Source organism: Sphingopyxis sp., assembly GCF_035686825.1.
In the GTDB taxonomy this organism is placed as follows: Bacteria; Pseudomonadota; Alphaproteobacteria; order Sphingomonadales; family Sphingomonadaceae; genus Sphingopyxis.
Window position 1 is genome coordinate 1 of the sequence record NZ_DASRYZ010000002.1, and the last position, 56729, is coordinate 56729.

Here is a 56729-nt window from a genome sequence, read left to right on the forward strand (position 1 = left end):
GCCTATATCGCCGATGTCATCGAGAAGATCGCCTCAGGCTGGCCCGCATCCCGGTGGGACGAGCTGATGCCGTGGAACTGGCAGGCCGAGCACCAGCAGATCGCTCAGGCCGCCTAGCTGCGGCCTTCAGGACACGCTTACGGCATACAGGCTGGGCGCGAGTTGCTGCAGATCCTGCACCGAAGCCACGCCCTGCCTTGCAAGCTCGGCACCGCCAATCGCCGTCAAGGCGATGGGCACGCTCTGCGCCCCCGTCGACTGTCGTGTGGCCGTTACAATGATGTCGTTGGACCCATCCGGCTGCTCTGCTTCTTCAGCGGCGGTCTGCGCATGAGCGACCGACGGATACGCCAAAACGGCAGCAGTCAAAATCCATTTCATCTTGATGTGCTTAATCATTTCGAACTCCCCATGAGCAAAATTGCCGATTTATGTTTTATTTTAGTCGAAACTGGAACGGATACTTAAAATCGAGAAACCTAACTAAACTTCATTCTTCAAACTATAATCACCTTTGCGCCGTTCATATCTTCATATAAATAGGCGCCATTGCTTGAACGGCATTGAGATTTATCAAATGCAATAGCTATCCGGCTTTCACTTGAGCGGCGCCTACCGCCATGAATTTCTTAACTATGTCTGCCATTTGGTCCGGCTGATCGTTCTGAACCTGATGACCGGCCTCGGCGATCCAGTGGAAGTCGGCGTCGGGCAGCAGCTTTTGGACCTCTCGCCCATTTTCGGGCAGGGCAAAGCTGTCATCTTCTCCCCAGAGAAACGCGGTCGGAATTGCCCGCGTCAGAGCGGGCAGAGATTGACGCATGTCGAACGCGACCTCCTTCATCAGCGGGTCGCTTTGAAGCCAGCGCGTTCCAGCTTGGGCGGCGCGAAAAGCCTCCATTGCGCCTGGGCGGTTCGCGGATTCGGTCCGCATTTTGACAATGTCTTCAGAAACCAGGCTCTGGTTGTAGACCAGACCAGAGATCAGGCGGCGCATACCGTCCTCGGTTCCATCATAATTAAGCATTGCCATCATGCTGGGGGTGATCGGGCCGCCTACGCCCATGGCCCCCGCGATGCTGCCGCTTCCAACCAGAATGATCCGTTCGACACGCTCTGGAAAAGTCATTGCATATTTCGCCGCCACCCAGGCGCCTTGGGAATTGCCCATCAGGGTGAAGCGGTCGAGGCAAAGCGCATCAACGAACTGCGCCAGATGGTCTACGCGGCTCTGGAGCCCACGTGAGGTCGGCGTATCGACGTCCGTTTTTCCGAAGCCGCCGGTGCTGTCCGGAGCGACCACTCGAAATTCGGATAAGCGCCCCATCAACGGCCCCATGCCTGCTTCGCCGGAGGAACCCGCGCCGCCGCCATGCACGGCGACGATGGCAGGACCGTTTTCGCCGACTTCAGAATAATGGGTCCGGCGTCCGTCGATGCGGACGAACCTGGAGCGAACTGAAATGGTCATCGATAACTCGCCTTCCGATATATGTTGTTCAGTAGAATTATTGTTCGCCCCAAGTGGCGAACCCCAGCCCGGTCACCGCATGACGCGCGGGTATGTAATCGACGATCTTGGCCGGAACGCCGGCGAACGCGCCCGCCAATGACACCCAGGCGCGCAGTTCGCCTGTGCCACTGCGCAGGGTGTCGGAGTCAAAGCTGAACAGCCCCGTCAGCGCCTCTGTTTCGCCTTGTTCGAGCTTCGCCATTACCCAACGATCGAGTGGCTCATCCACCCATCCGGCCCTGGGGCCGCCGGGACAATGCGACATTCCGCCCGATGCGTAGAGCCCGACACGCTCGGGCCGACTGCGGAAAATCTCGGTGATCGCGCGTCCCAGGGCATAGCAGCGTGCTGCGCTGGGCAGCGGCGGGTGATAGCCGTTGACGAACAAAGGAATAATCGGCAGCCCGCTTTCGTGGAGGCCCGTTACCTTTGCCACGCGAGTGAATGCGTGGCCTAGAGAACCATCCGGGTTCCCAAGCGGTACAATCGTTTCGAGGTAGGCCGGATCGAAGCCTTTATCCATGAGGCCGTTGAGCAGCGTTTCCGCGACCGTGGGGCTGGTCGCGAAACGGTACCAATTGTCTTTCACCGACTGACCGAGCGAGGGAATGCTGATCGATCCGCTGACGCCGTCCCCCGTATAAATGCCAAAGGCGGGAACGCAGGCGTTCGAGAAGACCTCTGTCTGATCATCTCCGATGATAATCAGCACGTCGAGTTCGGCGCGGTCGATTGCCGATGACAAATGGGCGAACCCGGCTTTGATGCGCTCGACATATTGCTCAAGTACTTCGGGAGTTTCGAGCGCAAGCTGCGGCGGCTGGGGAACGCCCTTCGTAAGTCTCCCGTGGATAGTCGGCCATTCGCTCGCTTCGACAAACATCGAAGGTGCGTGCGACGAAGCGAGGCCCAGCACGACAGGCATCAGGCAGCTCCCTTGTTCGCAACTTGTGCGAGTGGATTTTTGAGAAACGCGGTGACGAGCCAGGCAAACTCCTCTGGCTTCTCGAATGGTATCCAGTGACCGCAGTCGTTGAGTACGACGAGACGTCCATTTGGTATAAGGTTGAAGAGGCGGAGCCCCTCTTCCAGCGGTGCCAGCAGGTCGTATTTGCCGTTTATCTGCAGGACAGGTGCCTCGATGTTCTTGATTTCGTCGCTGAGGTCACGCCAGATCGCATCGGACTTGCGCCTGGCCTCGTCCTGTTCGGGGCGGGATAGCCATGCATCCAGCCGCTCCTGAAGGTCGAGTTCGTCATCGCTGTAGTTCGACGATGGCGAGAAAAAGGTACGCATCATCTCGCGCATCGTTTCCATCGATGGCGCATCAAATGCCCGGCCCATCGCCTTGAAACCTGCATCGGGCTTGATGCCGATGAGACTCGGACCCGGCAAGGCTGCAGCATGCATCACGATCCGGTCGACGCGCTCGGGGTAAGTGAGAGCAAAGACCTGCGCCGTCTGTGCGCCGAACGACATGTCTACCAAGGACGCCTTCTCGATGCCCATGCTGTCCATGAAGTCGCGGATGGTGCGAGCGTACATGGTGCTACGCGATTCGCCCTTTACGATGACGACGTCTCCGCCGCCGTACCCCGGCTGATCGAGCAAAAGGCATCGAAAGTGCGGCGCGAGGAACGGCAAACTGCGGTGATAGGGATACCAAGTTGAAGATCCGACCCCATTGCCCGAAGTCATGATCAGAGGCGCGCCTTCGCCCGCTTCATGATAGTGAAGCTTCAGCCCGTTCGCCTCCGTAAATCTGCTTGTGGCATTCTTCGTTAGCACGCTCACCGGACTCCATTCTCGACTTGATCTGACCGGGTAATTATCATGCGCTGAACCACGCCGACCAAAGCTTTCTCCATACCGGAGCCAGACGGGAGGTGCTTCAAAGGTCCAAAATCAGCCGCGGACTCTTGGACCCCGAACAGCAGATCAGAACCATCGCTCCGCTGGCGCGGTCCTCGTCAGAGAGGTAGGAATCCCGGTGGTCCGGCTCCCCTCCCAGAACCTTTGCCTCGCACGCGCCGCAGATGCCCTCTTCGCAGGAATAGGGCACATCCACGTCCGCCTGGATCAGCGTATCGAGTATCGTCGAACCTTCTTCGACCCAGTAGACATCGCCGCTGCGCGCCAATTCGATTTCGAACCCGCCGTCCCGGGCGGCCGCCTCTTTCGCCTGAAAATATTCCAGATGAACATGGCTCCTGGGGCGATCCTTGCAGGCCGCCTCGAACGCGCCCAGCATCGGTCCGGGCCCGCAGCAATATAGATGCGTATCGAGATCGGAGGCCTGGACGATCTTGTCGATCGACAAGAACTCGCCTCCGCGCTCCTCGTCGAAATGGAGCCTCACGTCGCCAAAAGCTGCGAGTTCCTCCAACAACACCGCGTCGTCGCGCGATCGGCAGGAATAGTGCAATGTGAATGGCCGGCCTTGGAGGTGCATCGCCTTCGCCATCGCATATATCGGTGTGATGCCGATCCCGCCGGCAATCAGCACATTCTTCGCTGACGCTTCCTCCATAGGGAAGTTATTGCGGGGCAGTTCGATCTCAATCACGTCTCCGCTATTGAGCTCTGTGTGAATCCACTCGGATCCTCCACCGCCATCGGGGTTCCGCTTTACGCCGATCATGTAGCTGTCTGGCGCCATATCGGGCTCCATCAGCGAATATTGACGGACGATTCCATTCGGCAGCAACAGGCCGATGTGCGCGCCAGGATCGGATGGGGGCAACGACTCGCCATCGAGCGGCCGGAACCGAAAGAACCGAATGTCGCGCCCGGCTTGGATGACAGCATCCACCGTGCACTTGACAGTCGCATGAAGAAGGTTTGCCTTACGCTGCGCAGAAGTCATAGTTTCAGCCTGACGATTACTTGTAGGATCGACGCTCGATCGGCGGAACTGAGCGAGCTACGATAATAGGTACATGGCCGCTCGAAGGCCGGCCAGAACGATAAGTTTACAGCTCCCAAAGCTACTTCGATGGTCGGAAGCGCAGTCGCCGTTTCTTTGCTGCTAGACAATTATCCTTCTGGCCGATCATGCACCAAATCGTCGATAAATAGGCATGGCGGGGATCGCGGCGCTCGGCGCCCCGGCCCAGTTCGCAGCCGGAGGTATGGATGGAAAATGTGGATAACGGTGACTTCGCTCACTACGTGAACTGGGAAAAGGGGACCGTGAGTCGAAGGATTTTCTCCGACGCCGAGATATATGCGACGGAGTTAAAGCAGATTTTCGCTCGCGCGTGGCTCTACCTTGGCCATGAGAGCGAAATACCCGGCCCGGGTGATTTCGTTCACACTTACATGGGCGAAGAGCCCATCATCCTGTGGCGGGACAAGCAGGGGCAGATCGGGGCGTACATCAATTCGTGCCGCCACCGCGGCAACAGGGTCTGCCGGGTGGATCGGGGCAATGCAAAATCATTTGCCTGCGCCTACCATGGCTGGACATTCGCCAGCGATGGCAAGCTCATCGGCGCCCCGGGAATCCGGGAAGATTATAAGGAGGCCCTCGACCGCAGCAAATGGGGGCTCATCAAGGTCGCGAAATTGGGGATTTATGGCGGTCTTATCTTCGGGACTTTCGACGCGGAGGCACCCTCTCTCGATGATTATCTCGGCGACATGCGCTGGGGAATGGATATCCTGCTCGGGCAGGGTGACATGGTGGCAGCGCCGGGCACTGTAAGGTGGCGTATCAAGTCAAACTGGAAGTTCGCTTCCGACAATGCGGTGGATTACTATCACGGCGCTTGGACACACCGGTCCGGAATTCTCTCAGGACACGCGGGGGGCACAGGCACGTTAATCCTGGATAAGCTGCGGAACCCCAAAGGGACGACGCTCGTCGCCGGATATGGCCATGGGGTGAACGCCGATTACGCCGAAACGGAACTCCACGATTGGGACAATCCGCTGGCTGCATGGCGGCGGGACCCCGTCGTTCAGGAGCGGCTTGGGCCGACACGCGCCAGTTTTTCGCGCGCAAACATGCTGGTCTTCCCCAATTTGTTCATCAACAGCGGCTCCCGCGACCTGATGGTTCGCCATCCGCGGGGGCCTGGAGAAATTGAGATCTCTAAAACCGTGCTCGTCAGCAAGGCTGATGCGGAAGAGGTGCAGCATGCGCAGGTCCGTGCCGCTAATCGCCACTTTGGCCCCGCGGGAATGTTCGAACAGGATGATGGCGAGAACTGGTCATCAAGCACGGAGGCAGCCTCCGGCGCTGTCTCTTCTGACTATGACCTCAATTTCTCAATGGGCGTGGATCATGCTGCCTTCATTTATCCGGAAGATGCACCCCCACTTTTGAACACGCTTACCAATGAGCATGGCCAGATGTGGATGTACCGGGCGTGGGCGGAGTTTATGGACGCGGAAGACTGGTCGTCCCTTGCCGCAAATCACGTCGAACCTCAGGAGGCGTTTGGAAAGCGATGACCGGAGCCTCAGCCTTGACCCTCGATCGCCTGAACGAGCTCCTCATGCAGTTGGAGATCGAGCAATTCCTTCAGCATGAGGCGTCACTCATTGACGACCGGCGATTCCACGAGTGGCTCGATCTCTTTACAGAGGACGCCTATTACTGGGCGCCCACGCGCACGACGCGACTTCCTGGCGACGAAGCCGGAGAGTTTGCGAAACCGGGTGAAGGCGCCTTCTTCGACGACACGAAGGAGCTGTTATCGCATCGCGTCCGCAAGCTGGAATCCGGTTTTGCATGGTCCGAAGATCCGGCCTCGCGAACCCGCCACTTCGTGACCGGCATCAGGATTCTGGAGGATATGGGAGAGGAGTTGAACGTCAGTTCGAACCTCTTGCTGTTTCGCACCCGCCTTGAGCTGGAGCAGGACCTATGGAGCTGCCGCCGCGTCGATCGGCTTCGCCGCACCGACCAGGGTCTGCGGATTTGCCGGCGCGACATATTCCTCGATCACACCGTCCTGCAATCGCCCAACATCAGCATCTTCTTCTAAAGGCCACGTCGATGGATCATATCCCCGTTGATACCCTCTATCATGCCACTGTCATCAGCGCCGACGCCGAGACGACGGCGCGACACCATTCCGAATTCTATGGAGTGGAGCGCTGGGACGTGACAGATTTCACCCCGGACCGTCTTACGAACCAGACCATTTTCGGGCGGGTTCCGACCGCTCCGCCGCCACTGGACCTTTCGACCCCAAACCCGACGCCCGGGACGTTCGGATTCAGGCTTGCCCGAGGCACCACGCCCAATGGCGCGATCACTTTCAACATCGTGCAGCCCACCGGCGGGCTTAGCACCTTTGAAGAATTTCTGGTCACCCGCGGCCCCGGGATACAGGGCATGTGCATGACTTCGGTCGACAAGGCCGGCGCGGAGGACCTAAAATCCTTTTTCCGCGGCGAGAGCATTCGCCTGGCGCAGTCCTACACGGTGCCGGGAGTCGCAGAATTCCTCTATTTCGATACACGTGCTGACCTCGGCGGCTATTATGTGGAGGCGATCGTGCCTTTGGTCGACGACTGGCAAGCAGCCATGCCGGTCGATACGACATGGTCGTTCGAAATTGACGAGGCACGTGCAGCCTATTCGCGCACGTCTCCCGGCATCACACATTTCGGCGTGATTGTCCCGCAGCTGCGTCCGGTCATCGAGCGCTCGGCGAAATTGTTCGGTCGCGATTTGTGGCGCGGCATGCACTGGCGGACCGAGCCCGGCTCGCTGGAGGAGCCGACGAACAATGGCAAACCGGTCAAGCATTCCTATTTCACGGGTCGCGCGGATCTTGGCAAGAACAGCCTGGGGCAACCCTTCGGACTGGAGATTGTTCAGCCGGTTTTCGGTCCAAGTCATTACAAGGAAGATTTTCTGGAACCGCTTGGCGCCGGCATCCATCACATCGACCTGAAAGTCCCGATGGCGGACTGGGCAGAGTGGGAAAAGTTCAGCGAATGGCTGCTGGAGGATATGGACGCACCCGTTTGTATGAGCGGCTGGCTCCGCGACAAGGTGGCCTTGTTCGAATATCATGATCTTCGTCCAAGGCTGGGCTACGTGGTCGAACTGGTCGCTCCATTGATGCCGCACTGCCCGAAGAAGCCTTGGGCGCCCGATTACTGGTATGATTTTGCCGGCAGTCAGGCTTCTTGAACGACCGACCGCACAGGGTCTTCGCAGGGTTCGAGGATTTTCTCGAAGCAACAGGGCGGAAGGCGCGTGGGCGGCCCGGCAAAGCCTGAATCGCTGCCAGAGCCCGGCACGGTTCCTCTGACATAAAAAGCGCCGGAGCGGAGCTCACGAAGCCCGCCCGGCGCATTTTATGTCATTTCTGCATCGCCGGGCAAACACCCTGCCACTTGCCTCAAGCCGCGGTGCGGTCCTTGAGCATGTCGAGTGCCACGTCCACGATCATGTCTTCTTGCCCACCCACCATGCGCCGTCGGCCAAGTTCCACGAGAATCTCGCGGGTGTCGACGCCATAATCCAAGCTCGCCTTTTCAGCGTGACGGAGAAAGGACGAATAAACGCCAGCGTAGCCGAGCGACAGCGTTTCGCGATCAACGCGCACGGGCCGATCTTGGAGCGGCCGCACCAGATCCTCCGCGGCATCCATCAGCTTGTAAAGGTCGCAGCCATGTGACCAACCCTTCCGATCCGCGGCCGCAATGAAAACCTCGAGCGGTGCGTTGCCCGCGCCCGCGCCCATGCCGGCGAGGCTGGCATCAATACGCACCGCGCCATGCTGGACGCCGACAATCGAATTCGCGACACCCAGGCTGAGGTTGTGATGCGCGTGGATGCCGCGATCCGTTTCGGGTTTCAAAATGCGGTCATAGGCTTCCAGACGCTCGCGATAGCCGTCCATGTCGAGAGCGCCGCCAGAATCCGTCACATAAACACACGTCGCTCCATATTGCTCCATCAGTTGGGCCTGTTGCGCGAGTTCATCCGGCGTCACCATGTGGCTCATCATCAGAAAGCCCACCGTATCCATTCCGAGCGAGCGGGCAGCCTCGATATGCTGCCTTGAAACATCGGCTTCCGTGCAATGGGTCGCGATACGGACCGATCGAACACCCAGCGCATACGCGTGCTTAAGATCCTCGACCGTTCCGATGCCCGGAAGCAGCAGCGTGGTCAGCCTGGCATGTTCCACAACATCGGCGACCGCCTCGATCCATTCCCAATCGGTATGTGCGCCGAAACCATAATTGAATGACGATCCGTTCAATCCGTCGCCATGGGCCACCTCGATCGCATCGACCTTCGCCTCGTCGAGAGCTTTGGCGATTTTACGCACATGATCTATGCCATATTGATGACGAATGGCGTGCATGCCGTCGCGCAGAGTGACATCCTGAATGTAGAGTTTGCCCTTGGGATCCATCACGCGGCTTCCTTCGCGAGCTTTTGGTTTACGATCTCTTCGGCCGTCCGCAGCGCGGCTGAGGTCATGATATCCAGATTGCCCGCATAGGCCGGCAAATAGTGGGCAGCGCCCTCGACTTCCAGGAACACGCTCGTCTTTATGCCCTCGAATGTGCCCAAGCCCGGAATATGAACGGGATTATTGGCGCCAAAACGTTCGAACTGCACATCCTGTTTCAGCCGATAACCGGGGACATAAGCTTTGACCTTTTCCACCATCGCCTTGACCGCGGCCTCGATTTCCATTTCGTCTGCACCAGACGAAAGGGTGAAAACGGTGTCCCGCATGATCATCGGGGGCTCGGCCGGATTGAGAATGATAATCGCCTTCCCCTTTGCCGCGCCGCCAACCTGCTCGATACCGTGCGACGTTGTCTCGGTGAACTCGTCGATATTGGCGCGCGTGCCCGGACCGGCGGACTTGGACGAGATCGAAGCGATAATTTCGGCATAATGTACCGTAGAGACCGACGAAACTGCCGCCACGATCGGTATTGTTGCCTGTCCGCCGCAGGTCACCATGTTGACGTTCGGCGCATCAAGATGCGCATCGCCGTTGACGACGGGGATAACATATGGGCCGATGGCGGCAGGCGTGAGGTCGATCATCACCTTTCCCGCCGAGACCACCGCCTCGCTGTGCATTTTGTGCGCACCGGCCGAAGTTGCGTCGAAAACCACGCCGATCTCCGGCCAGCCTGGCAGGCGGAGCAAGCCATCTAGCCCTTCCGCCGTCGTGACGACACCCAAGCCGGCCGCGCGTTTCAGTCCATCCGACTGGGGGTCGATGCCCACGAGAGCGCCCACCTCCAGAACGTTGGACATGCGCATGATCTTGATCATCAAATCAGTCCCGATATTCCCGGACCCTATGATCGCCACCTTCGTCTTGGCCATCGTCATTCATCCTTCAAGAATTTGAAACTGCAGTCGCCGACGCCCCCGATCCGCGCCACGACATGATCGCCCGGCTTAATTGCCACCATCGGGCCAAGCGCGCCGGTCAGGACAATGTCACCTTTGCGGAGCGGCTCTCCCCGCTTCTCCAGTGTGCGAGCGAGCCACAGTGCGGCGTTGAGCGGATGCCCGAGACAAGCGGCTCCCGCGCCCAACGAAACCACTTCGCCATTTACCTCCAACACCATGCCGCACGAATAAAGATCGAGTCCCGCGAGCGGAAGGCGCGCGTCTCCCAACACGAAGAAAGCGGATGACCCATTATCCGCGACCGTGTCAGCAAAGCTGATCTTCCAGTCCGCGATTCTGCTATCGACGATCTCGATAGCAGGCGCGATGAATTCAACGGCATCGGCTAGCCGGGCCAGATCGATTTCACCGTCCAAGTCCTTACCGAGGACGACTGCGATCTCCGCCTCGGCTTTGGGCTGAAGAACCTGCGAGGACCGGAGGGTGCCGGCTTCCTCGATCCGCATGTCGTCGAAAAGCACCCCGAAATCGGGCTGGTCGACGCCAAGCTGCGCCTGGACTGCTTTCGCGGTCAAGCCGACCTTGCGTCCAACGATCTTTCGGCCCGCCTCCTGCCAGGCACGCGTATTGATCGATTGCACTTCGTACGCGCCTTCGACATCGGCAGGCTCGAGAACACCCCGCAACGGCGCGATCGCCGATCCGCCATAGGCATTACGTAAATCGGCGGCAGCCGCTTGCAATGTGGTTGTACCCATGAGTTCGCCTCCCAAAGAAAATGTGGCGTCGGCACGACGAGTGCCCGCCAGCGTATGGCAACGGACGATGCGGCCAGATGTCCGATGTTTAGCTGGACCCAAGCGCAATCCCAGAACGAAAAAACTCTGGGTGCTGTATCGTCATGCGGGGGCCAAGAATTGTTCCACCGAAGCCAGACATGATTTGTATTGGGGGCCGGCGCTCGCTTGCGATAAGTTTAGATCGACAACGAAAAATGTCGTCGGCGTTCCGCAGGCCGGAGCAAGACGCGGGCGATATGATCATCTTGAATTTTCAATCTGGAAGGCGAGACCGTGCAAAAGAGCTTACTTCTGAAATCTGCGAGCGATATCGAGCAGCATCTGAGCGACGGATACTCGCTGCCCTCCGAATTTTATTTCGATCCGACCATTTTTCAGCTCGAGCGCGAGCACCTGTTCCGACGCGCTTGGCACTTTGCGGCGTTGGAGCGCGAAGTGGCTAAACCCGGCGACTATATCACCACCACCGTCGATGGCGTGCCAGTCGTGGTGGTGCGCGACAATGAAGGGCAGCTTCGCGCTCATATCAACATATGTCGCCATCGCGCCAATATCATCGCGCACGGAAAGGGTAGCTGCAAAGCTCTGCGCTGCGGCTATCACAGCTGGACTTACGACCTTTCCGGAAAGCTGAATCCCGCCTCGACCTCATCAGGCGGTAAGTTGGATGCCAGCTCGCTCAACCTGTTATCAGCGTCCGTCGACACCTTCGCCGGCTTGCTTTTTGTGAGCCTCAATCCGAACGAGACGCTGCGGCAGTGGATGGGCGAATTGCCGGCTATCATGGATGCTACCAACTATGATTCCCCCTTCACGACCGATGAGGAATTGACCCTCGTCGATCGCTTCGAGGTGACCAGTCCTGTGAACTGGAAGTTGGCGTGGATGAACGCCATCGAGTGCTTCCACTGCCCGACCGTCCATCCCACATCGCTGTCGCGATTCTATCACGTCCGGATCGGCGACGAGAAATATCTGGAAGCAAGCTATGACCGCGGTTCCTACAGCGTGGCTCATTTCAAGGAGAATGCCGCCAAGGCGCTGAACATCGACGCGACCGCTTCGCTTCTTTCATACTATCTGGCTCCGACCACCACGCTCGCCACCGGATTCCAGTGGGGCGCCACCGTTACCCAGGTCATTCCGACTGGACCGGAAGAAGTCACGCGGGTTTTTAACACGTACCGCAAGACCGGCTACTCAGCACCCGACAATGTTGAACTGGCTGAAGCGATGACCCAGACGATCAAGGAAGACAATGAGGTCTTGGCGCAGGTGCAGGCCGGTTACCGCGCGGATGCACTGGGCTACGGCCGGACGATCCCGGTCATCGAGGAGCCGATCCAGCGTTTCAATCGAATCGTGTGGGACAGCATCGCGCCGGCTTACGCCGCGTTGGAAGGCAAGCCGGCCTTGCCGCATCTTGAAACGGCATGGTGACCAATTTCCGCCAACAACGGGGCTACCCCGCGTTGGCGGAGGCGCCGCACCCACGTTAGAGTCAAGGTTGGTCGCAGGAGAGTGAAAAGATGTTGTTGAAAGGTCAGGTCGCAGTCGTCACCGGCGGTGCGGGAGGAATTGGCAAGAGCATCTGCGAGCGGTTTGCGGAAGAAGGTGTCCGCGCAATCATCGTCGCCGACATACGTGAAGAACCCCGCGAAGGTGGGCCGTCGGTCATGGAAACCCTGGCAAAGTCCGGATGCGATGTGCGGTTTGTAAATACCGATGTCACCCGGGGGGCCGACATGGCCCGCGCCGTGGCCGCGGCGGACGAATTTGGCGGTGTCACGATCATGGTCAACAATGCCGGCATTGCGCAAGGTGCGTCGTTTCTTGAAATGACTGAGGAACAGTTCGACACAACCATGGCGATTAATGCGCGCGGGGTTTTCCTGGGGGCCCAAGCGGCCGCTCGCTCCATGGTTTCGGGAAAGCGCCGGGGCGCGATCATCAACATGTCATCGCGGCTTGGCGATGTTGGCCATGCGATGGCGTTGCACTATGGCGCCTCGAAGGCGGCCGTGAAACTGATGACCTTCTCCATGGCGGCAGCGCTCGGCCCGCACGGCATCCGCGTGAATGCCATCCAGCCGGGGGACATAGCAACTGCTATGGGGGGCGACACAGAGGGCAAGGATGTTGCGTGGACTATTCCGCTAGGCCGCGAGGGGGATCCGCGGGAAGTCGCAGACGCGGCGGTCTATCTTGCGAGCGATCTGGCGAGTTACGTCAATGGTGTTGCGCTTTTGCTCGACGGCGGCATGTCGAATACATATCCCGGGATACCGGCAAGGGTGGCTGAGTGACCGGAACGGGATCAGCCGCAGAACCGGTGCCGCGGTCGGGACATCGACACGCCTCGACCGGCCCGGCCAACTCTGTGAGCTTTTGCCAACTCACGCTGAAACATTCACCCGTCGGTCTCGGCAAAGCAGATAGAACAGCGGCGCGGTCGGGAGCGGCCATCTGCTGACAAGATGTCACGTTTGTCGCTGCGGTTGGTTCTCTTGGGTGGAACAGGCTGTATACCGAGCTAATGCCCGGGAGGACGAAGCGTCGATTAAGCGATGGTCCCTTCATAGTTTGAAACCAATGCTCAACAGCGCGACCATTACTCGCTAATTTTTCGGAGATAGATTATATTGTTATCTTCCGCTTCGTTTCTTATCGAGTAGGTCTTCAGGCTTGATGCTTCTTCGGCCGTAAGGCCGAGGACCAACGGATTGCCGCCCCACCAAGCGAGACGATATCTGCGGCTGGCAATTCGCCATCCTCGGTCCGTTCGGACAAGGCGATCATCGTACCATCCAGTCGCATCCCAGGAATTTCCGTCCTTACCTTTCAAGGCTCGGATCAATCGGAACTGCCCGTAAGTGAATGCGTGCGCCTCGCTGCCCCTGATGCGAACTTGCTGGTTTCCCATGATATGCGTCGAGCTGTCGAGCGGCTCGTGCATTTCCGCAAAAGCCTTTTTAAAACTCTCCAGACTGTCCCATCTCATGTGTTCGCCATAATCAATAATGGCATCGGGCATAAAGATGCGATCGAACAAATCCCAATGCTGGGTGTCCATTGCTAATGCGTAGAGATCCAAAAGGTCGAATATTTCTTCCCGATCGCTGGCAGCGTCGGCTCTACTCTCGGAACTATTGGTGGATCGTATCGAATATCCTGCGGGTGCTCGCCTGTCCATTTCGACGTCGATTGCCGCACTCGCCGGGACGATGACAAACAAACCGGAGAGGACCATTCCTTTTCCAGCAGTTTTGCACATTCTAAGCGATGAGGTGACAATCTTCAAAACTGCACCTCACCTGAGGCCCTTTATTCATGACAATCGGCGGATACGCACAGCGTTGCTGCCTACCGTGTTTTGATCCAGATTGTCTTGAGCTCGGTATATTGGTCAAGAGCTTCGACGCCCTTGTCCTTCCCGCCGAAGCCGGACTGCTTGAATCCGCCGAACGGGGTCGTGTCGTCCCCTTCGGAAAAGCAGTTGACCGATACGGTGCCGGCCTTGATCGCCCGCGATGCTTTCACCGCCTTATCGAGGCTCTCGGTCCAGACCGATGCAGCCAAGCCATAATCTGTCTCGTTGGCGATCTTGATACCCTCATCCTCGTCGTCGAAAACGATGGTGGAAAGCACTGGACCGAAAATCTCTTCCCGCGCGACCGACATAGAGTTGGTCACGTCACCCAGGATCGTCGGCGCTACAAAATAGCCGCCGGTTTCCTCGAGAATGCGCGTGCCTCCGGTGACGATTTGAGCCCCTTCTTCTTTGCCAGCTTCGATATAGCCCATGACCTTCTCGAGATGACCGGGCTCGATCATCGGTCCGAGCTTAGTATCCGCGTCTTGCGGATTGCCGATCTTCCACTGTGCCAAGCCGTTCTTGATTCCGTCGACCAATTCGTCCTTCCGGCTCCGATGTACAATGAGGCGCGATCCGCAAGAACAGTTCTCGCCCATGTTCCAAAAGGCCGCGGCAAGCACATCGTCGATCATCACATCGAGCGCGGGCGCATCAGCGAGCACCAGTTGCGGGCTCTTGCCTCCACATTCCAGCACAATGCGCTTCAGGTTCGATTCCGCTGAATAGCGGAGGAAGTAGCGGCCGACCTCGGTGGATCCGGTGAAAGACACAAGATCGATGCCGTTGTGTCGCCCCATCGCCTCGCCTGCCTCATGCCCATAGCCGGGCAGCACGCTCAACACGCCGTCGGGAATCCCCGCTTCGGCGGCCAGCTGTGCCATCAGGAGGGCGCTGAGCGAGGTCTGCTCGGCGGGTTTCACGATGATGCTGGTGCCGCTTGCCAGCGCGGGGGCAACTTTCCAGGCGAACATGAGCGCGGGAAAATTCCATGGCAATACGGCTCCCGCTACACCGATTGGCTCGCGCACGATCATCCCGAGGATGTCGCTAGGCGTTGGTGCCACCCGATCGTAGATCTTGTCGACCAGTTCGGCATACCAGCGGAAGCAAGCGATGGTTTGAGCTACGTCGCCTTCCCGCGTCTCCGTGATAGGTTTTCCGCCCTCCAGGCAGTCGAGAGCGGCAATGTCATCCAAGCGCCCTTCCAGCAAGTCGGCGAACTTCAGCAGCACTCGCTTGCGCTCCGCCGGCGCCTCACGGCTCCAAGTGCCCGCTTCGAACGCCGCCCGAGCGGCTGCTACGGCTTCGTCCACATCCGCGGTGTTGCACGCCGCAAAGGACGCTATCTCCTGCCCTGTTGCGGGATTGACGGTGGCGATCGTCTGCCCTGAGAGAGCGTCCTTGAATTTGCCGGCGATAAACGCCTGTCGCGGTGTCGAGGGCAGTGTGATCATCGTGACTATCCCTTGCAGGCTAAGAACTATTTGGAATCCTGTTTCGAGGCGGATGAGTCATGCTCTTCCACTTCGAACGCGAAGACGACATGATCAGAATGAAAAACCTTGTGGGCTACCGACTCGACTTCAGGGCTGTTTACCTTTGCAAACCATTCATCGGCGGCTGCCTTGTCCGGAAAGCCGATTTCAGTGAGTACGTCGAAGCCAAACTCGGTCGCGTCGCCGGAATCCGATCCATGGGGACCAATTGGACGCCGAGGATAACTGCGGCGGTAAAGCAGCGGCGCACCCCCGGCTTGAAGAATGACAGGGATTTCGCCTTGTTCATAAGCCTCGATGAACTGTTCGCGGTTCAGCGAGGGATGCTTTCGGAAAAAGGCCATCAGCTTGTACATGTAAAGAGTCCTTCGCATCGGCGGAGCACTGACCAGCCGACATTGGCAAAACTTGTGATATGCGTCGAAAATTCAGCCCCGGCGCTCAGAACGCCAGTGTTCAGTCTGCGATCGCCAACTGGTCATCGGCGGATGAGCCAGGTCCACTCGCGCGTCTCTTGTCGTCGATTTCCGCCTCGTCGGCCTTGAGGCGCGACATAATAACACGGAACATTCCCAGACCGCGGTCCGCACTGATGGACCCCATGCGGTGTCCCGGGTGCTGCTGAATCATCCGATGCTGCGCCTCAATCATCCGCTTGTCCTCGGCGAATGCCTCAATGAAGACGTCCCATGCTTGATCCGCAATCTCTTTCGACATGTCGGTTAGCTGCGGGCCGAAACAATAGAAATATCGGGTCTTCCCACGTCCGAGCGGCGTGACAGCCTGCGCCGTCAAGGACGAGTTGATCGGCACGATATCTTCCGACGGTTCGCCTCCGCCTGAAAGCTCAGCAGTTCCGGCCGGATAAGTTGTCATATTCGTCAGGAAAATGCCGGGCACCATGAAGTCCGTGCGGTGCCAAATGTCGCCGACGGTGTCGTCACCCTGCACGACTTTGCGGCCAGCCACATCGGTGCGCCAGAAGTCCGAACGAACCCCGCGCTCGATCCGCTTTGCCATCAAGCCGGTGGATGAACGCTCGGCGGGATCGCCTTCATCGCCTTCCTGGGCACGCCCGAATGTGTTTTCGTGAACAAAGGCTACGTGGGAGAGGTCCAAAAGATTGTCGCAAAGCAGTTCGGCATCCGCTTCGAAATCCATGTGACCCTTGTAGAGACGCCGATGTGCATGGTCCATCATGCCCGCATCGGGGATCAGGCTGGGATCGGCCAGTTCCGGATCCCCCATCCAGATCCACACCCAGCTGTATCGCTCTTCAACGACAAATTTCCGCAAGCAAAGAGTTTTGGAAGCCTGCCCGCCGCCAGGCACTTCTATGCAGTTGCCCTCGCTGTCGAACTTAACACCGTGGTACATGCAGCGCAGGCCGTCACTTTCAATGCGGCCGAGTTCAAGCGGAGCCCAGCGATGCGGACATCTGCCGTCGAACGCTACCAGCTCATCGTCAGCGGTGCGATAAAGGACAAGGGGTTCGTCGATCACGGTCAAGGCGGTCACGCGATCCTTGGTGAAATCGGTGGACCAACCCGCGACGTACCATGCATTTTTCAAAAACATTCCGACACCCTCCAAAACGCAATCTGGCATCGATGCAGAAGTGAGAAAGTGCGGTCATACGTCGTCGGGTAGCGACCAAAACTTTCGCAGAATCTCACTTCTCATTGGCCGACGCGGCAGCTCACGGGCAGAGTAAGACGCTTTTCAGCCCTTCGCCAAAAACATTATTCTTATGGCAGCCAACGGGCCAAGCAAAAGTGTGCGGCGGGAGGACCCGATGCCTTCCTCTGGGAAAATGTCAGAGCGGGCAAGACTGGGAGGAATGTCTTTTATCTATTTTACACCGCGACACGCGCCCCCCATTCATGATGGCTCTCGACGACCGCATTGGGTTCGTTGTCCAACTTAGGAATAGCAGATGCCACACACGCGATTTGTCACAGGCACCCGTAATGGCAAGCAAATGATTGTCTCCGAAGACAGGGTCGATGGGTTTGCCGCATCTGGCGTTTCGGAAATGGTCCCGGTGCTTTACATTGGAGAGCCGCCTTCTTTGCCCCATGATGGAGCGTTGAGCCCCTCCTTTGAAATGCCCTCGACGCCCGGCAGCATGGCAGTGGCGCTCTGGACGCTCGAGGCTAACAAGAGTTTGATCAGCGACGATCAGAAGCTCAACTTCTCGGCGAAACGACCCGGCTATCACCAGACGCCGACCATCGATGTCCATTTTGTCATCAACGGCGAGCTCCGTTTTGAAGTGGAAGACGGTTCGGAGGTCACTCTCGCGGCAGGAGATTGGATTGTCGTTCATGGGACCGGCCATACCTGGCATAACCGATCGGACCAGCCCGCCACCGTGCTGGGAACGTCGTACGGGGCGGTAGTATAAGGGCGCAGCGCTGCCTGAGCCGACACCGCGGCGCCGAGTGGTCTCTTACAATAGGCGGGTACCGACGAAGGCTGGCAAGTCGCATTCGGCCTGAGCGCTTGGCCGCACCGCTGCTGGCGTGACCGCGCGCGCTCCACAGATGAGCATATTTTTTCGCCAGAAGATCCAGGAAAAACACTATGATCTCTTCGAATTCGTCCAGGATGCAGCCCTTTTTCGGCAGTGATCTCGGCCTGATCGACCCGGAAGTGGACATCGCCATTCAGGCGGAGCTCGACCGTCAACGCACCAAACTCGAACTGATCGCGTCGGAGAACATCGTTTCAACCGCCGTTCTTCAGGCTCAAGGATCGATTCTGACCAACAAATATGCCGAAGGCTACCCCGGTCGGCGCTACTATGGCGGGTGCGAACATGTCGATGTGACCGAGCAGCTCGCCATCGATCGGGCGTGCAAATTGTTCGATGCCAAATTCGCGAATGTCCAGCCTCATTCCGGCGCTCAGGCCAATATGGCGGTGGCCTTTTCCCTGCTCAAGCCGGGAGATACCATTTTGGGGATGGGACTTGCGCATGGCGGGCACCTTACCCACGGTGCGGCACCGACGCTGTCGGGCAGGTGGCTGAATGCGGTTCAATATGGTGTCCGCGAAGAAGATCAGCGGATAGATTATGATGCTGTCCAGGATCTCGCGCAGGAATATCATCCCAAGCTGATTATCGCCGGTGGATCCGCGTATCCGCGACATATAGATTTTGCCCGCTTTCGCGCCATCGCAGACCGGGTGGACGCCAAGTTGATGGTCGATATGGCACACTTTGCCGGACTCGTCGCGGGAGGAGCGCATCCCAATCCGCTCGAATTCGCAGATATAGTGACATCGACCACCCACAAGACCCTTCGCGGCCCTCGCGGCGGCCTTATCCTGACGAACGACGAAACACTGGCCAAGAAGATCAATTCGGCTGTCTTCCCTGGCATACAGGGTGGACCGCTGGAACATGTGATCGCTGCGAAGGCAGTTGCTTTCGGCGAAGCCCTGCGACCCGAATTCGCCCACTACGCGGCCGCTGTTGTCACAAATGCACGCGTCCTTGCCGATGGCCTTGCCCGCAACGGCTTCTCGATCGTTTCGGGCGGTACAGACACGCATGTCGTGCTAGTCGATCTTCGGCCCAAGGGGCTGACCGGCAAGGTCGCCGAGGCAGCGCTGGATGAGGCAGGCATCACCTGCAATAAAAATGGTATCCCGTTCGATCCGGAAAAGCCCGCAATCACATCCGGCATTCGATTGGGGTCCGCCGCCCTGACCACGCGCGGTTTCGATGAAGCGGCTTTTGAAGAAGTTGCCGACTTGATCAATGTCGTTCTCGATGCCGCAGCCGCGGGGCCAATTTCCGCAGATCTCACCCAGTCGGTGCGGAGAAAGGTGGAAACGCTTTGTGCAAGATACCCGATTTACGAGAGCGCGCGCGGCTGAGGGCGTGACGGCGAGAGGCAATCACGTATGATCGGGATGAGGGATATTTTTCGGGTTGGAATCGGCCCATCATCCTCGCACACCGTGGGGCCAATGAAGGCTGCGCTGGCATTCGCGACCGCCCTGCAGGGACGGCGCTTCTCTGAAATTGCGTGCGAACTCCTTGGTTCTCTCGCCTGGACCGGCTCTGGTCACGCGACCGACAAGGCCGTGATCCTGGGACTGGCCGGCCATGCGCCCGAGAATATCCGTCCGGAGGCGATCGACGCGATCCTGACGGATGTGGCTGAAAGGGGGAGGCTGACGGTCGCAAATGTCGAGATATCGTTCGATCCCGCCCGGCACGTCATTTTCAACCGCGAAACAGAGCCAACGGCGCATCCCAACACCATGCGGCTGGTCGCATGCAATGAAGCGGGAGAACAGATATTCGAGCAGCGTTGGTGCTCCATAGGGGGAGGCTTCATCGTCGAGGAAGCGCAATTCGGTACAGCGCCGGCGCAAGCGGGAATGGATGTACCCTTTCCCTTCTCCACCGCGGATGAACTTTTGTTGACCTGCGACCGAAACGGCCTCTCCATAGGCGAAGTCATGCGGGCCAACGAAGGATCGCGTTCGGCCGAGACCGACACCGATGCCTATCTCGACAAGATTATCGAAATCATGATGGCCTGTATCGACCGCGGAATCCGTGCTGAGGGAATTTTACCCGGGCGCCTCAAGGTCCCGCGCCGTGCAAAAAAGATCAAGGACAAGCTTGATGGCGACCGTTTCCGCAATCGCCAAGCGCCCCATGTGATCATGGACCATGTCAGCCTGTTTGCGATCGCGGTTAACGAAGAAAATGCCGCGGGCAGTCAGGTCGTGACCGCGCCGACCAATGGCGCCGCCGGGGTGATCCCGGCCGTGCTACGCTATTATCGCGACTTCTGGCCGAACGCCGATCGGGACGGCATGCATGATTTTTTGCTCACAGCCAGTGCGATCGGCGTTTTGACCAAGATGAACGCTTCGATCTCGGGCGCCGAGGTCGGTTGTCAAGGCGAAGTCGGAACTGCCAGCGCGATGGCTGCCGCAGGCCTCGCCGCAGCCATGGGCGGTAGCATTCGGCAGATTGAAAATGCGGCGGAGATCGCGATGGAACATCATCTGGGCATGACCTGCGATCCCGTCGGCGGCCTCGTTCAAGTGCCTTGTATCGAGCGGAATGCCTTCGGCGCGGTCAAGGCAATCAACGCCGCTTCTCTCGCAATGCGCGGCGACGGGACCCATACGATATCGCTCGATCAGGTCATCGCTACCATGATGCAGACCGGCAAGGACATGAACTCCAAATATAAGGAAACATCGCTCGGCGGTCTCGCCGTCAGTATGCCCGAATGCTGACAATCCTCGCTGGTGCCTCGTGGGGCCTGACCCCTGATCGTCCTCGGTAAGGATCAGACTCGTGCGAACGCCGCAGCGGCTGAGCTTGCTGTTCCGGGCTGTGCAGATAGCTTTGAGAGCGATGATTCGACTGGACGTTATGGCCGTTTGCTGGTCGGCGCCATAGCCGGTGACAGGAACCGCCCTTTTGAAAGACACTCCTCCCATTCGGATTCGACATCTGAATCTGCGACAATGCCGGATCCAAGACCAAATCGCGCGACTGATCCGCCATTTTCAATATTCAATGTGCGGATGGCAACATTGAAGACCGCGTCACCCTGAGGGTCGATCCAGCCAATGGAACCTGTGTAGACGCCGCGCGACGATGCCTCGACCGCCGCGATCACCTCCATCGCGCGCAGCTTGGGCGCGCCTGTGATGGATCCACAAGGGAAAAGCGCGCGCAGTGCATCAACCGTCCCCAATTCCGGCAGCAAGTCCGCGCACACCGTTGAAACCAACTGGTGAACAGTCGGGTAGGTTTCAACCTTGAACATATCCGGCACCGTAACGGAGCCCGCACGCGAAACCCGGGAGAGATCATTGCGAAGCAGGTCCACGATCATCAAATTTTCGGCACGCTGTTTGATATCTTGCCGAAGCCAGCGGACGAGGGCGGCATCCCGCTTAGGATCTGGATCGCGCGGGGCGGTTCCCTTCATCGGACGCGCGGTAAGTCGGCCGCGCATGTTCGAGAAAAATAGTTCTGGCGAAAAGGAAAGCACGGATTGCGCGCCGGTATTTATTATTGCGCCATAGCCTGCGTGCTGCCGTGGCCTGACCGCAGCATATAGCGCCATCGGATCACCGCTGAAGCGTACTTCGCACGCGAATGTCAGATTGGCCTGATAGATATCGCCCGCCTGAATTAGTTTTTGAACTCGCGCGAATGCCGCGCGATAGCTCGCTTCGCTGATCAGCGGGTGGAACCCGTCGATGCATGCGCCGAACGGATCCGGAAGGATTTTTGGCAGGGCTCGTGCCGGAATGATCTCGAGGTCTGTGAACAAGCCAAACCACAGCAGCGGCGAGCTTTCTCCCAAAGAGCGCCGTGCTGCCAAAGGCCGCAACTTGCTTTCGAGCGCCAGGCCCGCCTCATAACTAATGAAGCCAGCAGCATGGAAGCCCTGCTCCCCGGCTTTTGCCAGACGGTCGAGCGCAGATTGCACATCTTCCTGCCGGTAAGCGGCGATCACCTCGACGGGGTCGCGATAAAGCCGGCCAGGCGCGGCTCCGCTCAGACGCGCGTCGTCGAAAAGAGCAAAGGCCTGATCGGGGTGAGGTAGCTGCATGAGTTTGTTCGCTGACCTTCTGGATATCCCCGAGGCCACCTGCGAGAGGGCGTCCCGGCAAGCTCGCGCCGTCAAGCCTCGAAAAATGCCTCGCAGACCGCGGCGGAAATGCGGCATTCAATGCCACTGGGCATGGCTTGGCACAACCAACTTGTAGCAACGCCGTGGCCCACCCCCAGATACGACCGGCCGTTTCAGACTTGGACAAGCCCGCCATGTCTTCGATCTACCAGGCGCAAGCCCTTCACGGCGAGGCGCACCGAGCGCTTAGGTTGGGCGTGGCCTCACGGCGAATATGTCCAATTGCCGCTCCAGCTCGCCGAGAATGCGATAGCAGTCGAACACTTTCGCGACACTTGAGTTGGGCTCACGCCCCTCGCGGATCGCCGCAATGAATTCGCGATCCTGCAACTCAATTCCATTCGTCGAGCCGGCGACTGCACGAAGGTCAATCGGCTGATCCCGGCCATCCATCAGGTCGTCGTAGCGCGCGACATAGGTATTGGTGTCGCCGATATAGCGGAAAACGCTGCCAAGCGGCCCGTCGTTATTGAAACTTAGCGAGAGGGTGCAGATCGCTCCGCTCTCGCTTTTCAACTGAATCGACATGTCCGTTGCGATTCCCAGATCGGGGTGAATCGGTCCTTGCATTGCATGAGCATCAACGATGGGGCCTGCCTGATAGGCGAAGAGATCGACGGTATGCGCCGCATGGTGCCACAGGAGATGATCTGTCCAACTGCGCGCTTCGCCCTTGGCGTTTATGTTGGTGCGTCGGAAGAAATAGGTCTGCACATCCATCTGTTGAATATTGAACTCGCCCGACCTGATGCGGTTGTGGACGAACTGGTGCGACGGGTTGAAGCGGCGCGTATGCCCGACCATGCAGGTGAGGCCCGTTTCGACCTGTTTTGCGAGCACGGCTTGTGCGCCCGTCCAGCTATCGGCCAAGGGGATTTCGACCTGCACATGCTTGCCTGCGCGCATGCAGGCGACAGCCTGCTCCGCGTGCATCTGCGTCGGCGTGCACAAGATCACAGCATCGACATCGGCTCGGGCGAGGGCTTCGCCTAGTTCGGTCGTGACGTGGCCTATGCCATATTTGGCGGCGACCGCCTGGGTCCGTGCCAGTTCGCGGCCAATTATGGACGCGACCGTCACACCGTCGATGTTCTTCAGCCCATCAAGATGCTTTTCACCAAAAGCACCCGCTCCCGCGAGCGCAATACGCATGACCTTGGCTCCTTCCATTTGCGGTTCTGATCAGGTTATGCTGGCTCGAGCACCAGATGACCGACAGCCGTATTGCTTGCCGGTACGTGATAATGTCTGTGAAGAGGTTTCACCTTTTTCCCCAGCGCGCCGCGCATGATCAGCCACATCACCATCTCTATCCCTTCGGATCCGGTTTCACGCAGATATTCAATGTGGGGAATCGCACGAAGTGCCTCGCCGTCATCCTCGCTCATCAGGTCCAGGAAACGATTGTCCCATTCGGCGTTGATCAAACCCGCCCTTGGTCCCTGGAGCTGGTGGCTCATGCCGCCGGTGCCCCAGATCTGAACGTTCAGGTCCTCGCCGTAGCTTTGCACTGCCCGCGCGATCGCCTCGCCCAATAGCCAGCAACGATTGCCCGAAGGAGGCGGATAGGTAACGACATTGACGGCAATGGGAATGATCTTCGCCGGCCACGCTTCGGGCTGCCCGAACATCAAGCTCATCGGGACGGTCAAGCCATGGTCGACATCCATTTCGTTGATGATCGTCATGTCGAATTCATCCAGGATCAGGCTCTGCGCGATGTGCCATGCAAGGTCCGGCTCGCCGATAACGTCCGGCAAGGGTCGCGGCCCCCAGCCTTCGTCGGCGGGTTTATACCGCTCACCGCATCCGATCGCGAAGGTGGGGATGATCTTCATGTCGAAGGCGCTGGCATGATCGTTATAGACCAGGATCACGACGTCGGGCTTTTCCTGCGCGATCCACTGGCGCGACCAATCATAGCCTGCAAACAGGGGCTGCCAATAGGGTTCTTCTGTCTTGCCCAGGTCCATCGCCGCGCCAATTGCGGGTACATGGCTCGTGGCGACGCCTGCAGAAATGCGGGCCATCATCTTTTCTCCTTAATGGATCGGACGCCTTCGGGCGAACGTCCGCCGGCCACCATCATCGCTTGATAATCTTCGGGTGCCATGCCGGTCATGGTCCCCACTGCCTGGAGGAAGCTGAGGCCATCGGTCGAGAACACCTTGGCAAGGAAGTAGATGTTGCCGCCAAGATCGAGACAGCGATTATAGTCCCGGTCAAGAATCGCCTGCTTCTGGTTCTCGGACATCGGCCATTCGTCGATATACGCGCGCTCGTTTGCCTTCCATCGCTCACGGTTCTCGGCCTTCATCAGGGTCATCGCAAACTGGTTCATCCAGTAGCCCTGTCGCGCCCGTTTCGCCGTGTAAACGCGCGTCCCCGGAATATCGTCGAGCTCAGCGAGATATTCATGAATGTCGGTGCTCATGCCCCACCTTTCCAGAAGATAATGTCTTGGGCTTCAGGGATCACAAGCCGCGCGCCTTGAGCTGCGCATCCAGACGCGGGAATACCCTTCGGGCGTTGCCTTCGAAGATTGCGTGTCTGTCCATTTCGCTGATATCAAGCGCATCCACATACCGCTTCGTGTCATCGAAATAGTGGCCGGTAGTCGGGTCGATGCCCCGCACCGCTCCGACCATCTCGGAACCGAACAGGATATTCTTGCTGTCGATCACGTCGGCAAGCAAATTGATGCCTGGCTGGTGATATACGCAGGTGTCGAAGAAGATGTTGTTCATCAGATGCGTGTTTAAGCTTGGCTTTTTAAGCATGTCAGCGAGCCCGCGATAGCGACCCCAGTGATAGGGAACCGCCCCGCCGCCATGCGGAATGATGAAGCGCAAGTTTGGGAAATCCGCAAACAGGTCGCCTTCGAGAAGTTGCATGAAAGCGATCGTGTCGGCTGCGATATAATAGCCGCCGGTGGCGTGCATCGCCGGATTGCAACTTCCCGACACGTGAATCATCGCCGGCACGTCCAACTCCACCATCTTTTCGTAGAAGGGGTACCAGAACCGATCGGTCAGCGGCGGATGTTTGAAATAGCCTCCCCCCGGATCTGGATTCAGGTTGCAGCCAATGAACCCCATGTCGACACAGCGTTCCAGTTCGGCGATGCTGTTGCCCATGTCCGCAGCAGGAGATTGCGGCAGCATGCAGACGCCGACGAAAGTTTCCGGGAAGATCCCGACGACACGCGCGATCAGGTCGTTGCAACGTGTGGCCCATTCCATGGCGACACGGGCGTCGCCGACATGCGGCGCCATGGCAGAAGCGCGGGGCGAGAAGATCGTGAGATCCGCGCCACGATCCTTGATCAGACGAAGCTGGTTGATTTCGATCGTGGAGCGAATTTCGTCATCGGAAATCTGCGGATAGGGCGGCGTCGGCGCGCCCGCTCTGAAAGCGGCCTTCTGTTCCTCGCGCCATGCATCATGCCCCTCCGGCAAAACGGTATAATGGCCATGGCAATCGATTATCAGGGTCATCGGTTCGTCGCTCCAGTCTTTCTGCGCATCTCTAATTTCATGTCTGCGCCGCGACGGGAGGAGAGTGGCGCTTTGTCGGGCAATTTAACGCGCCGCGTGGCTGCATGAACCCGAGCGATCTTTTCACTTAGTCCTTCAATTGCCGGACCAAGAGCGAGTTCGCCGATTTGCCGCTGCCGCAACACCGTTGCTCGCGTCATTGGCGCGCGCACGCCAACCCCTTGCAATGTCTTGACCGCCTCTTCCATCTCCGCGGCACGGCGCAGACCATGGACAAGCATTCTGTCGAGATAATAGTCAGCTCGGGCAGCCCATGATCCAGTTGGTTCGCTTGCGTCGAGGGACGCAATGACCTCCTCGCGCACGCCCGCTGCTTCGGCAGCAAGCATGCATTCTGCAGTGAGCGCCTCCAGTCCCTTTATCATTACGGAGCGGATCATTTTCACCGACGAGGCGTGACCCACGGTCTCGCCCACGACGCTCAAGTTTGCAAAGCCCAGCGCGCTGAGCCGTCCTGCAGCTTCCTGAGCACCGCTGCCGCTAAGCAGGAGCGGCACCGACAGTCGCGCTGGATTGACGGGTGCCATCACCGCAACATCAAGATAGCGGCCGCCGGCTGCATCGATAAGCTGCGCCGCCGCCTGCTTGGTCTGAGGCGCGACGCTGTTCATGTCGCAATAGAGGCTATTCGGCAAAATATGGTCGGCTGCGGCCGCCGCCGCCAACAGCGCTTGGTCGGCAGTCACGAGCGACAAAATCAGGTTGGATTGCGAAAGCGCATCGGCAAGATGGGCCGCGCCCACGACCTCGGCCTCCCGATATGCAGCGAGCATTGCGTCACGCTCTAGGCGCGTTTCGGTCTGCAGGTCATACACATGTACGCGCTTGCACCAGCGACCAGCGCAAGCGAACGTAGATCCCGCTTCGCCAAACCCGATCAGACTGACATTCTGCTCCATAAGCAGAGCCATGACTCAAGGAGGTCGCCGCAGCTAATCGAATCCGCAGCCACGCTATAAGTTTTTACGAACCAAACTACCCACCTCGGCATCAATTACTGCCATGAAGCGTCGCTGCAATCGTGTCGGTCGCCAGTCTTCCCTCGTAGTCAATCCGATCGTCCGGCTGATTGCGCCCGGTGCCGGACCGATGTCGACAACCAAGCCGGCATCCAGCTCCACCATGAGCTGATCTACCGCCAACATGGTCAGGTAATCGCCACTTACCAACAGTTCGCGGATGGTCATCACCGACCCGCATTCGATCGGCACTGGCGGCAGATCACCTCCGAGCGCTTCAAACATTTGTCGCCAAAGCTGCCGCAAAGGAGCGCCCTCGGGGGGCAAAATCCAGGGATATCGACGCAGGGCCTCGGCGTCCCAGCCTTCGACAAGGGGATGCCCCGACCGGGCAAAGATCGTAGGGCGATCCTCGAACAGGGGCCTCTGCACAAGATCCTTTCCGAGCGACGCATCGCGTAGCGCGCCGATCATCATGTCGACTTCGCCATCACGAAGCGGCCCCACCAGTTCGGCGTGCGATCCTTCGTGGACGCTGATATGTACCTGCGGAAATTCGGTCCTGAAGGCGCCGATTGCTTTGGGAAGCAACCTGGCGCGCGACAGCGGCATTGCGCCTACCACAATTCGGCCGCCCTGCTGTCCATTCTGCTCCGTGAGCTCATCCAACCCGGATCGAAGCTCTGCCAACGCCAATCGCAGTCGACGGGCCACTGCTGAGCCTTGGCGTGTCAGCACCAGGCCGCGACCCCTTCGTTCGGCAAGTCGATGCCCGAGAACAATTCCCAAATCCCCCACCGCCCGGTGAAGCGAGGGTTCTGTCACGCCTGATTCAACCGCAGCTGCCGTGTAGCTCCCCGTCCGCGCCAACGCGACGAATGCCCTGATCTGCGCAGCGGTCACCCTGTTGCTGCCTATCAACCTCAATGCTGCCTCAACCCGGGGCGCCAGTCTGATCGCGGCCTCGGTGGGGGCCATTCCGCTCGGCTGGCGCGTGAACAGCGCCATCCCGAGCTGCACCTCCAGCTTGGCTATCGCCTGCGTCACGGCGGGCTGTGTCAAATTCACTGCGCGCGCGGCCACGCTGACGCTGCTATGCTCCACCGCAACCGCCATGGCGGCTAGGTGCCGGATATTGAGATGCTCGGGTGTCACGAACTAAAGTTAGCAAAATCTAATAACGGATGCATAGTTCATATTTGAGAAATTGCTTCTGTTTTGTCACCTCATTTTTCGTCATATATCGGAGGAAGAAATCATGTCGGGGATCGTGGTCCAGAAGTTCGAACGAACGGACCTCTCCATTGTCGATGGCCTCGCCGCATGCGGCGTTGCGACCGTTCACGAAGCCCAGGGCCGAACCGGACTTCTTTCGCCCGATATTCGCCCAATCTACACCGGCGCTCGCATTGCAGGCAATGCAATCACCATTTCGGCTCCGCCGGGCGACAACTGGATGATCCACGTCGCGATCGAGCAGCTGCGCGAGGGTGACATCTTACTGCTTGCGCCGACAAGCCCCTGCACCGATGGCTATTTCGGGGATCTCCTCGCTACATCGGCTCAAGCGCGAGGGTGCCGCGGCCTCGTGATTGACGCCGGAGTGCGCGACATCCGCGACCTCACTCAAATGGGCTTCCCGGTGTGGTCTAGAGCCGTTCACGCCCAAGGCACCGTCAAGAGCACATTGGGCAGCGTCAATGTCCCGGTGGTCTGTGCGAATGCTCTGGTGCATCCGGGGGACGTGATCGTCGCGGATGACGATGGTGTTTGCATCGTGCCATGCGCAAACGCCGCCGACATTCTTGAAAAGGCGCGGGCACGCGAAGCGGCAGAAGAAGCAAAGCGCGTTCGGCTCGCCGCCGGTGAACTTGGCCTCGATATCTATAATATGCGTCCACGCCTGGAGGAAATGGGACTTAGATATGTCTGATGTCCCAAACTCGGCCAAGGTGATGTGGATGCGCGGCGGCACGTCGAAGGGCGGTTATTTCCTGGCTGAGGATCTTCCAGCGGAGGCAACCAAACGCGACGCTTTTCTGTTGCGTGTCATGGGATCACCGGACGCGCGCCAGATCGACGGCATGGGCGGGGCTGACCCTCTAACGAGCAAGGTTGCGATCATAAGCAGATCCTCGCGGCCCGGCGTCGATATCGACTATCTCTTTCTTCAGGTTTTTGTTGATCAGGCCATTGTCAGCGATAGCCAGAATTGCGGCAACATTCTTGCAGGTGTCGGCCCCTTCGCCATCGAGCGCGGACTGGTTGCGGCTGAAGAAGCTGAAACCTGCGTCTCCATCTTCATGGTGAATACCGGTCAAGTCGCCATCGCGACCGTCCAGACGCCAGACAGAAAAGTCTGCTATGCCGGCGAAGCTCACATTGATGGCGTCCCCGGCACTGCCGCCCCCATTGCGCTTGAGTTTCGGGACACTGCGGGCTCAACTTGTGGCGCACTGCTTCCAACGGGCAATGCCGCCGACGAGGTGGAAGGCGTGCGTGTCACGATGATCGACAATGGTATGCCGTGCGTCGTGATGAAGGCCGAGGATGTCGGCGTCACCGGCTATGAAGACCGCGCCACCCTGGATGATAATCTCGTGCTCAAGGCGATTATCGAAAAGATCCGTCTCGCGGTGGGCGAGCGGATGAACCTCGGCGACGTCACGGACAAGTCGGTTCCCAAGATGATGCTCGTTGCCCCCCCGCGAAGCGGCGGAGCAATCACGGTTCGCAGTTTCATTCCCCATCGCGCGCACGCTTCGATCGGTGTTCTGGGCGCTGTGAGCGTTGCGTCAGCCTGCCTTATTGAAGGCTCGCCTGCGTTTGAAGTCGCTTCCGTGCCAGAAGGCGCCCGCAAGACGTTGTCGGTCGAGCACCCGACCGGAGAAACGACCTGCGTGGTCGATATGGACGAGCGGGATGACATAAGAAGTGTTGCCATGTTGCGGACCGCCCGCAAGTTGATGGACGGCGAGATATTCGGATGAGCGATCGCAAGGTCAGCTGGCACGCCAACCCTTCCACGCCGAGCTTCAAGCTACCGCCTGGCGCTGTCGATGCGCATTGTCACGTGTTTGGCCCGACGGCGGAATTTCCCCTCAGCCCAAAGGCAAAATATACACCCCAAGACGCCGGTCCCGATATGCTCTTTGCACTGCGCGATCGGTTGGGAATATCCCGGAACATTATCGTTCAGGCGAGCTGCCACGGCACCGACAATGCGGCGACTTTGAACGCCATCGCGAAGTCCCGGGGGAAAGCACGGGGCGTGGCCGTTGTTGACCTTGCCATAAGCGATTTCGAATTGGAGCGACTGCACGACGGGGGTATTCGGGCAGTTCGTTTCAATTTCCTGAAGCGCCTCGTTGATGAGGCCCCGAAGGACAAGTTTCTGGAGATCTCTCGCCGTATCCTGCCGCTCGGTTGGCACACCGTGGTCTATTTCGAGGCCGACATTCTGGAAGAGATGCGTTCGTTTTTGGATGCGATCCCGACTCTCGTCATAATCGATCATATGGGTCGGCCCGACGTTACCCGGCATCCCGACGGGCCTGAAATGGGCGCGTTCCGCTCGCTGTTAGACAGCCGCGAGGACATCTGGACCAAAGTCACTTGTCCCGACAGGCTCGATCCTAGAGGCCCTCCTTGGAACGACTTCGCCCGCTTTGCTTCCCCTTTGGTTAGCGACTATCAAGACAGGGTAGTGTGGGGCACGGACTGGCCTCACCCTAACATGGAAGATGCCGTTCCAGACGACGGTGATCTCGTTGACATGATCCCCCGCATTGCGCCGACAGCTGATCTGCAGCGTAAGCTCCTCATCGAGAATCCGATGCGGCTTTATTGGCCCGAAGAGGCGACGCTGCGCGGGATTGTGCCAGCCACGGATTAAGACTGAGTTCGCTCGCTGGTCGGTCAATCTTCGACCAATCTCACGGACGCGATATTATGTGCGCTTGGCTTGAGTAAGTGGGCGCCGTCGGCGGAGGCCTGATGGACGAAGGCAACCGCGTCAGCGAATATTGTTGCGCAAAAACCGGAGTGGCGGGCGGTTGCTTCAGGTCAGCCCGTCAATCCCAATGCGGCTGACAATTCGTGTTGCAGCGCTTCAACAGCACGCTGAACCTTGGGCAATTGATGGCGTCGGCGGGGATAAACGGCCCAAATCGGTTCGTCCGCCGGCCGGACATCATCAAGGACGAGTTCCACCATGCCCTTTTCCAGAAAAGGCAAGATATAGAAGTCGGGGAGCTGGCAGATGCCGATGCCGGCGATGCAAGCCTCGATCACGGCGTGCCCGCTATTGCAACGGAAGCGACCGGCAGGGCGATGCAGATGTTCCTGCTCGCCGACAGTAAAATGCCAGGTTGGCGCCGTTCCAACGATGCATTCGTGCGCAACCAGATCTTCGACGACTAGCGGCCGACCTTGGGAGGACAGATAGTCGGGGGCGGCACAGGTGCGGACATTTCGCGATCCAACACTCACCGCAACCAGCCGCGGATCGCTGATACTGCCGGTACGGATCGCGAGGTCGAAATCTTCGGCTGTCAGGTCTACGACCCGGTTCGTGAGTTCGATCGTGATGCTCAGGCGGGGGAACTGTATCGCAAAGCGCCGCAGGATCGGTGCGACATATCGCTCTCCCATCGTCGTCGAGCAGGTTACCCTCAATTCTCCATGAGGCTCGCCCTTTTCCCCAATGAGGGCAAAAGCCTCATTCCGCTCTTGAATAATACGCTCGCATCGCTCGAGAAAGGTCCGCCCCGCGTCGGTCAGTCTGACGCTTCGCGTTGTTCGGTGAAAAAGCTGCGTTTCAAGACGCCGCTCCAGCGCCATGACCGCGCGACTAACATGTGTGGCGGACCTGCCAATGATTAGGGCACCGCGCGTGAAGCTCGCGGAATTCGCGACTGCTACAAACTCGTCGATACCATCCCATCGCGTCAATTATAGCTCCATCTGGCACAGTCTTTTGCGATATTCGCGCATTATCACAAATGAGGGACAATGCTAGCGACTGAACTTTAGAATCGGAGATAATGCGTGAAAACCCGTGCCGCCGTTGCATTCGAAGCAAAGAAGCCGCTCGAGATCGTCGAGTTGGACCTCGAAGGCCCGAAGGCGGGCGAGGTGCTGGTCGAGATCATGGCGACGGGCATCTGCCACACCGATGCTTATACGCTCGACGGGTTCGACAGCGAGGGCATCTTCCCCAGCGTGCTCGGCCATGAGGGCGCAGGCATCGTGCGCGAAGTCGGCGCGGGGGTGACGAGCGTCGTCCCCGGCGATCATGTGATCCCGCTCTACACCCCCGAATGCCGGCAGTGCAAAAGCTGCCTTTCGGGCAAGACCAACCTCTGCACTGCGATCCGCGCCACGCAGGGCAAGGGACTGATGCCCGACGGCACGACGCGCTTCAGCTACAAGGGGCAGCCAATCTTCCATTATATGGGCTGCTCGACCTTCTCGAACTTCACCGTGCTGCCCGAGATCGCGGTCGCGAAAATCCGCGAGGACGCGCCGTTCCAGTCGAGCTGCTATATCGGTTGCGGTGTCACCACCGGGGTCGGCGCGGTGATCAACACCGCCAAGGTGCAGGTTGGCGACAATGTCGTCGTCTTTGGCCTCGGCGGCATCGGGCTCAACGTAATCCAGGGTGCGCGGCTTGCGGGTGCGAAGCAGATCATCGGCGTCGACATCAATCCGGCGCGCGAGGAATGGGGCCGCAAGTTCGGCATGACCGACTTCCTTAATACGAAAGGCATGAGCCGCGAAGACACGGTCGCCGCGATCGTGCAGCTGACCGACGGCGGCGCCGATTATACCTTTGACGCGACGGGCAACACCGAAGTCATGCGCACCGCGCTCGAAGCGTGCCACCGCGGCTGGGGCACCTCGATCATCATCGGGGTGGCCGAGGCGGGCAAGGAGATTGCAACGCGGCCGTTCCAGCTCGTCACCGGGCGCAACTGGCGCGGCACCGCGTTCGGCGGCGCCAAGGGCCGCACCGACGTGCCCAAGATCGTCGACATGTACATGACCGGCAAGATCGAGATCGATCCGATGATCACGCACGTCATGGGCCTCGACGAGATCAACAAGGGGTTCGACCTGATGCATGCGGGGACAAGCATACGTTCGGTGGTAGTATTTTAGAAAATTCCGCCGCCGAGAAGCGATAACTAGCTGCGCTTTCGCGATGTCCGCCGCCGTCCGCGCCTCAAGACATCGCGCATCGCGGCCGTTGTTATGGCAATTGTTTCGCCATCTGTGATGCGCCGTCGCAGCATGCGGAGACGTTCGGACTTCGACACGAAAGGTGTAAGCAAAGAATCGCTGCATGCACGCTCCATTAGCGGACGACGCTATGATCGCCCCTCGGCCAGTTTATCGAAATGAGGCGATCTGCTAGATGTGGCGAGCGGTGATATTTTCGGCAATTCGGGTCGAATGAAGACCAAGCGGATCGAATATTGCTGGCACTCCATCGCGAAGGTCACTTCGCCCGAGCAGCGGCAGCTTGCGACGTCTCGCAACCGACTTTGTCCGCCGGCATAGCCATGCCCGCGTCGCAACTTGTACAGCGGCGGATCGCACGCAACCGGCAATATGCTCGTCTGCTGCGGAAAGGCGGAGCGAGTCTTCCTTGGGCACAACAGCTTGTAGCGACACCGAACGCTCAGTCAGTAATGGACACTGCCCGCGGCCCCCGAAAGGGGAACCGCGCTTCGGCGCCATACCGGCATGAACGGCTGCGACGGGCCATCTTTTCGAAGCGACGCGCGCGTTTTACTGAAATAGCCGAGCAGTTTCGCGCCCTCAAGTTTCGGCAAATCGAACGCGAATTGGCCGCCTACGAACCGGATGCCGGAGAGACCTATATCGACTTTGAACCGCCGGCCCACGCCCTTTCGGTTCCGCTCAACACCGCGCATTCACCCTTCCTTCCGACCAACCGGCGTCACGGCAAAATGGGGCTTATCTACGCCGGCTAATCACCACTCGCAGGATTATTTAGACTCCCGCGCGGCGAGCGCATCTCCAATCACTGGACACTATCTCCGAGACGCCGGCATCATGGCCACGGCGCTGATATCGGTCACGCCCTTGCCTAAATGCAACACAATCCGGACCGGCCATGGCTATAGCGACCAGGAGGAGAGCGGCGTGGCGCACCCCATTGTCCGTCGAATAAATGCTGGAAATGCTGGCTGACGGTTTCGCCTGATCGGGTCGCACGCTAACCAAGGGTATCCGGGACCGATATCGCCGCGCCACCGAGAGCGGGACCGGGATCACCCGCGCCGAGAGAGGCACCCAAGCAGCACTTCCAAAGGCCCTGCGGCGGATGGGTGATCATTCCTCACATTATTTCCTCACCTCTGCTGCTTTGGAACGAATATATTGGCGCAAATCGTCAAGTTCGGCATCGCTCATTTCGCCCCAGGCCGGCATACCCGCCGACACAAGCGCGCCTTCACGCACGATCTGCGCAAAGGCTTCCGGCGACTGCGGCACCCCCGAAGCCCGCAGTTCCGGAGCGGTTCCCGCGCTAACGCCATCAAAACCGTGGCAAATGCCGCAGCGTGATCCGTACAGAAATGCTCCTCGAGCGGAACTCGCCGTATCCGCTTTATAATCTGGGTCAACCGCAGGGGTGAACGCCGCATTCTTGGCCTTCTGGATCGTCGCGGCGCCGCCCAACGCGAAAGTTAACACGCGCCTCGGCTGCGTGCGATAATCAGTCAGCTCCGGCCATGCGCGCGAATTGATGCCAAGGGCGGTCCCGACGCCGGCAAGCACGGTCACATATTGGCGGCCATTGTGCCTGTAGGTTATCGGGGGCGCCAAAACCGGCACATGCGCATCGAACTGCCAAAGGGTCTTTCCGGTCACCGCGTCGTAGGCATTGAACTTGCCCGTAGCATCTCCTTGGAACACCAACTGCCCCGCTGTAGCCAAAATTCCTCCGTTCCAGCCACCGGGCATTTCCCGTTTCCAGGCGACCTCGCGTGTCGCCGGGTTCCACGCCAGCAAAGTCGATGTGGCATCCTTGCCCGATTTCGACTGCGGATCGAAATTGATATTCAATCCCGGATCGGCAAGGTTTCCGGGCATCCGCTTCCAATTCTCGGGAATGCCCTTTTCGTCATAGACAGTGCCCGAGTGAGCGACAGGAAGGTACATCAAGCCCGACAGGGGGCTGTAAGCTGAGGGCAACCAAGTGTGAGCGCCATCCGGCCCGGGAACTAGTCTGAACGGTTCCCCGGCGGGCATCCGCGCCTTCGGATTTTCGATCGGACGGCCCGTTCGCAGATCGATACCGCTTGCCCAAGTCACTTCCGTCACCTTGTCGGCCGAAATAAGCTTTCCACTGATCCGGTCGATGACGTAAAAAAAGCCGTTCTTCGGCAATTCCATCAGCACCTTGCGAACCTTGCCATCGATCTTGATGTCGGCCAGTTGCATATCCATAGAGGCGTTGTAATCCCAGCTTTCGCCCGGATTAAACTGATAGTGCCACTTATATTTCCCGGTCTTCGCGTCCAAGGCGACGACCGAGCAGAGGAAGAGATTATCGCCCCTTCCCTTACTGCGGATGCGATGGCTCCAAGGAGCCCCGTTCCCCGTCCCAACAAAAACGGTTTCAGTTTCCGCATCATAAGTGAAGGAATTCCAAGCGGTGCCGCCACCTCCGTATGTCCACCATTCCCCGTGCCATGTCTGCGCCGCCATCGCCTGGGCTTCATCCTCGAAGCCCTTGGCCGGGTTGCCGGGGACAGTATAGAACCGCCACAACTGCTTGCCGGTTTCAGCATCATAAGTCGTGACATAACCCCGGACATCCCATGAGTCCGCACCGCCGTGACCGATGATGACCTTCCCGTCGAATACTCTTGGCGCCCCGCTGATGAAACGACCGTCCTCCTTGCTGAACGTCTTCTGGGTCCAGACCTGTTTGCCGGTCTTTGCATCTATGGCGATTAGCCGCCCATCCTGTGTGCCGATATAGATTTTACCGTTCCACCAGGCGAGTCCGCGGCTCCCCCAGCCCATTCGCAGCTTGTGTCCCGAGCGCTCCGGCGCCTGCGGGTCGAATGTCCAGAGTAACTTTCCGCTCGTGACGTTAATCGCGCGCACGACGCTATATCCCGTCGATGTATAGAGCACGCCGCCGACCGCGATCGGACCGCTCACCGGATTGCCTGCAGGCAGGTCGAGAGACCAGGCAAGACCAAGCTGATGAACGCTGCCACGATCAATCTGCGCCAAGGGACTGTAATGCTGCTCACCGTATGTGCGACCAAAAGCCGGCCAGTCGTCCTCCAAGTTCCAGTCTATCAGTGCGGAATCCGGATTGTCAGGCGAACGCTGAACTGGGTCGCTATAGAGATAAGTGACCGTTCCAAGCCCAATAGCTCCGATCAGGGCGGCAACTTTGGCTAGTTTCTTCATATGGCCACTTCCGAACTATCCTGGTGTCCCTGACTTCCTGCTTATGGTTTGGTGACGTCCACACGTAGGCGTGTCAGACGCAACGTCTTTATCTTCCACTTTCCATCAACGCGCTCATATGTCTCATGATAATGGCCGAACCCGGCAAAGAGCCGGATCGGGGCGCCATCCGGGAAACGCAGCTCATCGTGCATCCCCCATACAGCCCGCGCAGTCGTTTCGCTGAGCAACTCGATCTCCGGAGCATAGACCTGGTGCGCGGTTACGATTCCATCGAGACTCTTTTTCTCGATTGCCACGAAATTCTCGCGGCCCTTGATCACCTCCCCGGTCGCGTCCGGCGCAAAATTGACGCCGGTGCCGGGGTCGGTCGCGGACCCCTCGAAATCGGCGACAACATCGTCAGCAAGCACGTCGGAAACCAGCCCCCAGTCCTTGGTATCGATGCCGCGCGTGTAGCGTGCCTTCAGGAGCTTGATTTCTTCGCAGGCCTGAAGGCGCGAGACATCGTCCATGACAGTACTTCTTTCAACAGTTGGATCGCCCGCAGGCCGGGTTTGCGTCGACTCTGTAACGGGTTGCTCCCTGGGCGCAGCCGTGACGGGGAACGCGGCAAGTGCCAAAAAACTCACGGCAAACGACGCTGATCGATAGGTCAGCATAAAGGAATCCTAGCTAGAGCCTCACCCAAGGGCGAGCCAAACAGTCAAGCGCTCTTTTCATCGGAGCAAAACGAACATGCCTGCCGCTGGCCGCACAAGGGGTGCGCGATGTCGTCGATCGGCACCTTAGCACGATGATCGAAGGATCAGGCGCTCTTGCAAATGCCGCCATCGATCAAGTGATCCGAGCCGATCACACTGCGTGCCACGTCGGACAACAGGAAGGTGATCAGCGCCGCAACTTCTTCCGGTTCCGTGATTTTGCCCAACAGCATGCCCGACATTTCCGGGAGCGTAGCGATCAGTTCTTCCTTGGTCATTCCGCTGGCGGCGGCCATCTTCGCGCCAACATGATGGTCCGACTCCCATACACCTGTGCGAACCGGTCCGGGCGATACCATGTTGACCCGCACCCCTTTGGGACCGAACTCGGTCGCCAGCGCCTTGCTGAAAGACTTGAGCGCTGCTTTGGGGATCGAATAGGGCATAGGGGAATCGGCGGGCTGCCAGGTGGTTAGCGAACCGACATTTACGATCGCGCCGCCACGTTCGATCAGGCTGGGCAGTGCGGCGCGGGTGACGCGCACGGCCGCAAAGAGGATGATGTTCATCATCTCCACCATGATCGTGTCGTCAATGCCCAGAAAGCCGTCCAGCGTGATATTCTCACCGCCGGCAACATTGTTCACCAGCAGGTCGACGCCTCCAAATTCCTTGATCGCGGCTTCGACAAGACGGTCGCCGCTGTCGGGCTCGCTGAGGTCAATCGACAAACCGACTGCCCCGGTTTCTTTCAGTTCCGGCCGGATGTTGCGGGCCGCACCGACAACCTGCACACCCTCCGCGATCAGCGACCGTACGGTCGCCAATCCGATTCCCTGGCTTGCGCCAGTAACGATTGCAGTTTTGCCCTTCAACTTGAGATCCATATCAGACGTTCCTCATGAAATTGACGATAATCTTTGCATTCATATTTAAATCGCAACCGGCTTTGCGTAATTCGAGATCGTTCCAGTCGACGGAACTCCAAGTATAGCTTAGAAAGCTGATTCAATCTTTTGCCGCAGCGGCACCTATCTCGCGATGTAGCCGCCATCGACGACAAATTCCGAACCTGTGACGTAGGAAGCCTCGTCGCTGGCGAGGAAGAGGATGACGGCCGCAACCTCGTCCGTCGTCCCCATGCGGCCCAACGGGGTCATTTCCGCAAACATCGCTTGATCCATGCCTTGGGTCACTGGCGTGTCGATGAAACCGGGATGCACGGAGTTGACGCGCACCTTCTCCTTCGCCCAAGCCATTGCCGCAACTTTTGTGAAGTTCCGAATGGCTCCCTTCGCCGAGGAGTAGGCGGGGCTGTCGCCAAAGCCCCCGATCATGCCCCATATCGAACTGACGTTGACGATCGCGCCGTTGCCCGACGCCTTGAGGGCGGCGGATGCTGCCTTTGTGCCAAGAAAAACGCTCGTCTGCGTTACCGCAATAACCTTGTTATATGTTTCCAGCGACGTGTCTTCGATCGTGTCCAAGTCGCCGATCGCGGCATTGTTGACGAGGACATCCAACTTGCCATGTCGGTGGACGATATCCGCGATCACGGTGTTCCACTCATCCTCGCGCGCGATGTCGAGTTTCATCGCGATGGCCGATCCGCCGTTCGCATTAATCTCGGCGGCGACGGAATCTGCGGCCTCCATCTGAATGTCCCCGATCACGCATGTTGCGCCCTCACGAGCAATACGTATAGCGGTAGTCTTTCCGATGCCGCTTGCACCACCAGTTATAAGCGCAACTTTACCTTCGAATCGCATGATCGATCCTTTTTCTTCCCACGCGGAGATGGTTATTTGAATTTGATCTCGATGCATTCGACCACATAATATTTCACGGTGCTGAGGTCGATAAACTTCGCTTCGTCGGCCTTCAAATCAGGCAGATATTTGGGATCGAAAAACAGCTGCATCGACGCTTCGGCATCCTCGCGGGTTTCATATTCCACCTCGGTGAGGCAGTCGAACGGCGGATTGGGATCTGTGCGGCCGTCAGCGACGCTGTCTAGGAAGCTATCATCGCGAATGACAAAGTTTCTGCGATGGACATTCGGGAGAATATCGGTCGGCGGAAGGATAGCCATGACATTGGGAATATGGGTGTTCTGGTAATAATCCTTAAACTCTTGCATCGTAATGTCTTTACGGCGCTTCATCATGATTACGACTTTAAACATCCACTTTCTCCATTATCTTTAATTTGACCAGATTCGTAAAATTGCGCGAATTGCTTATTATCGGGAGATTGTGCAATCCAATATAGGCATAATATTCAACGCTACTCGTGCTAATTTCTCGAACAAATTAGCTCGATCTCGTTTACATCAGAAAGAATATTTAGCTCTGACGCCAATTTCACGCGGCCGACTGATGTTATCGACCTGATTGAGGGCGCCGAGAAGCGGCGCCTGTCTTATGTCACGCGAATAAACTACTCGTTTGTCGAGGAGGTTGTTGATGAATAGGCCAAGTTCCAGCGCACCCATATCAAAGGCAACGTCGCCATTGACCATCGCGTAACCAGACGCCTTGTAGGGCGTGAGTCCGCTGGTCGGTAAAGATGATATGACGGAACTTTTGTAAAAAGCATTGATCGTATAGTTAAGCGTCTGATCGCGGCCCAGATCCTGTTTATAGGACAAGGTGGCAGAGGCGCTATGCTTTGATGATCCCGGCAGACGATCACCGTTCGTCCCGACAATACCTGCTGCGACAAAGCCGCCATTCCCGTCACCAACCGGGAAGGCAAAATCTTCCTTCAATTTGGCATCAACATAGGCGTAGCTCAACGACAGGTTGAGGTCGCGATCGAAGAGGGGCGTGGATATTTCAGCCTCTAGTCCCTTCGATACTGCCTTCGGGGCGTTGACCGTCACGTTCCAGCCGCCATTTGGCGTGATTGCAGAAACCTGGGCATTCTTCCAATCGATGTAAAATATATCCGCCGTGTAGCGCAGGCCGCCAGGCAGCCGCCCTTTCACGCCGAACTCAAAATTATTGGCTTTGTCGGGTCCATAGGACAGGAGGGCCGGCGGCTCCTGAAATATGCCTTCAGTCGGGAATGTGTTGGCGCCGGCCCGGCGAAACCCCTGCGACCAGGTCGCATACAACCGATTCTCACCTGCAAAACGATATGTCGTATTAACCTTGAAGATTTGGTCATTCACCTTGGCCGTGTTGTTCTGCAGAACGAGCAGGTCAAAGATGTTGTCGGAATAGCTGAGTCTTTGATCGAAATCCTGCCAGAACGCTCGCGCGCCTCCCGTCGTGTCCCACCGGTCCGTGATATGCCACGTCAACTCACCATAGATCGACTTTTCCTTGAACCGCTGTCTCGCGCCCACCACGAACGCCCGCCCTTCAGCGTCGACATTGGTAACAAAACCAGGGGGGCCAAACGGCTGAAAGCCACCGCCAGCATCAGACAGCGCCTGTGTATATTGAGTGATACCAGGCGTGTGCATGTCCACTGACATGCTGTTGCGCTGATCCATGTAGAAGCCACCCAAAACGTAGTCGAATGTTTCACCTTTCTTGGAGACCAGCCGGAATTCCTGGGTCAAGGTCTTGCTCCGATCGCCATACACCCCGGTAAAGAGGAACCGTGGAAATATCGGGTCGCCCGTGAAGAAAGGAATGGAGGCAGCAGGCGCTGTGAAGGTGAAGAATACGCCTTGGTCGGCGGTCGTGCCGCGCGTGTTGTAATATGTGGTGGTCGACGACAGATCTGCAAAGCCAAGATCGTAGCTCATGTCGAGCGCGGCGAGCCAGGATCTTCGCGTGTAGGGCTCGAGGATTGGCGACACCAAGCCATAATCGCCGGCCGCCGGCAGGGTGATGCGAGGATCGATCGGATAAGGGCCTCCTGCAAAGGCTGAGTTGGTCTCAGGACCACCCTGCCCCTTGATGTGCAGGTAATTCAGCGACGCTTCGATGTTGAACTGCGAACTGGGCCGAATTTTCAGCGCACCGCGAATGTTGGCGATGTCCGCGTAGTTCGCGTCCTTCTTATTGTAGTAGACGGCCGGGCTTGTGACGAAATTGGAAGGATCGGCCTGGACCGCAGGTGCATCCGCGCTGTCGCCGTCGCGCTTAACAATGCCATAGCGATCGATGAAACCGGCCTGATGGTCGAACTTGCCGCTGACCCTGAATGCTGCGACGTCGCCGATCGGCACGTTGATCACGCCACCGGCCGTGTAGCCCAGCTTGGCTGAGTGCGCCGTTGTCGTGCTGCTTCCATAGACCTGACCGCTGAATTCCTCCAACTCGGGAGAATTGGGAATGATCCGGATCGCCCCCCCGAGAGAGCCTGCGCCGTAAAGCGTCCCCTGCGGGCCACGCAATATTTCGACATGGTCGACATCATCGACCGGGATATAGCCGGCCATGACGCTGTTTCCGAGATAGGTCGCAACGGGCGACTGCTCCAAAACGAAATTTTCGCGGCTTACATCGGCCGCGTTTAGGCCTCGAATGACGGGAACCGAATATGCGATGTTGCGGCTACCCCGATCCTGAACGGAAAAGCCAGGAACCTGCCGGGACAATTTGGTAAGGTCTGTTGTCTGGGTACGCTCGAGCGCTTCCCCGCCTATCGCAGAAATATTGTAGGGAATGTCGGTGACGTTGGTCGCACGTCGGCTCGCCGTGACGACGATGTCGCTGGAATTGGCGCCATTGCCCTGGTCAGGAGCCGCTTGGTCAGGAGAAACTGGGTTGGAAGTCGGGCGATCCTGCCCCATCGCGGGAGTAACCGCGAAGGTACCCAGCAGGACACAGCTCGATATGCCTCCAAAAAGCGCTGTCTGCGCCGAGATGCATAAGGTCCGCATTAACCTTTTATCTTGAAACATAACTTCCTCCCCAGTAAGAAGTGTGCTCAGCGCGCAATTTAATATTCTGTTTTGATACCAACTTTTCTTTAGCTGCTTTAGATTTTGGGGAATAAACGCATGGAACCCCATATGTCGCAGAGTAGTGACAGTTGATTGTCTTGTGCCAGAATTTTTTTCTTACTGCTCTCGTGTTGCTACGCTATCGGCAGCTCGCGCCTCGACGGCCTCCTTACCCGTCCCGACTGGATCCGCCTTGCCTGTGCGGCAGTCTTCCGCGGTCGCTGACTGAGCCTATGGGGCGCCCCATCCGGACGGGGGGAATATAACCGGGCGGGTAGCGAGCCATGCGCATCTCGCGTTCTGCGCTTCGTTGCTTCGCTCTGCGGCTGTGCTCGTTCAGCGCCCTGAAGCAGGCGTGCTCGTTAATCTCCTCGGCCTTGAGCGTGTCCGGCGTCCCGCGCGCTGCGCCCTTAGTAAACCCGCAATGCGCGCGCCTCTCGGACCAAACCGATCGTTGAAACTGGTTCCCTGTTCAGGTAAGAACATGTCACCGGAAAGAGAGTAGCAGGGTGGTGTCTCCTGCTTTCGCCTCAAGCGAATCTTTAGTTGCCTCGGTGTCACACAGCGGTCGGTTTGCTCGCGCTAACGCAGTTTCTTGTGCGTAAGTGGCGTGTCGGACGAAGCTTTAACCCTGGGAGCTCTCATGAAATATCTCTATCTTCTTGTGGCCATTGTCGCCGAGGTTGCGGCAACTTCCTTTATGAAAGAGTCGCAGGGCTTCACTCGGCTCGCGGCATCGCTCGCCGCGGTGGTCGGCTATATGATCTCCTTCTATTTTCTGTCGCTGACGCTGCGCGATCTGCCGACAGGCATCGCCTATGCTATATGGTCAGGGGTAGGGATCGTATTGATAACGGCCGCCGCATGGCTGTTTCAGGGGCAGAAAATGGACACGCCCGCCCTTATCGGCATGACTTTGATTATTGTTGGGGTCATGGTCATGAATCTCTTTTCCAAGGCCGTCAGCCACTAAGGTTATGGCTGCTGGCTGCTTCGTTACGGCGGCAGGTCCGGCGTAGCGCTGAACTATGGCTAGCCGGGGGATCGTCGCCGCTGCTTGCTGAACTCCCGGTCGCTGGCGATAAAGAGTCCGATCATCGCGGGAATGATGCGCTCGGGCGGAAGCGGCGCTGCCAGTCCTGTCAGCTTCGCGTGAACCGCCGCATATTGCGCAAGCTCCCGGACGAGGTGACCGGGTAGTTCGAGCGTCAGCTTGACCGGCTTTTCCTCGACGATCGGGCCCAGCCTGAGTATGGTCATCGTTCGCTTCCATTCAGAGGTTCAAGGATCTGATCGCCGGTGGTAAAAACGCCGTCAGCGGAAGTTGCAGCGGCGTGAGTTACCCGGTTATCAGTAAATCCTTCAATGGCGTTCCAACGTCAGAAAGTTGCTCCGGGTCGTCGATGTATCTTTTCGTCGGCACCGTGCAGGGAAGCCGCGATTATGATTCCGGCCTTATCTTCTGGGCCAATCACATCATGACGCCCGAGACCGAAACCCGCACACACTATTTTTAGTCCGGTTGGCGGAACTGGCTTGTCGATGATGTCGATTTGAACACCGCCTTCCTTGCGGCAACCGTCGACGCGTTCCGTACCGAGGACACGCCGATGGTTGGTGATGTTCAGGAAGAGGTGGGAACGCCCAACCTGTCTTCCCTCTTTCCCGTCATTCTTCCGTGCGACAAAGGAACCGTGCGGGCTCGCAGCAAGCTGCAGGCAATGATCCGCGACGAGATCGCCGCACAGTCGGCTTGAAGGCGAAACAAACATGACGGCATAAACGACAGCGAATCCCGCGGGGATTCGCGTTGGCGTGAATAACGCACGTCCCTTTGAGCGAGCGGGCATTGCTCGGATGCGATGTCTTAGTGTAAGTCCTGGGGGTGTTGGATTGGCGTGCAAAAGGACTCCGACCCGCTTTTGGTGCAATAGATGGGGAAGGTCGCGAGGTTGCATCAGCCTCGCCCATAGCACATGATTGAGAGATCAGGACGTTCCGCATGCAGACCCGGCTCGTCGAATATTTCCTGGCGCTCCACCGCGAAGGCCATTTCGCGCGCGCCGCCGCGGCATGCCATGTTTCACAGCCGACGCTCTCGGCCGGCATTGCCATGCTCGAGGCGCAGCTTGGCAAGCGGCTCGTCGCTCGCGACCGGAAATATGCCGGGCTGACCCCCGAGGGCGAGGCCATCCTGCCTTGGGCCCAGCAGCTCATCGCTGCCGCGGAGGCTCTCGGGCAAGCGGCAAGCACGGCGCGCGGACCGCTCAAAGGCGAACTCAGGCTCGGTGCAATTCCGGCCTCTATGCCGGCGGCTGGCTATCTGATCGAGGTCATTCGCGGGCGCTTCCCCGACCTCAATGTTCAGCTCCGCGCTCTTACGTCGCGGCAGATCGAGCGCGAGCTCGCCGCGTTCGAGCTCGATGCCGGGATAACCTATGTCGACTTCGAACCTCCCGCTCACGCGCTGTCGGTCCCGCTCTATAAGGAGCGCAGCATGCTTGTGAGTTCGCGCGGCGGGATCGCGGTCCCTTCCAAGCCTGACTGGAAAGATCTCGCGGGCCTTCCTTTGTGCCTGCTGCCGCAAGGCATGCAGAACCGCCGGATACTCGACGCACGGTTAGCTGCGCTAGGATATGCGCTAAGACCAATCGTCACCGCTGATTCCTATCTCGCATTGCTCGCGATCGTCCGGCAGGGCCTGCTTTGCTCGATCATGCCGGCCAGTCACGCGATGCTGCTCGATGGCCTCGACTGGGCCATCGCAACCCCGCTACCTGACACTGACGACATCAACCGGGTCGGAGTGATTGTCTCGGACCGGACACCGATGAGTCCACTTGCGCAATCGGTCCTGGCGGTGGCGCGTGATCTCACTCTCCCAACCGAAATGACTTCCAGATGATAGAGATACTCTATCAAACATGCGATCGTTCGATTTGACGCGAGGCATCATCTGAGGCACCCGCACATGCTGGTAGAGGGTGTAGGTACATGCGCGATAATGACGCAAAGACGACGATAGTGGAATGGACCCTGCGCTATGGTAGCGGCCGCGAGCAACTGCTGCCCTTGCTCCATGCGCTTCAACATGAGATAGGCTATGTCGATGATGCGTGTGTGCCACTGCTGGCGAGCGCGCTCAATCTTTCTCGCGCCGACGTCCATGGCGTGATCACTTTCTATCATGATTTCCGCCGGCGACCGGCCGGCCGCCATGTCGTAAAGCTCTGCCGGGCGGAAAGCTGCCAGGCGCGAGGCGGCGTCGGGATCGAAGCGGCCGCAGCCAAGCGACTAGGTGTTGCGATGGGCGAGACGCGGCGCGATGGCCAGGTCAGCCTTGAGCCGATCTATTGCCTCGGCCTCTGCGCGATCGGTCCCAACGCCTTGGTCGACGGCCGCCCCGTTGCCCGGATCGACGAGGTCGTCCTCGAGCGCATCGCCGCCGAGGTCGCGGCATGACGCGTATATATATCAGCCGCGACATGGCGTCGGTCGCGCTGGGCGCCGACGACGTTGCCCAGGCGTTCGCGTCCGCTGGCTGCGAGGTCGTCCGTACCGGCTCGCGCGGCCTGTTTTCGATCGAGCCGCTCGTTGAGGTCGAAACCGAGTCGGGACGGATGGGCTATGGCCCGGTATCATCGCGCGACGTCGACGCGGTGCTCGCAGGCACCCATGTCCACCACCTTGGCCGGATCGATGCGCTGCCCTTCTTTGCCGCGCAGCAACGCTTCACCTTCGCGCGCTGCGGGGTCATCGACCCGCTCGGCATGGCCGACTATGCAGCGCACGGCGGCTGGACCGGTCTCGACATCGCGCGATCGTCGCCGCCGCAGGCGGTCGTCGACACAGTGAAAGCGAGTGGTCTCCGCGGGCGCGGCGGGGCGGGTTTCCCGACTGGGATCAAGTGGCAGACGGTTCTCGATGCACCGAATGCGCCCAAATACATCGTCTGCAACGCCGACGAGGGCGACAGCGGGACGTTCGCCGATCGCATGCTCATGGAAGGTGATCCCTTCTGCCTGATTGAGGGCATGGCGATTGCGGGGCATGCCGTCGGCGCCGGGCATGGCTATATCTATATCCGCAGCGAATATCCGTTCGCCATCGACACGATGCGCGCAGCGATCGAACTTTCGGCGACCCGGGTCGCGCCTTTCACGCTTGAGGTTCGCGTCGGTGCCGGAGCCTATGTCTGCGGCGAGGAAACGGCGCTGCTCGACAGCATCGAAGGCAAGCGCGGCCAGGTGCGCGCCAAGCCCCCGCTTCCTGCGCTGTCCGGCCTGTTCGGCAAACCCACAGTCATCAACAATGTCCTGAGCCTCGCGGCCGTTCCCTTCATCCTCAGCGAAGGGGCCGAGGCTTATGCGGGGGTTGGCTTCGGCCGCTCGCGCGGGACGATGCCCGTGCAGCTCGCAGGCAATGTGAAGAATGGCGGATTGTTCGAGGTGGGCTTCGGTATCACGCTCGGCGAACTCGTACAGGATATCGGCGGCGGGACGGCCAGCGGCCGTCCCGTGCGTGCCGTCCAGGTCGGCGGCCCGCTCGGGGCCTATTTCCCGCCCTCCCTGTTCGACACGCCCTTCGATTATGAAGCGTTCACTCAGGCGGGCGGGCTCATTGGCCATGCCGGGATCACCGTTTTCGACGATAGCGTCGACCTGGCTCATATGGCGCGCTTCGCGATGGAATTTTGCGCGGTCGAAAGCTGCGGCAAATGCACGCCTTGTCGCATCGGATCGACGCGCGGGGTCGAAATCATGGACCGGATCATCGCCGCGCGAACGGTGGAGCCCGCAGCGCCTGCGCCGCCAAGCGGCGTGCTCGGCCAGGCGCTCTATTCGCGCGCACCCGACCGGATCGATGTCAGCGCCTCCGCTCAGACCGAACTGCTGCGCGACCTGTGCGACACCATGAAATTTGGCTCGCTCTGCGCTCTCGGGGGCTTCACGCCCTATCCGGTGCTGAGCGCCCTCGATCATTTTCCCGAAGATTTTGGCGCGGGGGTGCGCAAGCCCCTCGCCGCGGAGTAATTGCATGAGCTTCACGCGCGAAACCGATCATGGCACGCCTCCGGCGCTCGCTACCGGACGCAATGTCACGCTGTCGATCGACGGCAAGACGATCGCGCTTCCCGAAGGCACGTCGATCATGCGCGCCGCCTCGCTCGGTGGCACCTCAATCCCCAAGCTGTGCGCAAGCGACAATCTCGAGAGCTTCGGATCGTGCCGCCTGTGTCTTGTCGAGATCGAGGGACGCGCGGGCTACCCTGCTTCGTGCACGACGCCGATTGCCGAGGGCATGGTCGTGCGCACCCAAAGCGAGCGACTGAAGCAACTGCGCAAGGGCGTGATGGAGCTCTATATCTCCGATCACCCGCTCGATTGCCTGACCTGCGCCGCGAACGGCGATTGCGAATTGCAGGAACAGGCGGGCGCGGTCGGTCTCCGCGATGTTCGCTATGGCTATGACGGCGCCACCAATATGGGCCAGCCAAAGGATCATTCGAACCCGTATTTCGATTTCGATCCCTCGAAATGCATTGCCTGCTCGCGCTGCGTACGCGCGTGCGACGAGGTGCAGGGTACTTTCGCGCTGACGATGGAGGGCCGCGGCTTCGACACCAAGGTCAGCCCGAGCCAGGGACAGGATTTCCTGTCGTCCGAATGCGTCTCGTGCGGCGCTTGCGTGCAAGCCTGCCCCACTGCCACGCTGATCGAGAAGAAAGTCGTCGAGGTTGGAACGCCGGACAAGGCAGTCGTCACCACCTGCGCTTATTGCGGCGTCGGCTGCACGTTTCGCGCCGAGATGCGCGGGGAGGAGCTGGTGCGCATGGTGCCCTGGAAAGAGGGCAAGGCGAACCATGGCCATAGCTGCGTCAAAGGCCGCTTCGCTTGGGGCTATGCCCAGCATCAAGACCGCATCCTGAAGCCAATGGTCCGCACGAGCGTCAGCGACCCGTGGCAGGAAGTGAGCTGGGAAGAAGCGATCGCGCGCGTCGCCAGCGACTTTCGCCACATCCAGGCCAAATATGGCACGCGCGCGGTCGGCGGCATCACATCTTCGCGTTGCACCAACGAAGAGACATTCCTCGTCCAGAAGATGATCCGTCAGGGCTTCGGCAACAATAATGTCGATACCTGCGCGCGCGTTTGTCATTCGCCCACTGGCTATGGACTGAAGACGACCTTCGGGACGTCGGCGGGGACGCAGGATTTCGACAGCGTGATGCAGTCGGACGTCATCCTCGTCATCGGCGCCAATCCCACCGATGGCCATCCTGTCTTCGGCAGCCGCATGAAGCAGCGACTTCGCCAGGGCGCCAAGCTGATCGTCATCGATCCCCGGCGCACCGATCTCGTTAAATCGGCGCACGTCGAGGCCGAGCATCATTTGCCGTTGCGCCCCGGGACGAATGTCGCGGTGCTGACCGCCATGGCGCATGTTATCGTGACCGAGCGGCTTTACGACGAGGCCTATATTCGCGAGCGCTGCGACTGGGACGAATTTCTCGACTGGTCCGATTTCGTCGCCGAAGCGCATCGTTCGCCTGAAGCGGTCGAGGCATTGACCGGCGTTCAATCCGACGAAGTACGCGCCGCGGCGCGCCTCTATGCGACCGGTGGCAACGCCGCGATCTATTATGGTCTTGGCGTCACCGAGCATAGCCAGGGCAGTTCGACCGTTATGGCAATCGCCAACCTCGCAATGGCCACGGGCAATATCGGGCGCGAAGGCGTCGGAGTGAACCCCCTGCGCGGCCAGAACAACGTCCAGGGCGCCTGCGATATGGGCAGCTTCCCTCACGAATTTTCGGGTTATCGCCATGTGTCGGACGACAGCGCACGCGCGATGTTCGAGAGCGCCTGGGGGGTCAAGCTCGATCATGAGCCGGGGTTGCGGATTCCCAACATGCTCGATGCCGCGACGGACGGAACCTTCAAGGGCCTCTTCATCCAGGGCGAGGACATCCTCCAATCCGATCCCAACACGCATCATGTTGCCGCCGGGCTCGCGGCGATGGAATGCGTCGTCGTGCAGGACCTGTTCCTCAACGAAACCGCAAACTACGCGCATGTCTTCCTGCCCGGGTCGACCTTCCTCGAAAAGGATGGGACGTTCACCAACGCCGAGCGCCGCATCCAGATGGTCCGTCAGGTGATGGCGCCGCTCAACGGCTACGCCGACTGGGAGATCGTCCAGCTCGTCGCGCAGGCGCTCGGACTCGACTGGAACTACAGCCACCCGTCTGAGATCATGGACGAGATCGCCGCGCTCACGCCGACATTCGCGGGTGTCCATTATGACCGGCTCGAAGCGGAGGGCTCGCTGCAATGGCCAGCCAATGATGCCGCGCCGAATGGGACACCGACAATGCACATCGGCGGCTTCGTCCGCGGCAAGGGCAAGTTCGTCGTCACCGACTATGTGGCGACGGATGAAAAGACGGGTCCGCGGTTCCCGCTCCTGCTCACCACGGGGCGCATTCTCAGCCATTATAATGTCGGGGCGCAAACGCGCCGGACGGCGAACACCGCCTGGCATGCCGAAGACCGGCTCGAAATCCATCCGGTCGATGCCGAAAATCGCGGCATCAACGACGGCGCCTGGGTGAGCCTGCGCAGCCGTGCCGGCGAGACATCGCTCCGCGCGCTGATCACCGATCGCGTTGCGCCGGGGGTCGTCTACACGACCTTCCACCATCCCGACACGCAAGCCAATGTCATCACCACCGACTATTCGGACTGGGCGACCAACTGTCCCGAATATAAGGTCACCGCAGTGCAGGTCGGGCATTCGAACGGCCCCTCGGACTGGCAGGAGGATTATGCTGCGCAGGCTCGGCAGAGCCGCCGGATCGTGCCGATCGAGGCTGCCGAATGAGCGGGGGTCATGACGAGGATGGCGTCATGTCGACGGGCGATCGCCTGATCTATATGGCGAACCAGATCGCCCGCAATTTCGAAGCCGAAGGTCGCGAACGGGCGGCCAAGATGGTCGAAGACCATATACGGCTCTACTGGGATCCCCATATGCGCGCCCGCATTGTCATTCTCGCCAGCGCCGCGCCCGGCGACTTGTCCCCGGTTGCCGCTGCCGCTGTCGAACGGATCGGCGCAGCTTGAACGAGGCGACCTTCGCCGGCCAGGCCCTGGTTCGCGTCGCGCGCGATGGCGCCCGCGCGCCGATCGAGCGCAGCCTCGCCGAGGAAATGCCGATCGCGCTAGAATTCAACGGGATCGGTTATGCTGTCCTGATGGCGACGCCCGCCGATCTCGAAGATCTGGTGGCAGGTTTCCTGCTGTCCGAGCGCCTGCAGGATATGGGCGACACACCGCCGCAGGTCGCGCTTCACAAGAATGAGAATGGCATCGTCGCGCGCGCGAACCTTGCTGCGGACAGAGCACAGGGACTTCTCGAGCGCGTCCGGCACCGCGCGACCGACTCGTCCTGCGGGCTTTGCGGAATCGAGAACATCGAGCAAGCAATGCGCTCGCTGCCGCCTGTTACCGCCAAGAGCAACGCCAACGACGCCGCTGTCTTCCACGCACTCGATGAACTCCAGGCGCACCAGCATCTCAATCGCGAAACCGGCGCCGTTCATGCGGCGGCGCTTGTATCGGAAGAGGGCGGCATCCGTCTCGTGCGCGAGGATGTCGGCCGTCACAATGCGTTCGACAAGTTGATCGGTGCAATGCGCTGCGGCGGACTGGGTTGGGACGGCGGCTTCGCGCTGCTGTCATCGCGCTGTTCCTATGAGCTCGTCGAGAAGGCCGCGCTCTCGAACTGCCCGTTGCTGGTCACCATTTCGGCACCGACGAACCTCGCCCTTCGGCGTGCAGCGGAAGCGGGTCTGCCGCTGCGCGTACTCGCGCGCCGCGACGCCTTGCTTTCCCTCGCATGATGATTCCCAGGATTGCCGCGGTTGTGCTGGCGGGCGGCCAATCGCGCCGGTTCGGCAGCGACAAGGCGGCCGCCCTTTATCGCGGGCGTGCCCTGCTCGACCATTCGCTTGGCGCGCTCCGGCCCTATGCCGAGGTCATTTTCGTCGCGGGCCGTCAGCATGGCGGGAAAGGGGCTGTCGCCGACCGCCCGGCTGCGGGTCTCGGCCCCCTTGGGGGCATTTGCGGCGCACTTTTCGTAGCCCGCGAGCAGCGCTTCACTCATCTGCTTTGCGCACCCTGTGACACGCCGGAGATACCGGAGCCGCTGCTGCAGGCGCTCGTCGCGGAGAATGGGGGTGCTTATGTCGCGAGCTGCCCGGTCCTTGGTTTCTGGCCATCCATCCTCGCAGATCACCTGGAAGATTATCTGGAAGCGGACCGCCCGCGGTCGATGCGAAGCTGGGCCGATGCGGCCGGCGTCCGGTCGCTCACGTGGGACGAGCCAATCCATAACGTCAATCACCCGTCGGATATCGGCGGCGAAGCCTGACGATGTCCGAGAGGCTCTCGGTGGACGCGGCGCTTGCCATGATCGCGCGCGAGGTCGAAGCCCTGCCGCCCGAGAGCCATGCCCTTAATGCGGACATGCTGGGCCATGTCACCGCAGCGCCGGTGAAGGCGGTTGCAGACGCGCCGCGCTTCGACTGTTCGGCGATGGACGGCTATGCGGTGCGCGCCGCGGAGACGGAAGCCGCCGGGCGCCCTGCAACATTTTCCTTGGCTGCCGACATCCCCGCCCATGCGAAGGCCGACGATCTCGAACCAGGCCAGGCGGCGCCCATCCATACTGGTTCGCCCATTCCGCGCGGCGCCGACGCGGTCATTGCGCGGGAAAGATGCAAGTCTGACGGAACGACCGTCGAGCTATCGGGACCCGTTGATGCGGGTCTCAACATCCGGCGCCGCGGCGAGGACATGCGCGCTGGATCGACGATATTCGCTGCGGGCAGGCGATTGTCACCCGAAGCCATTGGTGCCCTGCTCGCGGCGGGCGTCACGACGATTTCCTGCCGGCGCCAGCCGCGCGCGATTCTGATCCCGACCGGCTCCGAACTGGAGTCCGCGGTCCGCCAGCCGTCGAGCAAGCTGGACAGCAATGGGCCAATGATCAAGGCAGCCTGCCAGTCGCTCGGTATGGACTGCACACTCTATGCACCTGTGGTGGACGACCGCCAAGTGGTGCGCCAAACGCTCGACAAGGCGATCGCCTCCCCCGGCGCAGACATGCTGCTTACGATCGGCGGGATTTCCGGCGGCCGGCATGATCTTGTGCGGGAGGCCCTCGAAGAGCTTGGGGGTGTGGTCCTTTTTCACGGGCTTGCGATGCGTCCGGGAAAGCCGATCCTGTTCGCGCGCCTTCCCGACGGCCGCCCCCTCTTTGGGCTTCCGGGTAATCCTGTTGCGGCGCTCGTGGGCTTTCGTTTCTTCGTGCTCGCGGCAATCCGGCGGCAAATGGGACTGCCCGCGGAAGAGGGGTTCGAAATCGCCCCGCCCGAAGATGGCCGCGACGGAATGACGCTCTTTCTCCGAGGACTGCGAGCGGCGCGCGGTGCGAATGATGCCGTGCCGCTCGCAAACCAGCGCTCGCATGTCATGTCCTCCGTGCTGGATGCGGACTGCTGGATCAGGCTCGACCGCCAAGGCGACAAGACGCGCGCGATGATTTATGAGCTTGCGGCGCATCTTGCCTGATCCGGGAGCGGTATGATCGCTGCGGTTCCCGGCGAGCCCGCGAAGGGGCTAGGTGGCGGCTACCCCTTGCAATAAAGCGTCGCAGACTGATCAGGGACGCGCGAAGCGGGCGCGCAATGGCTGCATTGCTGAACAAAAATGGTCAGGACCGGAGCCAACGTCAGGGTCTGAACCCTGTACTGCGCACCGGACCGGGCTGGCGGCAATCAGCGCCGTCGGCGCACGCTCGCAAAGCCACGATCGGCTGCGATGAACCGGTCGATCATCGGCACCGCGATCCGTTCCGGGGGCAGCGGTTCGCCAAGACCTGTCGCCGTCGCATGAATATCCGCATAGGCAATCAGATCCCGGTAAAGCGCTCCCGGCAGTTCGATCGTGAGCTTCACAGGTTTGTCGTCGGCGATCGGACCCAGTCTGAGCTTGCTCATGGCGCTGCTCCGGCGTCGGGTTCAAGGATGAGGTCGCGGGTGACGAGAATGTGCAGCGTGAAGCCAGGCCGGATCGTGAGGGTCGGCTGGATATTCATCTGACGTTCGACCAGCCGACGGCCCGACTGGTTAATCGTGCCCTGCGACCCGTCGCGAAGCGCCCGCACGAGCGCATCGTCCCCGTTCGAGCCAAGCTCGGCGCCGACGCCGAGCAAAGTGGAAATCAGCGCAGCACGCAGCATCGATCCCCAATGATTGTCGGTGCGGTCGGCGAGGCCTGCCATCCCGCGGGCGTCGGTTCCCGGTTGACGATCGAGCCGGATCGAGCGGCCGCCGGGCAGGATCAGGCGGTCCCAGGCGAGCAGCACCCGTTCCTGCCCTGCGGCGATTTCGCTGTCATAGTCGCCGACGAGCCTTGCGCCCTGCGGAATGAGCAGGATGCGCCCAGTTGGGCTGTCGTAGACATTTTGCGTCACCTGGGCAGTGACCTGCCCGGGAAGGTCGGACCGGATCCCGGTGATCAGCGCGGCCGGAATGACGCTCCCGCTTTGGAGAATATAGGGCGAGCCGGGTTCGCGAATGCGTTCGCTGCTTTCGTCCGGCTTGCCGGACCCTCCTTCGAGAAAGGCGCGGCGCGCCGCCGCAGGGTTTCGCGCGCTGGCTTCTGGCGCCGCCGCTCCGGGAGCGGGCACTTCGAACGCTTCGCGCAGCACATCGGCCGCTCCCGTCCCCGCGGAAGCGCCGCCAAGAAACAGGCGACTGGCGGCGGCGGCTTCGCGCTGCTGCCGCGCCCGCTCGCGCGCCTCGGCGGCGGGCGAGCGGGCGCCGGCCGGCGGACCCATCGGTGGCACCGGGGTGGCTTCGCCGCCCTGCTGCGCGGCGACGATCGGCCCGCCGAGATCGCCGGGCAGCGGTCGCCCGAGCTTCGGCACCGCCCCATAATCGGCGGGCGCACTCGTCACCACGTCTGCGCGGTTCGCCGTGTCGGCCGAATAGAGATTTTCAGCCGATTTGGGCGCCGGTGTTTGCAACGCCCATAGCAAGGCGCCGCCGATCGCCGCGCCCCCGGCAGCGCCCATGATCGCCAACGTCTTGCGCGACAGGCGCATGACCCGCGGCGGTTCACCGCGCAGGCGGAAGGCATCGGCGCCGTGCTGCGGCGCGGCGCGATCTTCATCGCTCGGCGCTTCGGCGGGTGGCACCGCCTGACCCGCGCGCTCGCTCATGACCGGCCCCGGCGGCGCGGCATTTCCCGTTCGATGCGAACGACACGCGCCTGCTTGCCGACGCTGAGGCGAAGCTCGCCGCGGTCGAAGAGGCGATCGACAATCATATAACGGCCCTGCACCCGGTAATTGACGAGCTCGGCCTCGCCGCTGCTGCCGATGACGAAGAGCGGCGGCATGTCGCCCGATGCGATATCCGCGCCGAACTCGATGAATAGCTGGCGCGTGTCGTCGAACGCGCGGATGGGACGCCAGGCCACCTTGCCGCCCGCAATTCGGTAGCGGAAATTCAGCGCCGCAAGATCGATCGCTCCGGCGACGGGCGCGAGGCGCGACGCCTCGGTTTCGGCGGCCTGCAAGGCGATGAGCTCGTCGGCGGGATAGGTCCAGGAGACCGACGCCATATAGGATGCGGCGGTCGCGCGCAGTTCGACATGATAGGTGCGCCTGTCGGTGTTGATGATCATGTTGGTCATGATATCCGAGCGGGTCGGCTTGACGAGGATATGGACGCGGCGCCGCGCCCCGGCGCCGCTGACGGTGTCGCCTATGATCCACCTCACCGTATCGCCTGAGGCGACGGGACCCGGGCCGACGAGTTGTTCTCCTTCCTGCAAGACGATGTCGGTGACCTGCCCCGGCGCCGCGTAGACCTGAAAGAGCGCGCCTTCGGCCCACGCATATTGCTGGATCGCGTTTCGATAGCCCTGCCGGTCGGGCTGGACCCGCGCTTCGGCGTTGGCGCGGACGACCCGCTGGCGCGGATCGGCAGGACCGCTCGCCGCGGCGGGCGCTGCGAGCAGGGCAAGCGCGGCCCCGAGCAAGATCGGGAGGGAATTGGGCGTCGTCATTGATTGAGTTCCTTCGACCAGTTGATAGCGGTCACAAAAAGCCCAAGCGGATTCTTGGTGATCGCGTCGGGGGTGCTTGGCGGCTGGAGAGTGACGGTGACGATCGCCGACCAGCGCGAGCGCTCGATCAGACTCCCGCCCTGATAGCGGCGCTCGGTCCAGGCGATGCGAAAGCTGTCCTTCGAGGCACGGATGACGCTCGAGACATCGACCGCGACCTGGACCTTCCCGACCTCGGCGAAGGGGTCGTTGATCCGCGCATAGTCATTGAGCGCCTGCGCCCCGGAGGCGCTTGCGAAATCATAAGCGCTGAGCCAGTCGGCGCGCAGCACGACCGGATCGGCGGGGATAGAGCGAACATGCTCGATGAAGCGCGCGAGGTGGAAGGCGACCTGCGGATCGGTCGGCCGATAGTCGCCGTCGGCCGGCGCGACGGCGCGCGCTGCGCCGAGCTCGTCGACCTCGACGACCCAAGGTGTGATCGTGCCGCGCGCAGCTTGCCAGACAAGCCCGGCGGCGAGCCCGCCCGACAAGATGAGCGAGCCGAAAAAGGCAAGACGCCAGCTGCGGGCCTGTACGCGCGCCGACCCGATTCGGTCATCCCAGACTTGGCTCGCGCGCTGGTAGGGCGTGACCGGCTCGGGCGCGCGACCATAATGATTGTGGGGTCTCTTGAACATGGGATCAGTCCTTTTCGCTGATGTCGGGAGCCGAGCCGCCGCCATGGCTGTCGCCGCTCTTCAGGGTGTGCGCACCGATAGTGGCGCCCTGCGTCACCATCTGTCGGCGCCGCATCGCGGCGGCCCAAGCGGGCGGCGCATCGGCGGTCCGAGCAGGGGCAGGCCCGTCGCGCCCGGCCGCGAAGTTCGCCCGAAGCTTCTCCGCGGCGCGGCGCAGCGGAGATGCGGCGCCGCTCGCAGTGGTGCGTGCGACATTGGCGAGACCTGAGCTGACCGCTCCCGCGCCGCTCTTCCCGGCCGCTCCCGCCGAATAGGCGGCCGAAGCGCCGCCGATACCGCGAGCCCCGGCAGCGGCGGCGCCGCGCGCCGCAGTGGCTGCCGCGCCGCCCGCAAGGGTCGCGCCCGCGGCGCCGGCAGCAAGCGTCGCGCCCGCCGCGACTGCGGTCCCCGCGGCGGCGCCAGCTCCGAGCTGCGGTCCGCCCGCGACGATGCCATTGGCGATGCTCGGCCCGAAAACGCCGAGGCCTAGAAGCGTGAGCGCCCCGAGCGCGATCGCCATCGCTTGCTCGATATCGGGGTCGGGGCCAATGCCGGCATCAATAAAGCGATCGAACAAGGTTGTGCCGATACCAGTGATGACCGCGAGCACGAGCACCTTGATGCCCGAGGATATGATATGCCCGAGTACGCGCTCGGCCATGAAGGCCGTCCGCCCGAAAAAGGCGAAGGGAATGAGGACGAACCCAGCGAGGGTCACGAGCTTGAATTCGAGGATCGTCACGAAGACCTGCACCGCGAGGATGAAGAAGGCGAGCACAACAATCACCCAGGCGACGAGCAGGATCATGATCTGGACGAAGTTGGTGAAAAGCCCGACGGGTCCCAAGAGGTCCGCACTGGCATCGAGAAGCGGCTCGGCCGCATCGAGCCCGGTCGCCGCGACAACGCCGGGACGCATGAAATCACCGATCGCCATTGCTCCACCGCTCGCCTTGAGCCCAAGGCCCGCGAAGCTTTCGAGCATGATCGTCGCGAGGCTCTGGAAGTTGCCGATGATGAAGGCGAACACGCCGATGTAGAGTGTCT

At 60.0% G+C, this 56729-nt stretch carries 55 protein-coding genes and 2 pseudogenes (1 of these 57 running past the window's edge); 25 read left to right on the forward strand and 32 right to left on the reverse strand.

What is annotated here, in order from left to right:
• The coding region (locus VFG17_RS01120; protein ID WP_325028281.1) for a transposase domain-containing protein at positions 1 to 117 on the forward strand (117 nt) is incomplete at its 5' end.
• A gap of 9 nt (positions 118 to 126) precedes the next feature.
• Here VFG17_RS01120 and VFG17_RS01125 read toward each other — a convergent pair.
• From VFG17_RS01125 to VFG17_RS01145, 5 genes are all read right to left on the reverse strand, one after another.
• Positions 127 to 399 carry a hypothetical protein gene (locus VFG17_RS01125; RefSeq protein WP_325027643.1) on the reverse strand — a complete coding sequence of 91 codons (273 nt, stop codon included), beginning with the start codon at positions 397 to 399 and terminating at the stop codon, positions 127 to 129.
• A gap of 187 nt (positions 400 to 586) precedes the next feature.
• Positions 587 to 1471: an alpha/beta hydrolase gene (locus VFG17_RS01130; protein WP_325027644.1), complete on the reverse strand. Its 885-nt coding sequence runs from the start codon at positions 1469 to 1471 to the stop codon at positions 587 to 589.
• Positions 1472 to 1508: 37 nt separating this feature from the next.
• Complete coding sequence (locus tag VFG17_RS01135) at positions 1509 to 2438, reverse strand: hypothetical protein (RefSeq protein WP_325027645.1); 930 nt, start codon at positions 2436 to 2438, stop codon at positions 1509 to 1511.
• On the reverse strand, positions 2438 to 3307 hold the full coding sequence (locus VFG17_RS01140; protein ID WP_325027646.1) for an alpha/beta hydrolase: 870 nt from the start codon (positions 3305 to 3307) through the stop codon (positions 2438 to 2440). Before VFG17_RS01140 ends, VFG17_RS01135 begins: the two co-directional genes overlap by 1 nt.
• A 97-nt stretch (positions 3308 to 3404) precedes the next feature.
• Complete coding sequence (locus VFG17_RS01145) at positions 3405 to 4379, reverse strand: PDR/VanB family oxidoreductase (RefSeq protein WP_325027647.1); 975 nt, start codon at positions 4377 to 4379, stop codon at positions 3405 to 3407.
• Positions 4380 to 4657: 278 nt separating this feature from the next.
• On the opposite strand from VFG17_RS01145, the gene VFG17_RS01150 reads away from it, so the two are divergent.
• Genes VFG17_RS01150 through VFG17_RS01160 form a run of 3 tightly spaced genes read left to right on the forward strand, consistent with a single transcriptional unit; the run spans position 4658 to position 7667 of the window.
• A complete protein-coding gene (locus tag VFG17_RS01150; RefSeq protein WP_325027648.1) occupies positions 4658 to 5971 on the forward strand; it encodes an aromatic ring-hydroxylating dioxygenase subunit alpha in 1314 nt (437 codons plus the stop codon).
• 14 nt (positions 5972 to 5985) lie between these two features.
• A complete protein-coding gene (locus tag VFG17_RS01155; protein WP_325027649.1) occupies positions 5986 to 6507 on the forward strand; it encodes a 3-phenylpropionate/cinnamic acid dioxygenase subunit beta in 522 nt (173 codons plus the stop codon).
• An 11-nt stretch (positions 6508 to 6518) separates the two neighbouring features.
• The gene (locus tag VFG17_RS01160) at positions 6519 to 7667 is read left to right on the forward strand and encodes a hypothetical protein (protein WP_325027650.1); all 1149 of its coding nucleotides are present in this window, start codon (positions 6519 to 6521) and stop codon (positions 7665 to 7667) included.
• A 211-nt stretch (positions 7668 to 7878) separates the two neighbouring features.
• Here the strand turns inward: VFG17_RS01160 and dmpG are convergent, their stop codons facing one another.
• The 3 genes from dmpG to VFG17_RS01175 are packed head-to-tail and all read right to left on the reverse strand — an operon-like array spanning position 7879 to position 10630.
• Positions 7879 to 8904, reverse strand: coding sequence for a 4-hydroxy-2-oxovalerate aldolase (gene dmpG / locus VFG17_RS01165; protein ID WP_325027651.1), 1026 nt, complete (start codon positions 8902 to 8904; stop codon positions 7879 to 7881).
• Positions 8904 to 9842, reverse strand: coding sequence for an acetaldehyde dehydrogenase (acetylating) (locus tag VFG17_RS01170; protein ID WP_325027652.1), 939 nt, complete (start codon positions 9840 to 9842; stop codon positions 8904 to 8906). Before VFG17_RS01170 ends, dmpG begins: the two co-directional genes overlap by 1 nt.
• Before the next feature lie 2 nt (positions 9843 to 9844).
• Entirely contained in the window at positions 9845 to 10630 is a 786-nt protein-coding gene (locus VFG17_RS01175) for a 2-keto-4-pentenoate hydratase (RefSeq protein ID WP_325027653.1), read from the reverse strand.
• A 315-nt stretch (positions 10631 to 10945) separates the two neighbouring features.
• Between VFG17_RS01175 and VFG17_RS01180 the strand changes: the two genes are divergently transcribed.
• Positions 10946 to 12112 carry an aromatic ring-hydroxylating dioxygenase subunit alpha gene (locus tag VFG17_RS01180; RefSeq protein ID WP_325027654.1) on the forward strand — a complete coding sequence of 389 codons (1167 nt, stop codon included), beginning with the start codon at positions 10946 to 10948 and terminating at the stop codon, positions 12110 to 12112.
• A gap of 89 nt (positions 12113 to 12201) precedes the next feature.
• The gene (locus VFG17_RS01185; RefSeq protein ID WP_325027655.1) at positions 12202 to 12978 is read left to right on the forward strand and encodes a glucose 1-dehydrogenase; all 777 of its coding nucleotides are present in this window, start codon (positions 12202 to 12204) and stop codon (positions 12976 to 12978) included.
• A 305-nt stretch (positions 12979 to 13283) separates the two neighbouring features.
• Here the strand turns inward: VFG17_RS01185 and VFG17_RS01190 are convergent, their stop codons facing one another.
• From VFG17_RS01190 to VFG17_RS01205, 4 genes are all read right to left on the reverse strand, one after another.
• Positions 13284 to 13973 carry a nuclear transport factor 2 family protein gene (locus VFG17_RS01190; RefSeq protein ID WP_325027656.1) on the reverse strand — a complete coding sequence of 230 codons (690 nt, stop codon included), beginning with the start codon at positions 13971 to 13973 and terminating at the stop codon, positions 13284 to 13286.
• A 62-nt stretch (positions 13974 to 14035) separates the two neighbouring features.
• Positions 14036 to 15502, reverse strand: a complete 1467-nt coding sequence (locus VFG17_RS01195) for an aldehyde dehydrogenase (RefSeq protein ID WP_325027657.1) — start codon at positions 15500 to 15502, stop codon at positions 14036 to 14038.
• Positions 15503 to 15528: 26 nt separating this feature from the next.
• Positions 15529 to 15900: a hypothetical protein gene (locus VFG17_RS01200; protein ID WP_325027658.1), complete on the reverse strand. Its 372-nt coding sequence runs from the start codon at positions 15898 to 15900 to the stop codon at positions 15529 to 15531.
• A gap of 100 nt (positions 15901 to 16000) precedes the next feature.
• A complete protein-coding gene (locus VFG17_RS01205; protein WP_325027659.1) occupies positions 16001 to 17122 on the reverse strand; it encodes an aromatic ring-hydroxylating dioxygenase subunit alpha in 1122 nt (373 codons plus the stop codon).
• A 358-nt stretch (positions 17123 to 17480) separates the two neighbouring features.
• Between VFG17_RS01205 and VFG17_RS01210 the strand changes: the two genes are divergently transcribed.
• The 3 genes from VFG17_RS01210 (at position 17481) to VFG17_RS01220 (ending at position 20818) form a co-directional block, all read left to right on the forward strand.
• On the forward strand, positions 17481 to 17951 hold the full coding sequence (locus VFG17_RS01210; protein ID WP_325027660.1) for a cupin domain-containing protein: 471 nt from the start codon (positions 17481 to 17483) through the stop codon (positions 17949 to 17951).
• A gap of 179 nt (positions 17952 to 18130) precedes the next feature.
• On the forward strand, positions 18131 to 19432 hold the full coding sequence (gene glyA, locus VFG17_RS01215; RefSeq protein WP_414712916.1) for a serine hydroxymethyltransferase: 1302 nt from the start codon (positions 18131 to 18133) through the stop codon (positions 19430 to 19432).
• Positions 19433 to 19459: 27 nt separating this feature from the next.
• Positions 19460 to 20818, forward strand: a complete 1359-nt coding sequence (locus tag VFG17_RS01220; RefSeq protein ID WP_325027661.1) for an L-serine ammonia-lyase — start codon at positions 19460 to 19462, stop codon at positions 20816 to 20818.
• A 137-nt stretch (positions 20819 to 20955) separates the two neighbouring features.
• On the opposite strand, the gene pabB is transcribed toward VFG17_RS01220, so the two are convergent.
• From pabB to VFG17_RS01255, 7 genes are all read right to left on the reverse strand, one after another.
• Entirely contained in the window at positions 20956 to 22152 is a 1197-nt protein-coding gene (pabB, locus tag VFG17_RS01225) for an aminodeoxychorismate synthase component I (protein WP_325027662.1), read from the reverse strand.
• 267 nt (positions 22153 to 22419) lie between these two features.
• Positions 22420 to 23385 (reverse strand): Gfo/Idh/MocA family oxidoreductase, encoded by a 966-nt coding sequence (locus VFG17_RS01230; protein ID WP_325027663.1) that lies wholly within the window; start codon positions 23383 to 23385, stop codon positions 22420 to 22422.
• A 35-nt stretch (positions 23386 to 23420) separates the two neighbouring features.
• A complete protein-coding gene (locus tag VFG17_RS01235) occupies positions 23421 to 24263 on the reverse strand; it encodes a class III extradiol dioxygenase subunit beta (RefSeq protein ID WP_325028283.1) in 843 nt (280 codons plus the stop codon).
• Positions 24263 to 24667, reverse strand: a complete 405-nt coding sequence (gene ligA / locus VFG17_RS01240; RefSeq protein ID WP_325027664.1) for a protocatechuate 4,5-dioxygenase subunit alpha — start codon at positions 24665 to 24667, stop codon at positions 24263 to 24265. Before ligA ends, VFG17_RS01235 begins: the two co-directional genes overlap by 1 nt.
• Positions 24668 to 24707: 40 nt before the next feature.
• Positions 24708 to 25730, reverse strand: a complete 1023-nt coding sequence (locus tag VFG17_RS01245) for an amidohydrolase family protein (RefSeq protein WP_325027665.1) — start codon at positions 25728 to 25730, stop codon at positions 24708 to 24710.
• Positions 25727 to 26689 (reverse strand): NAD(P)-dependent oxidoreductase, encoded by a 963-nt coding sequence (locus VFG17_RS01250; protein ID WP_325027666.1) that lies wholly within the window; start codon positions 26687 to 26689, stop codon positions 25727 to 25729. The genes VFG17_RS01245 and VFG17_RS01250 overlap by 4 nt, the downstream gene beginning before the upstream one ends.
• 54 nt (positions 26690 to 26743) lie before the next feature.
• Positions 26744 to 27904 carry a LysR substrate-binding domain-containing protein gene (locus VFG17_RS01255; protein ID WP_325027667.1) on the reverse strand — a complete coding sequence of 387 codons (1161 nt, stop codon included), beginning with the start codon at positions 27902 to 27904 and terminating at the stop codon, positions 26744 to 26746.
• Between the two features lie 103 nt (positions 27905 to 28007).
• On the opposite strand from VFG17_RS01255, the gene ligK reads away from it, so the two are divergent.
• From ligK to VFG17_RS01270, 3 genes are read left to right on the forward strand one after another with little or no spacing between them, the layout of a single operon-like run.
• Positions 28008 to 28682 (forward strand): 4-carboxy-4-hydroxy-2-oxoadipate aldolase/oxaloacetate decarboxylase, encoded by a 675-nt coding sequence (gene ligK, locus VFG17_RS01260; RefSeq protein WP_325027668.1) that lies wholly within the window; start codon positions 28008 to 28010, stop codon positions 28680 to 28682.
• Positions 28675 to 29739 carry a 4-oxalomesaconate tautomerase gene (locus VFG17_RS01265; RefSeq protein WP_325027669.1) on the forward strand — a complete coding sequence of 355 codons (1065 nt, stop codon included), beginning with the start codon at positions 28675 to 28677 and terminating at the stop codon, positions 29737 to 29739. Before ligK ends, VFG17_RS01265 begins: the two co-directional genes overlap by 8 nt.
• Positions 29736 to 30644: an amidohydrolase family protein gene (locus tag VFG17_RS01270; RefSeq protein ID WP_325027670.1), complete on the forward strand. Its 909-nt coding sequence runs from the start codon at positions 29736 to 29738 to the stop codon at positions 30642 to 30644. Before VFG17_RS01265 ends, VFG17_RS01270 begins: the two co-directional genes overlap by 4 nt.
• Before the next feature lie 170 nt (positions 30645 to 30814).
• On the opposite strand, the gene VFG17_RS01275 is transcribed toward VFG17_RS01270, so the two are convergent.
• Positions 30815 to 31702, reverse strand: coding sequence for a LysR substrate-binding domain-containing protein (locus VFG17_RS01275; protein WP_325027671.1), 888 nt, complete (start codon positions 31700 to 31702; stop codon positions 30815 to 30817).
• Between the two features lie 96 nt (positions 31703 to 31798).
• On the opposite strand from VFG17_RS01275, the gene VFG17_RS01280 reads away from it, so the two are divergent.
• From VFG17_RS01280 to VFG17_RS01290, 3 genes and pseudogenes are all read left to right on the forward strand, one after another.
• On the forward strand, positions 31799 to 32911 hold the full coding sequence (locus VFG17_RS01280; RefSeq protein WP_325027672.1) for an S-(hydroxymethyl)glutathione dehydrogenase/class III alcohol dehydrogenase: 1113 nt from the start codon (positions 31799 to 31801) through the stop codon (positions 32909 to 32911).
• A 317-nt stretch (positions 32912 to 33228) separates the two neighbouring features.
• Positions 33229 to 33273, forward strand: a pseudogene (locus VFG17_RS01285) (hypothetical protein); the annotation flags it as partial.
• Between the two features lie 171 nt (positions 33274 to 33444).
• Positions 33445 to 33750: a hypothetical protein gene (locus VFG17_RS01290; protein ID WP_325028306.1), complete on the forward strand. Its 306-nt coding sequence runs from the start codon at positions 33445 to 33447 to the stop codon at positions 33748 to 33750.
• A gap of 373 nt (positions 33751 to 34123) precedes the next feature.
• Here the strand turns inward: VFG17_RS01290 and VFG17_RS01295 are convergent, their stop codons facing one another.
• The 6 genes from VFG17_RS01295 to VFG17_RS01320 form a co-directional block, all read right to left on the reverse strand.
• Positions 34124 to 36211: a PQQ-dependent dehydrogenase, methanol/ethanol family gene (locus VFG17_RS01295; protein ID WP_325027673.1), complete on the reverse strand. Its 2088-nt coding sequence runs from the start codon at positions 36209 to 36211 to the stop codon at positions 34124 to 34126.
• Positions 36212 to 36252: 41 nt separating this feature from the next.
• A complete protein-coding gene (locus tag VFG17_RS01300) occupies positions 36253 to 36873 on the reverse strand; it encodes a nuclear transport factor 2 family protein (RefSeq protein ID WP_325027674.1) in 621 nt (206 codons plus the stop codon).
• A 146-nt stretch (positions 36874 to 37019) separates the two neighbouring features.
• Positions 37020 to 37802, reverse strand: a complete 783-nt coding sequence (locus VFG17_RS01305) for an SDR family oxidoreductase (protein ID WP_325027675.1) — start codon at positions 37800 to 37802, stop codon at positions 37020 to 37022.
• Positions 37803 to 37946: 144 nt separating this feature from the next.
• Positions 37947 to 38684, reverse strand: a complete 738-nt coding sequence (locus VFG17_RS01310) for an SDR family NAD(P)-dependent oxidoreductase (RefSeq protein ID WP_325027676.1) — start codon at positions 38682 to 38684, stop codon at positions 37947 to 37949.
• Between the two features lie 32 nt (positions 38685 to 38716).
• Positions 38717 to 39100 carry an EthD domain-containing protein gene (locus VFG17_RS01315; RefSeq protein ID WP_325027677.1) on the reverse strand — a complete coding sequence of 128 codons (384 nt, stop codon included), beginning with the start codon at positions 39098 to 39100 and terminating at the stop codon, positions 38717 to 38719.
• Between the two features lie 147 nt (positions 39101 to 39247).
• Positions 39248 to 41779 (reverse strand): TonB-dependent receptor, encoded by a 2532-nt coding sequence (locus tag VFG17_RS01320; protein ID WP_325027678.1) that lies wholly within the window; start codon positions 41777 to 41779, stop codon positions 39248 to 39250.
• A gap of 685 nt (positions 41780 to 42464) precedes the next feature.
• On the opposite strand from VFG17_RS01320, the gene VFG17_RS01325 reads away from it, so the two are divergent.
• The gene (locus VFG17_RS01325) at positions 42465 to 42794 is read left to right on the forward strand and encodes a DMT family transporter (protein WP_325027679.1); all 330 of its coding nucleotides are present in this window, start codon (positions 42465 to 42467) and stop codon (positions 42792 to 42794) included.
• A 59-nt stretch (positions 42795 to 42853) separates the two neighbouring features.
• On the opposite strand, the gene VFG17_RS01330 is transcribed toward VFG17_RS01325, so the two are convergent.
• On the reverse strand, positions 42854 to 43081 hold the full coding sequence (locus tag VFG17_RS01330) for a DUF2274 domain-containing protein (protein ID WP_325027680.1): 228 nt from the start codon (positions 43079 to 43081) through the stop codon (positions 42854 to 42856).
• A gap of 278 nt (positions 43082 to 43359) precedes the next feature.
• On the opposite strand from VFG17_RS01330, the pseudogene VFG17_RS01335 reads away from it, so the two are divergent.
• From VFG17_RS01335 to VFG17_RS01375, 9 genes and pseudogenes are all read left to right on the forward strand, one after another.
• Positions 43360 to 43578: pseudogene (locus VFG17_RS01335) on the forward strand (aromatic ring-hydroxylating dioxygenase subunit alpha); the annotation flags it as partial.
• A 245-nt stretch (positions 43579 to 43823) separates the two neighbouring features.
• Positions 43824 to 44726, forward strand: coding sequence for a LysR family transcriptional regulator (locus VFG17_RS01340; protein ID WP_325027681.1), 903 nt, complete (start codon positions 43824 to 43826; stop codon positions 44724 to 44726).
• Between the two features lie 89 nt (positions 44727 to 44815).
• Complete coding sequence (locus VFG17_RS01345; protein WP_325027682.1) at positions 44816 to 45283, forward strand: NAD(P)H-dependent oxidoreductase subunit E; 468 nt, start codon at positions 44816 to 44818, stop codon at positions 45281 to 45283.
• Positions 45280 to 46854, forward strand: a complete 1575-nt coding sequence (locus VFG17_RS01350; protein ID WP_325027683.1) for an NADH-ubiquinone oxidoreductase-F iron-sulfur binding region domain-containing protein — start codon at positions 45280 to 45282, stop codon at positions 46852 to 46854. The genes VFG17_RS01345 and VFG17_RS01350 overlap by 4 nt, the downstream gene beginning before the upstream one ends.
• A gap of 4 nt (positions 46855 to 46858) precedes the next feature.
• Positions 46859 to 49705: a formate dehydrogenase subunit alpha gene (gene fdhF, locus VFG17_RS01355; protein ID WP_325027684.1), complete on the forward strand. Its 2847-nt coding sequence runs from the start codon at positions 46859 to 46861 to the stop codon at positions 49703 to 49705.
• A gap of 26 nt (positions 49706 to 49731) precedes the next feature.
• On the forward strand, positions 49732 to 49947 hold the full coding sequence (locus tag VFG17_RS01360; protein ID WP_325027685.1) for a formate dehydrogenase subunit delta: 216 nt from the start codon (positions 49732 to 49734) through the stop codon (positions 49945 to 49947).
• Positions 49944 to 50726 (forward strand): formate dehydrogenase accessory sulfurtransferase FdhD, encoded by a 783-nt coding sequence (gene fdhD, locus VFG17_RS01365; protein WP_325027686.1) that lies wholly within the window; start codon positions 49944 to 49946, stop codon positions 50724 to 50726. The genes VFG17_RS01360 and fdhD overlap by 4 nt, the downstream gene beginning before the upstream one ends.
• A 23-nt stretch (positions 50727 to 50749) precedes the next feature.
• Positions 50750 to 51256, forward strand: coding sequence for a molybdenum cofactor guanylyltransferase (gene mobA, locus VFG17_RS01370; protein WP_325027687.1), 507 nt, complete (start codon positions 50750 to 50752; stop codon positions 51254 to 51256).
• A gap of 2 nt (positions 51257 to 51258) precedes the next feature.
• A complete protein-coding gene (locus VFG17_RS01375) occupies positions 51259 to 52458 on the forward strand; it encodes a molybdopterin molybdotransferase MoeA (RefSeq protein ID WP_325027688.1) in 1200 nt (399 codons plus the stop codon).
• A 206-nt stretch (positions 52459 to 52664) separates the two neighbouring features.
• Here the strand turns inward: VFG17_RS01375 and VFG17_RS01380 are convergent, their stop codons facing one another.
• The 5 genes in view from VFG17_RS01380 to trbL are tightly spaced (at most 4 nt apart) and all read right to left on the reverse strand, a layout consistent with a single transcriptional unit that may run on beyond the window.
• On the reverse strand, positions 52665 to 52886 hold the full coding sequence (locus tag VFG17_RS01380) for a DUF2274 domain-containing protein (protein ID WP_325027689.1): 222 nt from the start codon (positions 52884 to 52886) through the stop codon (positions 52665 to 52667).
• Complete coding sequence (locus tag VFG17_RS01385; RefSeq protein WP_325027690.1) at positions 52883 to 54112, reverse strand: TrbI/VirB10 family protein; 1230 nt, start codon at positions 54110 to 54112, stop codon at positions 52883 to 52885. The genes VFG17_RS01380 and VFG17_RS01385 overlap by 4 nt, the downstream gene beginning before the upstream one ends.
• Complete coding sequence (gene trbG, locus VFG17_RS01390; RefSeq protein WP_325027691.1) at positions 54109 to 54963, reverse strand: P-type conjugative transfer protein TrbG; 855 nt, start codon at positions 54961 to 54963, stop codon at positions 54109 to 54111. The genes VFG17_RS01385 and trbG overlap by 4 nt, the downstream gene beginning before the upstream one ends.
• On the reverse strand, positions 54960 to 55643 hold the full coding sequence (gene trbF, locus VFG17_RS01395; protein WP_325027692.1) for a conjugal transfer protein TrbF: 684 nt from the start codon (positions 55641 to 55643) through the stop codon (positions 54960 to 54962). Before trbF ends, trbG begins: the two co-directional genes overlap by 4 nt.
• Before the next feature lie 4 nt (positions 55644 to 55647).
• Positions 55648 to 56729: the 3' portion of a P-type conjugative transfer protein TrbL gene (gene trbL, locus VFG17_RS01400; RefSeq protein ID WP_325027693.1), read on the reverse strand. Its footprint extends 187 nt past the window's final position; 1082 of the gene's 1269 nt are visible here — the last part of the coding sequence; its start codon lies off the right edge, out of view; the stop codon is at positions 55648 to 55650.

Bases quoted from the DNA above. Each gene is read 5' to 3' on its own strand.
- VFG17_RS01210 (WP_325027660.1), top strand. From the start codon at position 17,481: ATGCCACACACGCGATTTGTCACAGGCACCCGTAATGGCAAGCAAATG.
- VFG17_RS01340 (WP_325027681.1), top strand. From the start codon at position 43,824: ATGCAGACCCGGCTCGTCGAATATTTCCTGGCGCTCCACCGCGAAGGC.
- VFG17_RS01380 (WP_325027689.1), bottom strand. From the start codon at position 52,886: ATGAGCAAGCTCAGACTGGGTCCGATCGCCGACGACAAACCTGTGAAG.
- VFG17_RS01305 (WP_325027675.1), bottom strand. From the start codon at position 37,802: ATGGATCTCAAGTTGAAGGGCAAAACTGCAATCGTTACTGGCGCAAGC.
- VFG17_RS01325 (WP_325027679.1), top strand. From the start codon at position 42,465: ATGAAATATCTCTATCTTCTTGTGGCCATTGTCGCCGAGGTTGCGGCA.
- ligK (WP_325027668.1), top strand. From the start codon at position 28,008: ATGTCGGGGATCGTGGTCCAGAAGTTCGAACGAACGGACCTCTCCATT.
- VFG17_RS01345 (WP_325027682.1), top strand. From the start codon at position 44,816: ATGCGCGATAATGACGCAAAGACGACGATAGTGGAATGGACCCTGCGC.
- VFG17_RS01385 (WP_325027690.1), bottom strand. From the start codon at position 54,112: ATGAGCGAGCGCGCGGGTCAGGCGGTGCCACCCGCCGAAGCGCCGAGC.
- VFG17_RS01310 (WP_325027676.1), bottom strand. From the start codon at position 38,684: ATGCGATTCGAAGGTAAAGTTGCGCTTATAACTGGTGGTGCAAGCGGC.
- VFG17_RS01330 (WP_325027680.1), bottom strand. From the start codon at position 43,081: ATGACCATACTCAGGCTGGGCCCGATCGTCGAGGAAAAGCCGGTCAAG.
- VFG17_RS01265 (WP_325027669.1), top strand. From the start codon at position 28,675: ATGTCTGATGTCCCAAACTCGGCCAAGGTGATGTGGATGCGCGGCGGC.
- VFG17_RS01205 (WP_325027659.1), bottom strand. From the start codon at position 17,122: ATGTTTTTGAAAAATGCATGGTACGTCGCGGGTTGGTCCACCGATTTC.
- fdhF (WP_325027684.1), top strand. From the start codon at position 46,859: ATGAGCTTCACGCGCGAAACCGATCATGGCACGCCTCCGGCGCTCGCT.
- VFG17_RS01235 (WP_325028283.1), bottom strand. From the start codon at position 24,263: ATGGCCCGCATTTCTGCAGGCGTCGCCACGAGCCATGTACCCGCAATT.
- VFG17_RS01130 (WP_325027644.1), bottom strand. From the start codon at position 1,471: ATGACCATTTCAGTTCGCTCCAGGTTCGTCCGCATCGACGGACGCCGG.
- VFG17_RS01300 (WP_325027674.1), bottom strand. From the start codon at position 36,873: ATGCTGACCTATCGATCAGCGTCGTTTGCCGTGAGTTTTTTGGCACTT.
- trbF (WP_325027692.1), bottom strand. From the start codon at position 55,643: ATGTTCAAGAGACCCCACAATCATTATGGTCGCGCGCCCGAGCCGGTC.
- VFG17_RS01315 (WP_325027677.1), bottom strand. From the start codon at position 39,100: ATGTTTAAAGTCGTAATCATGATGAAGCGCCGTAAAGACATTACGATG.
- VFG17_RS01200 (WP_325027658.1), bottom strand. From the start codon at position 15,900: ATGTACAAGCTGATGGCCTTTTTCCGAAAGCATCCCTCGCTGAACCGC.
- VFG17_RS01250 (WP_325027666.1), bottom strand. From the start codon at position 26,689: ATGGAGCAGAATGTCAGTCTGATCGGGTTTGGCGAAGCGGGATCTACG.
- pabB (WP_325027662.1), bottom strand. From the start codon at position 22,152: ATGCAGCTACCTCACCCCGATCAGGCCTTTGCTCTTTTCGACGACGCG.
- VFG17_RS01125 (WP_325027643.1), bottom strand. From the start codon at position 399: ATGATTAAGCACATCAAGATGAAATGGATTTTGACTGCTGCCGTTTTG.
- glyA (WP_414712916.1), top strand. From the start codon at position 18,131: ATGATCTCTTCGAATTCGTCCAGGATGCAGCCCTTTTTCGGCAGTGAT.
- VFG17_RS01230 (WP_325027663.1), bottom strand. From the start codon at position 23,385: ATGCGTATTGCGCTCGCGGGAGCGGGTGCTTTTGGTGAAAAGCATCTT.
- dmpG (WP_325027651.1), bottom strand. From the start codon at position 8,904: ATGGATCCCAAGGGCAAACTCTACATTCAGGATGTCACTCTGCGCGAC.
- VFG17_RS01360 (WP_325027685.1), top strand. From the start codon at position 49,732: ATGTCGACGGGCGATCGCCTGATCTATATGGCGAACCAGATCGCCCGC.
- VFG17_RS01135 (WP_325027645.1), bottom strand. From the start codon at position 2,438: ATGCCTGTCGTGCTGGGCCTCGCTTCGTCGCACGCACCTTCGATGTTT.
- VFG17_RS01175 (WP_325027653.1), bottom strand. From the start codon at position 10,630: ATGGGTACAACCACATTGCAAGCGGCTGCCGCCGATTTACGTAATGCC.
- VFG17_RS01295 (WP_325027673.1), bottom strand. From the start codon at position 36,211: ATGAAGAAACTAGCCAAAGTTGCCGCCCTGATCGGAGCTATTGGGCTT.
- VFG17_RS01320 (WP_325027678.1), bottom strand. From the start codon at position 41,779: ATGTTTCAAGATAAAAGGTTAATGCGGACCTTATGCATCTCGGCGCAG.
- VFG17_RS01160 (WP_325027650.1), top strand. From the start codon at position 6,519: ATGGATCATATCCCCGTTGATACCCTCTATCATGCCACTGTCATCAGC.
- trbG (WP_325027691.1), bottom strand. From the start codon at position 54,963: ATGACGACGCCCAATTCCCTCCCGATCTTGCTCGGGGCCGCGCTTGCC.
- VFG17_RS01270 (WP_325027670.1), top strand. From the start codon at position 29,736: ATGAGCGATCGCAAGGTCAGCTGGCACGCCAACCCTTCCACGCCGAGC.
- VFG17_RS01170 (WP_325027652.1), bottom strand. From the start codon at position 9,842: ATGGCCAAGACGAAGGTGGCGATCATAGGGTCCGGGAATATCGGGACT.
- VFG17_RS01195 (WP_325027657.1), bottom strand. From the start codon at position 15,502: ATGATCACACTGCCCTCGACACCGCGACAGGCGTTTATCGCCGGCAAA.
- VFG17_RS01185 (WP_325027655.1), top strand. From the start codon at position 12,202: ATGTTGTTGAAAGGTCAGGTCGCAGTCGTCACCGGCGGTGCGGGAGGA.
- VFG17_RS01220 (WP_325027661.1), top strand. From the start codon at position 19,460: ATGATCGGGATGAGGGATATTTTTCGGGTTGGAATCGGCCCATCATCC.
- VFG17_RS01350 (WP_325027683.1), top strand. From the start codon at position 45,280: ATGACGCGTATATATATCAGCCGCGACATGGCGTCGGTCGCGCTGGGC.
- VFG17_RS01245 (WP_325027665.1), bottom strand. From the start codon at position 25,730: ATGACCCTGATAATCGATTGCCATGGCCATTATACCGTTTTGCCGGAG.
- VFG17_RS01145 (WP_325027647.1), bottom strand. From the start codon at position 4,379: ATGACTTCTGCGCAGCGTAAGGCAAACCTTCTTCATGCGACTGTCAAG.
- VFG17_RS01375 (WP_325027688.1), top strand. From the start codon at position 51,259: ATGTCCGAGAGGCTCTCGGTGGACGCGGCGCTTGCCATGATCGCGCGC.
- VFG17_RS01290 (WP_325028306.1), top strand. From the start codon at position 33,445: ATGGACACTGCCCGCGGCCCCCGAAAGGGGAACCGCGCTTCGGCGCCA.
- ligA (WP_325027664.1), bottom strand. From the start codon at position 24,667: ATGAGCACCGACATTCATGAATATCTCGCTGAGCTCGACGATATTCCG.